Source organism: Comamonas sp. GB3 AK4-5, assembly GCF_041320665.1.
Lineage (GTDB): Bacteria > Pseudomonadota > Gammaproteobacteria > Burkholderiales > Burkholderiaceae_C > Comamonas.
The window spans coordinates 4,576,659-4,634,329 of record NZ_CP166730.1; the positions used below are offsets into that span (position 1 = coordinate 4,576,659).

The 57,671-nt window shown below is 63.7% G+C and carries 44 protein-coding genes and 1 pseudogene (2 of these 45 cut by a window edge); 25 read left to right on the plus strand and 20 right to left on the minus strand.

The window, feature by feature from the left end:
- The 4 genes from ACA027_RS20320 to ACA027_RS20335 all read right to left on the minus strand — a co-directional run.
- Positions 1-390, minus strand: partial view of a Bug family tripartite tricarboxylate transporter substrate binding protein gene (locus ACA027_RS20320; RefSeq protein WP_370679996.1) — the start only. The gene continues 603 nt to the left of window position 1, outside the view; only the first 390 of its 993 coding nucleotides appear in the window; its start codon is at positions 388-390; its stop codon lies off the left edge, out of view.
- An 81-nt stretch (positions 391-471) separates the two neighbouring features.
- Positions 472-1,359 (minus strand): TraB/GumN family protein, encoded by an 888-nt coding sequence (locus ACA027_RS20325; RefSeq protein WP_370679997.1) that lies wholly within the window; start codon positions 1,357-1,359, stop codon positions 472-474.
- 309 nt (positions 1,360-1,668) lie between these two features.
- On the minus strand, positions 1,669-2,703 hold the full coding sequence (locus ACA027_RS20330; RefSeq protein WP_370679998.1) for a TraB/GumN family protein: 1,035 nt from the start codon (positions 2,701-2,703) through the stop codon (positions 1,669-1,671).
- Between the two features lie 92 nt (positions 2,704-2,795).
- Positions 2,796-3,824 (minus strand): fumarylacetoacetate hydrolase family protein, encoded by a 1,029-nt coding sequence (locus ACA027_RS20335; protein WP_370679999.1) that lies wholly within the window; start codon positions 3,822-3,824, stop codon positions 2,796-2,798.
- A 181-nt stretch (positions 3,825-4,005) separates the two neighbouring features.
- Here ACA027_RS20335 and ACA027_RS20340 point away from each other — a divergent pair, with 181 nt between their 5' ends.
- The 5 genes and pseudogenes from ACA027_RS20340 (at position 4,006) to ACA027_RS20360 (ending at position 9,937) form a co-directional block, all read left to right on the plus strand.
- A complete protein-coding gene (locus ACA027_RS20340) occupies positions 4,006-4,794 on the plus strand; it encodes an IclR family transcriptional regulator (protein WP_370680000.1) in 789 nt (262 codons plus the stop codon).
- Positions 4,795-4,802: 8 nt separating this feature from the next.
- Complete coding sequence (locus ACA027_RS20345) at positions 4,803-5,996, plus strand: DUF3108 domain-containing protein (protein WP_370680001.1); 1,194 nt, start codon at positions 4,803-4,805, stop codon at positions 5,994-5,996.
- Between the two features lie 166 nt (positions 5,997-6,162).
- On the plus strand, positions 6,163-6,459 hold the full coding sequence (locus tag ACA027_RS20350) for a DUF3567 domain-containing protein (protein WP_370680002.1): 297 nt from the start codon (positions 6,163-6,165) through the stop codon (positions 6,457-6,459).
- 673 nt (positions 6,460-7,132) lie between these two features.
- Positions 7,133-9,316, plus strand: a complete 2,184-nt coding sequence (locus tag ACA027_RS20355) for a c-type cytochrome (protein WP_370680003.1) — start codon at positions 7,133-7,135, stop codon at positions 9,314-9,316.
- Between the two features lie 170 nt (positions 9,317-9,486).
- Positions 9,487-9,937, plus strand: a pseudogene (locus ACA027_RS20360) (TIGR02594 family protein).
- Between the two features lie 109 nt (positions 9,938-10,046).
- On the opposite strand, the gene ACA027_RS20365 reads toward ACA027_RS20360, so the two are convergent.
- The 6 genes from ACA027_RS20365 to ACA027_RS20390 all read right to left on the minus strand — a co-directional run bounded on the left by ACA027_RS20365 (position 10,047) and on the right by ACA027_RS20390 (position 18,361).
- Positions 10,047-10,355, minus strand: coding sequence for a hypothetical protein (locus ACA027_RS20365; protein WP_370680004.1), 309 nt, complete (start codon positions 10,353-10,355; stop codon positions 10,047-10,049).
- 55 nt (positions 10,356-10,410) lie between these two features.
- Positions 10,411-10,623 carry a hypothetical protein gene (locus ACA027_RS20370; protein ID WP_370680005.1) on the minus strand — a complete coding sequence of 71 codons (213 nt, stop codon included), beginning with the start codon at positions 10,621-10,623 and terminating at the stop codon, positions 10,411-10,413.
- 9 nt (positions 10,624-10,632) lie between these two features.
- On the minus strand, positions 10,633-11,706 hold the full coding sequence (locus tag ACA027_RS20375; RefSeq protein WP_370680006.1) for an AbrB family transcriptional regulator: 1,074 nt from the start codon (positions 11,704-11,706) through the stop codon (positions 10,633-10,635).
- A gap of 322 nt (positions 11,707-12,028) precedes the next feature.
- Positions 12,029-12,580, minus strand: a complete 552-nt coding sequence (locus tag ACA027_RS20380) for a hemerythrin domain-containing protein (protein ID WP_370680007.1) — start codon at positions 12,578-12,580, stop codon at positions 12,029-12,031.
- A gap of 226 nt (positions 12,581-12,806) precedes the next feature.
- Positions 12,807-15,281 (minus strand): adenosylcobalamin-dependent ribonucleoside-diphosphate reductase, encoded by a 2,475-nt coding sequence (locus tag ACA027_RS20385; protein WP_370680008.1) that lies wholly within the window; start codon positions 15,279-15,281, stop codon positions 12,807-12,809.
- A 389-nt stretch (positions 15,282-15,670) separates the two neighbouring features.
- Positions 15,671-18,361 carry an EAL domain-containing protein gene (locus ACA027_RS20390; RefSeq protein ID WP_370680009.1) on the minus strand — a complete coding sequence of 897 codons (2,691 nt, stop codon included), beginning with the start codon at positions 18,359-18,361 and terminating at the stop codon, positions 15,671-15,673.
- Between the two features lie 99 nt (positions 18,362-18,460).
- Between ACA027_RS20390 and purU the strand changes: the two genes are divergently transcribed.
- The 8 genes from purU (at position 18,461) to ACA027_RS20430 (ending at position 31,561) form a co-directional block, all read left to right on the plus strand.
- On the plus strand, positions 18,461-19,309 hold the full coding sequence (purU, locus tag ACA027_RS20395) for a formyltetrahydrofolate deformylase (protein WP_370680010.1): 849 nt from the start codon (positions 18,461-18,463) through the stop codon (positions 19,307-19,309).
- A gap of 10 nt (positions 19,310-19,319) precedes the next feature.
- The gene (locus ACA027_RS20400; RefSeq protein WP_370680011.1) at positions 19,320-20,258 is read left to right on the plus strand and encodes a LysR substrate-binding domain-containing protein; all 939 of its coding nucleotides are present in this window, start codon (positions 19,320-19,322) and stop codon (positions 20,256-20,258) included.
- An 83-nt stretch (positions 20,259-20,341) separates the two neighbouring features.
- Positions 20,342-22,330 (plus strand): UvrD-helicase domain-containing protein, encoded by a 1,989-nt coding sequence (locus tag ACA027_RS20405; protein ID WP_370680012.1) that lies wholly within the window; start codon positions 20,342-20,344, stop codon positions 22,328-22,330.
- A 467-nt stretch (positions 22,331-22,797) separates the two neighbouring features.
- Positions 22,798-24,300, plus strand: a complete 1,503-nt coding sequence (locus ACA027_RS20410) for an FAD-linked oxidase C-terminal domain-containing protein (protein ID WP_370680013.1) — start codon at positions 22,798-22,800, stop codon at positions 24,298-24,300.
- Positions 24,301-24,620: 320 nt separating this feature from the next.
- Complete coding sequence (locus tag ACA027_RS20415) at positions 24,621-26,096, plus strand: efflux transporter outer membrane subunit (RefSeq protein ID WP_370680014.1); 1,476 nt, start codon at positions 24,621-24,623, stop codon at positions 26,094-26,096.
- Positions 26,097-26,106: 10 nt separating this feature from the next.
- Positions 26,107-27,186, plus strand: a complete 1,080-nt coding sequence (locus ACA027_RS20420; RefSeq protein WP_370680015.1) for an HlyD family secretion protein — start codon at positions 26,107-26,109, stop codon at positions 27,184-27,186.
- A 6-nt stretch (positions 27,187-27,192) separates the two neighbouring features.
- Positions 27,193-30,054 carry a ribosome-associated ATPase/putative transporter RbbA gene (gene rbbA / locus ACA027_RS20425; protein ID WP_370680016.1) on the plus strand — a complete coding sequence of 954 codons (2,862 nt, stop codon included), beginning with the start codon at positions 27,193-27,195 and terminating at the stop codon, positions 30,052-30,054.
- A gap of 379 nt (positions 30,055-30,433) precedes the next feature.
- Complete coding sequence (locus ACA027_RS20430) at positions 30,434-31,561, plus strand: ABC transporter permease (protein ID WP_370680017.1); 1,128 nt, start codon at positions 30,434-30,436, stop codon at positions 31,559-31,561.
- 7 nt (positions 31,562-31,568) lie between these two features.
- On the opposite strand, the gene ACA027_RS20435 is transcribed toward ACA027_RS20430, so the two are convergent.
- The 5 genes from ACA027_RS20435 to ACA027_RS20455 form a co-directional block, all read right to left on the minus strand.
- Positions 31,569-32,903: a serine hydrolase domain-containing protein gene (locus ACA027_RS20435; protein WP_370680018.1), complete on the minus strand. Its 1,335-nt coding sequence runs from the start codon at positions 32,901-32,903 to the stop codon at positions 31,569-31,571.
- 79 nt (positions 32,904-32,982) lie between these two features.
- Complete coding sequence (locus ACA027_RS20440; RefSeq protein WP_370680019.1) at positions 32,983-33,891, minus strand: ABC transporter permease; 909 nt, start codon at positions 33,889-33,891, stop codon at positions 32,983-32,985.
- Between the two features lie 7 nt (positions 33,892-33,898).
- Positions 33,899-35,005 carry an ABC transporter ATP-binding protein gene (locus tag ACA027_RS20445; RefSeq protein ID WP_370680020.1) on the minus strand — a complete coding sequence of 369 codons (1,107 nt, stop codon included), beginning with the start codon at positions 35,003-35,005 and terminating at the stop codon, positions 33,899-33,901.
- 26 nt (positions 35,006-35,031) lie between these two features.
- The gene (locus ACA027_RS20450; RefSeq protein WP_370680021.1) at positions 35,032-36,087 is read right to left on the minus strand and encodes an ABC transporter substrate-binding protein; all 1,056 of its coding nucleotides are present in this window, start codon (positions 36,085-36,087) and stop codon (positions 35,032-35,034) included.
- Between the two features lie 125 nt (positions 36,088-36,212).
- Positions 36,213-37,154, minus strand: a complete 942-nt coding sequence (locus ACA027_RS20455) for a TauD/TfdA dioxygenase family protein (protein WP_370680022.1) — start codon at positions 37,152-37,154, stop codon at positions 36,213-36,215.
- A gap of 311 nt (positions 37,155-37,465) precedes the next feature.
- Here ACA027_RS20455 and ACA027_RS20460 point away from each other — a divergent pair, with 311 nt between their 5' ends.
- From ACA027_RS20460 to ACA027_RS20495, 8 genes are all read left to right on the plus strand, one after another.
- Positions 37,466-40,621 carry a type VI secretion system Vgr family protein gene (locus ACA027_RS20460; protein WP_370680023.1) on the plus strand — a complete coding sequence of 1,052 codons (3,156 nt, stop codon included), beginning with the start codon at positions 37,466-37,468 and terminating at the stop codon, positions 40,619-40,621.
- A gap of 17 nt (positions 40,622-40,638) precedes the next feature.
- On the plus strand, positions 40,639-41,553 hold the full coding sequence (locus ACA027_RS20465; protein ID WP_370680024.1) for a DUF4123 domain-containing protein: 915 nt from the start codon (positions 40,639-40,641) through the stop codon (positions 41,551-41,553).
- Positions 41,550-42,071 carry a DUF3304 domain-containing protein gene (locus tag ACA027_RS20470; protein WP_370680025.1) on the plus strand — a complete coding sequence of 174 codons (522 nt, stop codon included), beginning with the start codon at positions 41,550-41,552 and terminating at the stop codon, positions 42,069-42,071. Before ACA027_RS20465 ends, ACA027_RS20470 begins: the two co-directional genes overlap by 4 nt.
- 30 nt (positions 42,072-42,101) lie before the next feature.
- On the plus strand, positions 42,102-44,222 hold the full coding sequence (locus tag ACA027_RS20475; protein WP_370680026.1) for a DUF2235 domain-containing protein: 2,121 nt from the start codon (positions 42,102-42,104) through the stop codon (positions 44,220-44,222).
- Positions 44,222-44,626, plus strand: coding sequence for a contractile injection system protein, VgrG/Pvc8 family (locus tag ACA027_RS20480; protein ID WP_370680027.1), 405 nt, complete (start codon positions 44,222-44,224; stop codon positions 44,624-44,626). The genes ACA027_RS20475 and ACA027_RS20480 overlap by 1 nt, the downstream gene beginning before the upstream one ends.
- Positions 44,627-44,659: 33 nt before the next feature.
- Positions 44,660-45,112, plus strand: coding sequence for a hypothetical protein (locus ACA027_RS20485; protein WP_370680028.1), 453 nt, complete (start codon positions 44,660-44,662; stop codon positions 45,110-45,112).
- Positions 45,113-45,260: 148 nt separating this feature from the next.
- Entirely contained in the window at positions 45,261-45,779 is a 519-nt protein-coding gene (locus tag ACA027_RS20490) for a hypothetical protein (protein ID WP_370680029.1), read from the plus strand.
- A gap of 109 nt (positions 45,780-45,888) precedes the next feature.
- Positions 45,889-46,347 carry a DUF3304 domain-containing protein gene (locus ACA027_RS20495; protein WP_370680030.1) on the plus strand — a complete coding sequence of 153 codons (459 nt, stop codon included), beginning with the start codon at positions 45,889-45,891 and terminating at the stop codon, positions 46,345-46,347.
- 103 nt (positions 46,348-46,450) lie between these two features.
- Here the strand turns inward: ACA027_RS20495 and ACA027_RS20500 are convergent, their stop codons facing one another.
- Positions 46,451-48,469 carry a TonB-dependent copper receptor gene (locus ACA027_RS20500; RefSeq protein WP_370682644.1) on the minus strand — a complete coding sequence of 673 codons (2,019 nt, stop codon included), beginning with the start codon at positions 48,467-48,469 and terminating at the stop codon, positions 46,451-46,453.
- Between the two features lie 201 nt (positions 48,470-48,670).
- A complete protein-coding gene (locus ACA027_RS20505; protein WP_370680031.1) occupies positions 48,671-49,165 on the minus strand; it encodes a hypothetical protein in 495 nt (164 codons plus the stop codon).
- Between the two features lie 93 nt (positions 49,166-49,258).
- Between ACA027_RS20505 and ACA027_RS20510 the strand changes: the two genes are divergently transcribed.
- Complete coding sequence (locus tag ACA027_RS20510; protein ID WP_370680032.1) at positions 49,259-49,705, plus strand: hypothetical protein; 447 nt, start codon at positions 49,259-49,261, stop codon at positions 49,703-49,705.
- A 133-nt stretch (positions 49,706-49,838) separates the two neighbouring features.
- Here ACA027_RS20510 and ACA027_RS20515 read toward each other — a convergent pair whose 3' ends face one another.
- Positions 49,839-50,804: a siderophore ABC transporter substrate-binding protein gene (locus tag ACA027_RS20515; protein ID WP_370680033.1), complete on the minus strand. Its 966-nt coding sequence runs from the start codon at positions 50,802-50,804 to the stop codon at positions 49,839-49,841.
- Between the two features lie 175 nt (positions 50,805-50,979).
- Here ACA027_RS20515 and ACA027_RS20520 point away from each other — a divergent pair, with 175 nt between their 5' ends.
- Positions 50,980-53,205, plus strand: coding sequence for a FepA family TonB-dependent siderophore receptor (locus tag ACA027_RS20520; protein WP_370680034.1), 2,226 nt, complete (start codon positions 50,980-50,982; stop codon positions 53,203-53,205).
- Positions 53,206-53,304: 99 nt separating this feature from the next.
- Here ACA027_RS20520 and ACA027_RS20525 read toward each other — a convergent pair whose 3' ends face one another.
- Positions 53,305-55,008: a phosphoethanolamine transferase gene (locus tag ACA027_RS20525; protein ID WP_370680035.1), complete on the minus strand. Its 1,704-nt coding sequence runs from the start codon at positions 55,006-55,008 to the stop codon at positions 53,305-53,307.
- Positions 55,009-55,142: 134 nt separating this feature from the next.
- Between ACA027_RS20525 and ACA027_RS20530 the strand changes: the two genes are divergently transcribed.
- Complete coding sequence (locus ACA027_RS20530) at positions 55,143-55,802, plus strand: response regulator (RefSeq protein WP_370680036.1); 660 nt, start codon at positions 55,143-55,145, stop codon at positions 55,800-55,802.
- Positions 55,799-57,229: an ATP-binding protein gene (locus tag ACA027_RS20535; protein WP_370680037.1), complete on the plus strand. Its 1,431-nt coding sequence runs from the start codon at positions 55,799-55,801 to the stop codon at positions 57,227-57,229. The genes ACA027_RS20530 and ACA027_RS20535 overlap by 4 nt, the downstream gene beginning before the upstream one ends.
- A gap of 225 nt (positions 57,230-57,454) precedes the next feature.
- Here the strand turns inward: ACA027_RS20535 and ACA027_RS20540 are convergent, their stop codons facing one another.
- A protein-coding gene (locus ACA027_RS20540) for a DUF445 domain-containing protein (RefSeq protein ID WP_370680038.1) crosses the window boundary here: on the minus strand, positions 57,455-57,671 show its 3' end. It continues 1,049 nt past the right edge of the window; the window shows 217 of its 1,266 coding nt (coding positions 1,050-1,266); its start codon lies off the right edge, out of view; its stop codon occupies positions 57,455-57,457.

Consider the following 57,671-nt stretch of genomic DNA (forward strand, 5'->3'; position numbering starts at 1 on the left):
GCGGCTGATGCCGCCGATATAGCTGAAGTCCTTGGCGGGGCTGAAGGGCAGCTTGCGGAACAAATGCTCGTTAAAGGCCAGCACCGCGTTGTCGGCCGACATCAGGGTGTAGCCGTCAGCCCGGGCCGTGGCCACCTGCTGGGCCGCAATATTGGTGGCGGCGCCGGGCTTGTTCTCGATGACGATGGCCTGGCCCAGTGCCGGGCGCATGGCCTCGGCCACGGTGCGGGCCAGCACATCGGTGCCGCCCCCGGGCGGATAAGGCACCAGCCAACGCAGGCTTTGGCGCGGCCAGGCGCTGCTGCCCCCTGCGGCCTGCGCCCATGCGGTGTGAGAAAGAAATCCACCTGCCGCCGCTGCGGTGCGGGCCAGCCACTGTCTGCGATCCATATCGTGCTCCTGCGGATGCGATATCCGCCCATGACAGCCATGGTGCAGCAACTTTGTTTTGATAGCAGCCCGCGCTTGTCGCTATTGCATTTCAGGCGTTTTTGCTTCAGCAATGGCTGCACGGGACTGCGCCGTTGGAGCAGGCCAGGACACGCGCTGCACTGCAAAGCCCTGTGCCGCCAGCAGTGCCGGCAGGCCCTGCGGCCCCGTCAGATGCAGCGACCCTACCGCCACAAACGGGGTTTCTCCGGCCCGCAGCTGCGCCGCAATCTGCGCGGCCATGGCCTGGTTACGTACCTGAATCCGCTGAACCAAGTTGGCCCTTTCCTGGTCGGATCCCACGCAATGGCACCACTGAAAATAGGTTTCCAGCAGATTGAGCCTGCCATCCGCCCAGATCTGTGTCAGCTGGGCCACGCCTTGGGCAGTGGCTCCGCTTTCCAACTGTTCCAGGCCAAAGCGCACACTGTTTTGCAAGGCCTCTGGCTCATCCGTCATCAGCGCACGCAACTGCTGCTCCGGCGCCTCCAGCGACAGAATTGGTTTGCCCAGCTTCTGGGCCACACCCGCCAGCATCATGTCTACGCCATAGTCCGGATAAATACCCTGCCTGCGGGCCGACAGTGTCACCAGCTTCAAGATCAGGGCATCAGGCCGCATCTGCTGCTGTAAAGATGCGGGCAGACAGGCTGCCTGCAGCTGCGCCGCCAACCGATCTGCCAGGTCCTGAGGCAAGGGCTGGGCGTCCGGCCTGGCAGTCATCCCGTCCTGCACAGGGCGCAACAACGCCGGGTCCTGTAGGTTCAGCTCCAACGCCAGGCTGCCCGCACTGCGCAGCGCCTCCCTCACCGTAGGGCCTGGAAGGCTTCTGCGTAAGGAGGCCACATGCAGGGTGCCGTACAACCAGGCCGTGCGCCCCTGGTGATCCACCCGCCACAAAAAACCGCGATCGCGCGCCTGCAATGCCATGCGGTGCAGCTTAGCGCTCGGTGGAAGACGGGCCTGGGGAGGGCAGGCCTGGTCGGCCTGTGCTGGCGGCACCACAGGCTGTGGCGGTATGGGCTCCGTGGACTGTGCCTGCACGCTGTGCGGCCCCCACAGCACCGCCAACAGCAAGGCGACACAGCAAGCCCGCTGCCATGCCCATATCCAAGAAGATCCGAAGGGTCCCTGCAACCACGGCCTGCGCACCATGCTGACCTCCTGTGGGGTTATGTCAGGCCGGCGCCCAACTGGCGCAATGGTGCAGCAGTTCTCGCGGACTGACCTCGTTGGTTGCTACGGCGTTGTGGTCTTGTCGGTCCCTGCCGCTGCAGGCACGGCGCCCAACACCACGGGCTGTACCTTGAAGCCCTGTGCCGCCAGCAACGCGGGCAGGCCTTGCGGCCCCACCAGGTGCAGCGCCCCCACGGCCACAAACAGGCTGTGGCCCTGGCGCAGCTGCTGGGCAATGCCGGCCGCCATGCCGGGGTTGCGCCCATCCACCACGCGGGCGTATTCGGCACGCTCGGCCTCGGTGTTCAAGCAGTCGCACCACTGGGGGTAGTTTTCCAGCGCCTGCACATCGCCATCGGCCCAGGCCTGGGCCAGGCGCATCAGTTGCTGCGCCGCGTCGCCACGTTCCAGATGCTCCAGGCCGGTGGCCACGCGCTGCTGCACCTCGGCCGGGTCGTCGGACACCAGCTCGCGCAGCTGTGTGTCCGGGCTCTCCAGCCCGATGATGGACTTGCCCAGGCCCAGGGCGATGCTGGCCAGCGCCAGGTCTACGCCCAGCTGCGGCTCCAGTCCCTGGCTGCGGCCCACCAGGGCCAGCAAGGTGATGATTTGCGCCTCTGGCCGCAGCGTGGCCACCGGCGCTGGCGCGCACGCGGCCTGCAGCAACCGGTCCAGGCGCTGGCGCAACGCAGCCGGCAAGGGCTGGGCATTGGCCGGCGCACGCATGCCCCGGGCCAGTTCCTGCTGCACAGCGGGGTCCATCAAGTCCAGCTCCAGCGCCAGCAAATCCGTGCCCTGCAGGGCCTGGGCAATGCCCGGCCCCGGCAGAAACCAGGCCCGCTGATTGACGTGGATGGTGCCGTACAGCCAGCTGGTGCGGCCCTCATGCTCCAGCCGCCACAACAGCCCCCGGTCACGCGCCTGCTGGTGCAGCTGGACCAGCTCGGCCTCGGTCGGCGGTTGCGGCTCCGGCAAGCAGGTGGAGGCCGGCGTCTGGGCCTGGGCCAGACCGCAGCACAACAGGCTGGCAGCCAGCAGACGCTTTCCTATCGATAGCAGCCCGCGCATATGCAGACTGCCTGGGCGGCGGTTTTGCATATCAACGCCCTCGGTGCTGCGCAGCAGCCGCATCGCATGCCAGGGGCGCCACCCGAGAGGGAAAAAATTCGCGAGACCGCTCAGGGGCTGCGTCATTCCTCACCACCGGGAGACGCCACGTTCTGGTCGATGGCGCCAAAGATGCTGTGGCCATCCTTGCCCTTCATTTCGATGCGGATGGTGTCGCCAAACTGCATGAAGGCGGTCTGCGGTGCACCGTCCTGAATGGTTTCGATGCAGCGCTTTTCGGCAATGCAGCTATAGCCCTTGGGCCATTCCATGCGCCTGGCCTTGCCCCTGCCGCTTTCCACGCCGGGGTTGCTCACGGTGCCGCTGCCCACGATGGAGCCGGCGCGCACATTGCGGGTTTTGCAGATATGGGCAATGAGCTGGCCGAAGTGGAAGGTCATGTCCTCACCGGCATCGCACATGCCCACCTTGCGGCCATTCCAGGTGCTCTGCAGTGTCAGGTGCAGGCGGCCGTTTTTCCAGCTGTCGCCCAGCTCGTCCAGCGTCACTGCCACGGGGCTGAAAGCCGTGGCCGGCTTGGCCTGGAAGAAGCCAAAGCCCTTGGCCAACTCGTTGGGGATGAGGTTGCGCAGGCTCACATCGTTGGCCAGCATCACCAGGCGTATGCCGTCCAGTGCCTGCACCGGCGTGCTGCCCATGGGCACATCGGTGGTGATGACGGCGATCTCGGCCTCGAAGTCGATGCCCATGGCCTCGCTGGGCACGACGATGTCGTCGCAGGGGCCGATGAAGTCATCGCTGCCGCCCTGGTACATCAGCGGGTCGGTGTAGAAATTGGCCGGCACCTCGGCGCCACGCGCCTTGCGCACCAGCTCCACATGGTTGATATAGGCCGAGCCATCGGCCCATTGGTAGGCACGCGGCAGCGGCGCCATGCATTGCTGCGGATCGAAGGGAAAGGCATGGGGCGCCTTGCCGTGGTTGAGCTGGTGGTAGAGGTCTTGCAGCTGCGGGGCCATGAAGGCCCAGTCATCGAGCACCTGCTGCAGGCGGCTGGCGATGCCGGTCGCATAATGCGCCAGACGCAAATCACGCGAGACAACGACCAGTTGGCCGTCGCGGGAGCCGTCCTTGTAGGTGGCGAGTTTCATGGGCCTGTACCTCCGTGTCGCAGACTGTTGCGGTCTGCCAAAATTACGTTCATACGGCTTGTGCCAATCCGGTGGATGCAAGTGCTTCACTTTGCGGCACCGCCATGCTCCGTGCTGGTTTGCGCAAGCCCTCGTTCTGTCAAACCCGTTTAACTCAAGCAAAACCTGAAATTCTAGGCCAATGGACAAGGAACGCGCGGGCATTCAATCGGTGGAGGTGGGCTTCACGCTGCTGCAGGCCCTGGGCCGTGCGCCCGGCGCGCTGATGCTCAAGGACCTGGCCTTTGCGGCCGGCATGGGTGCGGCCAAGGCCCACCGTTATCTGGTGAGCTACCAAAGACTGGGCCTGGTGGTGCAGGACGGGCGCAGCGGCCATTACGACCTGGGCCCCGCCGCCCTGCACCTGGGCCTGGCCGCGCTCACGCGCCTAGACCCTGTGCAGCTGGCGCGCGAGCGCCTGCCCGCACTCATGGAGCAGATGCAGCACACGCTGGCCCTGGCCGTGTGGGGCAACCAGGGCCCTACCCTGGTCCACTGGATGCCCAGCCCACAAACCGTGGTGGCCCATTTGCGCCTGGGCGATGTGATGCCGCTGCTGAGCTCGGCCACCGGCCGCTGCTTTGCGGCCTGGCTGCCCGCCGCCACCACCGCTCCCCTGTTACAGGCCGAGCTGCAGCAGACCCATGGCGCCGATGCGCCTACTGCGCCTGCCATTGCCGCGCTGCAGCCGCTGTGGGCCGAGGTCCGCGCCCAGGGCGCGGCCCGCGTGGAAGGCCATCTGCTGCCCGGCACTGCCGCCTTCTGCGCCCCCGTGTTCGATGCCAGCGGCCAGCTGGCCCTGGGCGTGCTGTGCCTGGGCCCCAGCACCCGCTTTGACGCCCGCTGGCAGGGCGCTGTGCATGGCCCGCTGTCGGCCTGGGCCCGCCAGCTTTCCCACGACCTGGGCCATGCCCCGGCCGTGCAGGCCTGAAGACCGCCATGCGCCGCCTGCTTGCTCTGTCGGCCCTGACTGTCGCCGTGCTCGCGCTGCATGCCTGGCTTCTGACCGAATTGCCCTGGGGCAGCCACACCGACGCCCCCGCCTCCACCGCCTCCGAGGCTCCGGTGTTTGCCACCCGCACCGTGGTGCCACCACCGCCGCCCCCTCCTCCAGCACCACCCCCGGCACCCAAACCCAAACCCCGGCCTGCGCCCCCGCCGCCACCACCACCACTGCCCACGCCAGAGCCCGCTGCAGACCCCGTGCCCGACGCCAGCGAAGCGGCCGAAACCGCTGCAGAGCCCGTAGAACCCGTGGAGCCCCCGGTCTCCGATGCCGCGGCCGAACCGACCGAGGCCGCAGCACAAGCCGCCGCAACAGACTCCAGCGCTACCCCCACGCCCGAGGCAGAGCCCCCCGCTGCCGGCATGCCGGCAGACGATGCCGAAGCCGAAGCCGCACAGGCCAACGCACCTGCGGCCGGCACGCCCCCGCCCCAGCGCATCACCTTGCGCACAGCGGCCGGCCAGCCGGCGCAGACCGATATGCCCTACCAGGCACCGCCCGCGCAGCTGCTGCGCTTTCAGGTGCAAGGCCAGGTCAAAGGCTTTCACTACAGCGCCAGCGCGCGGCTGCAATGGCAGCCCCAACTCCAGCAGTACCAGGCCAGCCAGGAGATCAGCGCCTTTTTGCTGGGCGCACGCAGCCAGAACAGCCGAGGCCAGATCACCGCCGAAGGCCTGCAGCCCGAACGCTTTGAAGACCGCGCCCGCAGCAAGCTACGCGCGGCCCATATGGACTGGGTGACCGGCCTAGCCCGCTTCGAGCCCGAGGCACCACTGGCCCGCATTGCCACCGGCACGCAGGACCGGTTGAGCGTGTTTCTGCAACTGGCCGGCATGCTGGCCGCTGCGCCCCAGCGCTATCCCCAGGGCGCCGAAATCACCCTGCCCACGGCCAGCACCAAGGCCGTGGAGCCCTGGACCTTTCTGGTGCAGGACAGTGGCACCGAAGAGCTGCCCGTGGGCAGCCTGCCCACGCTGCGGCTGGAACGGCTGCCCCGCCACCCAGGCGACCAAAAGGCCGAGCTGTGGCTGTCGCCGGCCCTGGGCTATCTGCCGGTGCGCATCCGCCTGAGCGAGGACAACGGCGACCATGTCGACATGCGGCTGCAGTCCCACAGCGCCCCCTGAACCCCGCCCCGCCTGCGAAAGCGGGGCAAGGCTGTTGTCGGCATGCCCTGCACGCTGTGCCGTTTCCATGGAATACTGGTCCCGAGACGTCCGCCCCAGGGGCTGCGCCCCTTGAAACTATCGCTGCGGCGTCCACCTAGGTAGAACCGGCAACAGGAGGTGCACCATGAAAATGCTTTACGACTCGGATTCCTTTGTGGTGCTGCACATGCAGCCCGAGCCCGATATTGCCTCCGCCATCACCCTGTCGGACGGAAAGACACCGGCCCCACCTATGCCACGCCATGGGTTTGAGATCGTGGACAAGCGCTCGGGCAAGGAGGTCTACCTCGATGGCTCCTGGGCCGAGCTGTTCCAGCAAACCATACTGGCCTGGCAGCGCGAATCGCCCACCCAGGAAGAGGTGGAAGACACGCTGGAGCGCTACACCGGCCTGGCACAGAACCCGGTACTGGTGCATTGAGAAATGGGACACCCCCTGAGCCGCTTCGCGTCTTCCCCCTCTCTGTCGCTACGCGATGGAGGGGGACGGCACCAGCACGGCGGGGCGGCCCTTGTGCGGTGCCCTGGTGTGGGCTGCGCCAGCTTCATGTGCTCGTTGGATCATTGACCAGTTCGCTCCTTCTCCCCAGGCCGCCTTGTGCGGCCTTTTTCATGGCCATGTGGAGGTGTTGCTACATACCGCAGCCTGCCCCTCTTGAATGCCATGGCACATATATTCAAGGGCATTATCTCTGGCATGCTGGCTAAAGCTCAATAATCGCTATCAATACAATATTAACTGGGCATTAAGCAAAATGTTTGCTAGAGAATATCGCTAAGACAATCCAGGCAACACCATCTGGCCTGCCGATAATCCAGCACAGAGCCGCACCTACTTTCATAGCACCTCAAGCGCTATGAATCTGCACATACAGCGGAATTCACTCCCAGTCACCCGCGCACCACTCCTCTCGCCGCAGCCTTACATCACTTGGAACGGCGGGTTATCTCCTGCGCGAATGATTTGCACTGGGTTTTGAAACACCGCATTATTTGCTGATGCAAATCAACGCTGCATCGCAGGCGTGGATACGTATGACATGCAGTGGGTGCAATATCACATCACCCCTCTATTCCCATGTGGAGAAAATGGCATGAGAACCTCATACAAATATGGCCTGATTCCCCTGGCCGCCGTGCTGGGCCTGTGTTGGCAGCTGTCCACGGCCGCCGTGCAGGAGCACACCGAAGCCTCTGCTCCCGCCCCCCAGGTCATTGACGACCTGCCCGCCAACTACGCCGCCGATCTGAGCACCGAGCAGCGCGCCCTGGTCGAACGCGGCCGCTATGTGGCCCGCCTGGGTGACTGCGTGGCCTGCCACACCGGCACCAAAAACCAGCCCATGGCCGGCGGCCTGGCGCTGGAGACGCCTTTCGGCAAGCTCTACTCCACCAACATCACGCCCGACAAAAACAGCGGCATGGGTGGCTACAGCTTCGAGCAATTCGACCGCGCCATGCGCAAGGGCGTGGCCGCTGATGGCCGCAACCTCTACCCGGCCATGCCCTACCCGTCCTACGCCAAGATGACCGAGGACGATATGCAGGCGCTGTACGCCTACCTGATGCAGGGCGTGGAGCCGGTGCAGGCGGCCAACAAGCCTTCGGAAATGGGCTTCCCCTTCAACCAGCGCTGGGGCCTGTCGCTGTGGAACTGGATGTTCCTGGACAACACCCCCTTCCAGCCCCAGACCAGCCAAAGCGCTGAATGGAACCGCGGCGCCTACCTGGTGCAAGGCCTGGGCCACTGCGGCGCCTGCCACACCCCACGCGGCGTGGCTTTCCAGGAAAAGACCATGACCGGCGAAGGCAAGGATGGCGTGCATTTCCTGGCCGGCGAGATCGTTGAAGGCTGGCGCGCACTGAGCCTGCGCAATCTGTGGACCCCCGAGGAAACCGCCGAGCTGCTGAAGACCGGGCGCAACCGCCACGGCACCGTCTCCGGCAACATGGTGGACGTGGTGCAGCACAGCACCCAGTACATGAGCGACGGCGATCTGCTGGCCATTGGCACCTACCTCAAGGCCCTGCCGGCCGGCAAGGCTGACCTGCCCATGCAAGTGGTTCAGGGCCCTGCGCCGCAAATCGCCATTCCGGCACGCGCCGTGGGCAGCACCGAGGCCCTGGTGGCCTCCAACGCTGCGCACTACAACGTGCCTGCCGACCTCTACACCACCCGTGGTGGCCTGGGCTATCTGCAGTTCTGCGCCGACTGCCACCGTGCAGACGGCGGCGGCGTGAAGGATGTATTCCCGCCCCTGGAAGGCAACCGCTCGCTGCGCGGCGGTGACCCCAGCACCCTGGTGCACATCATGCTGACCGGCTGGACCACGCCCGTGACCCAGACCCACTCGCACCCGCTGACCATGCCCTCCTTCGCCCAGCTGCACGACCAGGAGATTGCCGAAATCCTGAACTTTGCGCGCCGCAACTGGGGCAGCAAGGAGGCCGCCGAGATCAAGGCCAAGGACATTGCCAGCCAGCGCAAGCAGCTCAATGCCCAGCCCGACAACTCGCGCCCCTTCGAGACCCCACGCCTGGCCAATATGCTCAAGGAAAAGAACGCCGAGCAACTGGTCTACGGTGCACGCCTGAACATCGAAACCCGTGACCTGCTGCCCAAGAACGTGGGCAATGCGCTGAACTGCGCCAGCTGCCACTTGAACGCTGGCACCGTGGCCGATGGCTCGCCCTATATCGGTGTCTCGGCCTTCTTCCCCAGCTACGCACCGCGCGCCGGCCGCACCATCGTGCTGGAAGACCGCATCAACGGCTGCTTCCTGCGCTCCATGAATGGCAAGCCGCTGCCGCTGGACTCTGAAGAGATGAAGTCCATGGTCGCGCTGTTCGACTGGATGCGCAACGAAACCAAGCCCGAGGACAAGGTCGAGGGCCGTGGCGTGGGCAAGATCAGCCAGGACATCATCCCCAACCCCGAAAACGGCAAGAAGATCTACACCGCCCAATGCGCCATCTGCCACGGCAGCGACGGTGAAGGCATCAAGAACGCCAAGGGCCAGTGGGTCTACCCACCGCTGTGGGGCGATGAATCCTTCAACCTGGGCGCCGGCCTGGCCCGCACCTACACGGCTGCGGCCTTCGTCAAGCGCAACATGCCCATCGCCATGCACAACAAGTTCCCGCTGGGACAAGGCGGCCTCTCCGACCAGGAAGCCGTGGACGTGGCCGAGTACTTCAGCCACCAGCCGCGCCCGGACTTTGCCAACAAGCACAAGGACTGGCCGAATGGGAAAAAACCTGCTGATGCGCGCTACTAAACCTTAGCGATAGCTCCGCCCATGCCTGCATGGGCTCTTCCGCCGCAGTGCTTCACCGCCCTGCGGCTTTTTTTATGGTGCATGGTCATGCGCACCGCACAAAGATTTGGAACAGGCGTTTCCAACGCCAGGTGGCAGAATTTCCTGCAGGCTTCACCTGGAATCTCCATATGCACCCACCACCATGGATGGCTGCCGCCCATGCAGAGCAAGGTGTTCGCGCCTTGGGGGCTGGCGAAAGCAATCCCCGCATCACCGCCTACCACGCGGGGACCAATGTCGAGGGCTATGACGACAAGGTATCTTGGTGCTCGTCATTTGCGCATTGGACGCTGTCGCAGCGTTGGCATACCCGGCACAGCCTCTGCATTGGCCCGTTCCTGGCTGGAGTGGGGCCAAGGTCTTGATGCACCTGTTGTGGGTTGCATCACCGTTTTATGGCGCGATGACCCGGAGAGCTGGAAAGGTCATGTCGGTTTTTTCCAGAAGATGGAGGGTGACCGCATTTTTCTGCTCGGAGGCAACCAGCAAGGAGAAGTGCGCGTGCACGCTTATCCAGCCTCCAGCGTGCTGGCATACCGCTGGCCAGCATGCAACCATGGGACATACGCCATGTCTTGAACAAGCCCCCCCTCCACCTCAAGCCACCATCAAGCAATCCGAGGTGTCTACGTACGCAACACTGCCCCGGGAACCCTTGCTTCGACTCCGGCTCGTCGTGATTCGACAGCTATCGAACTCTGCGCCCAAAGAGATAGAGCACCACAGGCCCAAACACCGTATTCACCACATCATGCAGGCTGGCACGCCAGCGCCAATAGCCCAGGCTGCGGATGTCATCGCGCATATCCAGCGCCTCACCCAGGCAGGCGACGCACACCACCAGCAGCACCGGCCACCAGTTGCGCGCTGACTTACGCAGTGCCAAGCAGGCGACCAGGTACACCGTCAGACCGATGTAGATATGAAGGGCGTCCTTGGAAAGGCCAGTAACGCTGACGACGGCAAGCTTGATGGCCTGAAAGGCAGTGGTCTCCATCGATCTCTCCTGCTGTGTTCCCCTACCTAAGGTCTGCTCTTATTTTTTGAGCAGCCTAAGACTCCAGATGAGCAGCGCCCCCAGCACCATGCACACCGCAGCCCCCTGCGGCGCCCAGCGTCAGCCAGTAGCCCCAGTCCACGCCCAGCTCGGCGCAGTGGATCTCGCATTGCGCGTTCTCCTGCCAGGCCATCCACATCAGCAGGCCTGCACACACCCAGCCCACCATCAGGCTGGTCATGGTGCAAAGCAACCAGGGCTGTCTCATGCCGGCCTCTCAATCCGGTGCGCCATAGCGCCAGCGGTACAGTGGCGCCACCACCAGCAGCACGGCAATCAGGCGGCAGACCTGGAAGGCGGTCACCACCGGCACGCCCAGTTGCAGCACCTTGGCGGTGATGGCCATTTCGGCAATACCGCCGGGTGAGGTGCCCAGCACCAGCGTGACCCAGGGCAGGCCCGTGCCTGCATGCAGCAACCAGGCAAAGGCGGCGCACAAGATGGTCAGTGCCACGGTGCCCACGGCCACCGAACCCAGCCACTGCGGCGCGGCACTCAGGAACTCGCGCCGAAAGCGCACGCCCAGGCTGACGCCGATGACCAACTGGGCCGCATTCACCCAGCTGCCCGGCAGGGCCGACAGCTGCACATCGGCCACCGTCAGGCCCACGGACACGCCCAGCGCCCCCAGAAACCAGGGATTGGGCCGGCCGGTGCGCAGCATCAGGCCCGCGCCACACAGGGTCAGCGCGGCCAGCAGGGCCAGGCCGCTGTAGCTCACCGTGCGGATGGCGGGCGGCATCAGATCGGGCAGGGGCTGCACGCCGAACCATTGCAGCGCAAAGGGAATGGACAGGGTGACGATCAGCACCCGCAGGATGTGGCTGGCGGCCACCAGATCGGTGCGCGCATGCTCGCGCTCGGCCAGCAGCGTCATCTCGGAGGCGGCGCCGATCGCACCGGCGAAATAGGTGGTGGCGCGCAGCTGCCGGGCGGGGATCTCCGGCATGCGCGCTGCCGTGCGGCGGTACAGCCAGCTGCTGAACAACCAGCCCAGCAGCAATGCCCAGACCACGCCCAGGGCAATCGCCCACCACAGACTGCCCACCATGCGCGCCACTTCAGGGCTAAAGTACAGGCCCAGCGCGGCCCCCATGGTCCACTGGCCCAGATTGCGCAGCGGAATCCAGCTGGCCATGGGCGCACCCGCCACGGCGCACAAGGCCGTAGCCAGCAGCGGGCCAATCATCCAGGGCAGGGGCGTGTGCAGGGCCACACACAGCAGCGCAGCGCCCCAGGCCAGCAGCAAGGTGAGGACAACGCGCAAAGGGAAAGAGAGTCGGGACAGCATGGGACAAACCGGTGCAGGCCGCACGCCCACCGCAGTCAAAAGGAAAGCAAAAGGAAAGCGCAAGTATCCTCGGTTTGCCCCTCTGCCTTTATTCCATGCCAAACAGGCCACTAGCGCTTATGGCACAAGCATGAGCAGCTATCAAAACCAAGACGTGGCCCATAGCATTGGAAATGCAGGATTGCTGTAATCCACCGCGCTGGTGCCCACCGTGATATCCCCCACTGCCCCCTCAATCAAGGCACCGTGCAAGGGCCGCCCCGCAGCGCCGGTGCCGTCTCCCTCCCGCGCAGCGAGTGAGAAGGGCAAGGCGCGAAGCGGCTCAGGGGGTGGGCATTCTGCGTGCGGCCATCTCCCGGCCCATGGTCTGCTGGCTGGGCGCATCCACCACCGCCTTGGCGGTGGGGTAGATCAACCGGTCCTCATGCTGCAAATGCTGGTCATACATGGCGGCAAAGCGCTGCAGCAATGCACTTTCAGCTGGCGAAAACGCATCCTGCACACCATCGACCAAGGCCAGCAGCGGCCGCCTGGCCTGGGCCCAGCAGGCAGCCATGTCCACATGGTCTTGCTGCAGCTGGCGCACCACGGCCTGGGTGGCCGCGTCGATGTCACCGCGCAGCAGCGGGGGAAAGATATGCAGCTCCTCATCCTCATGGTGCAGCGGTGCGGCCTTGTCAAAGTAGCGCAGCACATCGCGCGCAGCCTGGCGGGCGTTGTCGTCTACGCCTTTTTCCGCCACATGGGCCTGCAAGCGCTGCAGCAAATCCAGCGTACGCGCCACGCGCTCATGGCAGGCGGCCAGCATCTCGAAAGGCTGGTCAAAGCCGGCGCCGGGCGTGCGCAGGCCGGGCAAGGAAACGCGGCTGGTCATGGGGATTCCTGGTGGTGCAAAGCTGCATGGTGCATAAAAAAACGGCTGGTGCCTTGATGCAACCAGCCGTTGGTGTTGTGACAGCGCGCTCCAGCCCTTAGCAGCGGGTCGGACAGGCCAAGCCACCGCAGGTGGCTGGTGCAAGCGCGACGCCACACCGAAGACAGTACAAGCGTACGGCGAGGTGTGGCAACAAAGCCTGCAGGCCTGTCAGGCCCGCCGCCACTCAACCGCAGCTGCCGAGGTGGCCGCAGGACGTGCAGTACTCACAACCATCCTTGCGAATCATGGCGTGGGCGCCGCATTCCGGGCATTTCTTGCCTGCCATCAGCTGGGCACCGGCCTTGTCGGCATGTTGCTCCTGCACCGTGGGGGCCACGGCTTCGGCGGCATCGGTCAGCGCCAGCTGCATCTGCTCGGGGGCGCGGGCGCGCTCGGCCAGGATTTGCTGGATGGCGTAGGCGATGGCGGCCACTTCCGAGTCATGCCACATGGGCACGCGGGCGCCATCGGGACGCTCGAAGCTGCCCAGGCGCACGGGCCCACGGTCCCAAACCACTTTGCGCATATCTTCCAGCGCACGCTCCAGGAAGCCGCCACGTGCGGCCAGCGACAGCAAGCGCATGCTGGAGGTGATCCACTGCTGCGACTCGCCGTTCTGGCCCACGGGCATGAAGAACTCGATGGCGCGGTCCACGCTGCCGCCTTCGGGCCGCTCCACCGGCAGGAAGGAGACGATCAGGTACAGGCGCTTCTGGCCTTCCTGGGTCCAGTATTCGATCTTGTCGGTCACGGAAGACAGCGCACCCTTGGGACGGCTCTCGATCACCGTGCGCATGGGGTCGACCACGGCTTGCGCGGGCGCTTCCTGGGCGGCCGGCTTGGCTTCTTCCTTGGGCTTGGTGGTCTCCAGCACCGCGCCCAGAATGGAGTTGGGGCGGTAGGTGGCGCAGCCCTTGAGGCCGGCCTTCCAGGCGCCCAGGTACAGGTTTTTGAAGTCCTCGAAGGGGTAGTCCTCGGGGATGTTCACCGTCTTGGAGATTGAGGTGTCGATAAAGGGCTGGACCACTTGCATCATGCCGATGTGGTCGGCCGCGCTCATCGTCAGCGCCGAGACAAAGTAGTCGGGCAGCTGCTCCACATCACCGCCCATGGAGCGGTACAGGCGCCAGGCATGGTCTTCCACCTGGTAGCTGCTGGTGGAGCCGTCGGCCTCGCGCTTGCGGCGGGTGTAGGTCCAGGAGAACGGTGGCTCGATGCCATTGGAGGCGTTGTCGGCAAAGGCCAGCGACACCGTGCCCGTGGGCGCAATCGACAGCAGATGGCTGTTGCGGATGCCGTGTTTTCTGATGGCGTCCTGCAGCGCCTTGGGCAGGCGGCTGGCGAAGGTGCCGGCCTTGAGATAGCCCTTGGCATCGAACTTGGGGAAGGCACCCTTTTCCTTGGCCAGCTCCACCGAAGCGGCATAGGCCGCGTTGCGCATGGTTTCGGTGATGCGTGCGGCCATGGCACGGCCTTCTTCCGAGTCATAGCGCAGCTGCAACATGCACAGCGTATTGCCCATGCCGGTAAAGCCCACGCCGATGCGGCGCTTAGCCATGGCTTCCTCGCGCTGCTGGGGCAGGGGCCAGAAGGTGGCGTCCAGCACGTTGTCCAGCATGCGCACTTCGGTGGCCACCACGGCTTCGAAGGCGGCAAAGTCGAAGGCCGCAGCGCCCGCGATGCCGAAGGGGTTCTGGACGAAGCGCGTCAGGATGATGGGGCCCAGATCGCAGCAGCCATAGGACGGCAGCGGCTGCTCGCCACAGGGGTTGGTGGCGTTGATGGTTTCGCAATACGACAGGTTGTTGTCGGTATTGATGTTGTCGATGAACAGAATGCCGGGCTCGGCAAAGTCATAGGCCGACAGCATGATGCTGTCCCACAGCGCACGGGCCTTGATGGTCTTGTAAACCCATTGGCCGTCAGCTCGCTGGTGGGCGCCCTTGGACACCAGGCCGGCGCCGGGCTTGGCGCCATGCACCAGCTCCCAGTCGGCGTCCTGCTCCACGGCCTGCATAAAGCCGCCGGTGACGCCCACGGACACATTGAAGTTGTTCCAGCGGCCTGGCGTGCGCTTGGCGGTGATGAACTCCTGCACATCGGGGTGGTCGATGCGCAGCACACCCATCTGGGCGCCACGGCGCGCACCGGCCGACTCCACGGTGGAGCAGCTCTGGTCGAACACATTGATGTAGCTGCAAGGACCGGAGGCCATGGAGGCCGTGCCCTTGACCTCGGCACCGCGCGGGCGGATGCGCGAGAAGTCATAGCCCACACCACCGCCACGGCGCATGGTTTCGGCGGCTTCGCGCAGGGCTTCATAGATGCCCGGGAAGCCTTCGTCGTCCACCCCCTGGATGCAGTCGCCCACGGGCTGCACAAAGCAGTTGATCAGCGTGGCCTGGATGTTGGTGCCCGCGGCGCTCATGATGCGGCCGGCGCCAATGCCGCCGGCACGCAGGTTTTGCAGAAAACGGGCTTCCTGCAGCTCGCGCTGGTCTTCAGCTTCCACCGAGGCCAGGGAGCGGGCCACGCGGCGGAACAGGTCTTCCACACCGGATTCACCGGCCTTCAGGTATTTTTCCTTCAGCACATCCAGGCTGATGGGCTGTTCAGCCAGACCATTGCGGGCAGTCAGGTCCATATCTTCGCGCTTCATAATTTGCTTCAACCTTTGAGTAGGCAATCCCATCTTCGGGCTCTGGGATATTCCGCCATTTGCATCTTCACGTCCACCAAGAAATCCACGGCTTCTTTGCGCCAAAGCACAGCCTTTGGCATCTTGCCCATCCTTGCCTGCGACAGGGGCTTTAGGGCCGTGCAATGCAGCGGCCCAGCCTGCTCGCAGTGAGCAGGCTCAGCGTCCTGGTGTGGGGAATGAACAAGGCAAGTCCGGCCGCTGACAGTTGCCATGTCAGCGCGCAAGAACTTGGTGTGAAGCCGCTATTGTGCCGCTGTTTGCCAGCCCGGGCCATGGGGCTGCGGCATGTGCACATGGAAGCTGCGCACATGCCGGCGAGCGCATCCTGCGGCGCTTTTTTCTGGTATTTATGCGGCCTGTGCGGGGGGCTGTGCTGCGGCTTGCGGGTCGGCACTGCCGCCGCTGTCGGCCTGCCCGTCCGGGCCTGCGCTGCGGGCCAGCAACAGGGCAAACTCGGCCGCAGGCACCGGTTTGCTGCACAGATAGCCCTGGTAGTAGTCGCAGCCGTTGCGGCGCAAAAACTCCAGCTGCGCGGCCGTTTCCACCCCTTCGGCCAGCACATGCAGCTCCAGGCTGCGGCCCATGGCAATGATGGCGCGGCTGATGGCCATGTCGTCGCTGCTGTGCGGAATATCGCGGATAAAGCCCTGGTCGATCTTGAGCACATCGATGGGGAAGCGCTTGAGGTGGGCCAGCGAGGAATAGCCGGTACCGAAATCGTCAATCGCCAGGCGCACCCCCAGCTCGCGCAGGCGGCGCAGCACCACCAGGGCTTCGTCCGGACGCTCGGCCAATGCGCTTTCGGTGATTTCCAGCTCCAGCCCCTGGGCTGCATAGCCCGAGACCTCCAGCGCCTGGGCGGTGCAGCTGGCGATGTCGGTGAGCAAGAACTGGTGTTGCGAGACATTCACGGCCACCGAGATGGGCGGCAGCCCCTGGTTGCGCCACTGCTGGGCCTGGCGGCAGGCCTGGTGGATCACCCACTCGCCCAACGGCCCGATCAGGCCCGTGCTTTCCGCCACCGGAATAAAGCGCGCCGGGGAGATAAAACCCTCCTGCGGGTCGTTCCAGCGCAGCAGCGCCTCGGCGCCCATGATGCGGCCGCTGACAATGTCCACCTGCGGCTGGTAGTACAGCTGCAGCCGCTCCTGGCTGACGGCCAGGCGCAGCTTGGCTTCCAGCGCAATGCGTTCGCGGGCCGCAGCCGTCATGTTCTCGTCGAAGAAGCACCAGGCACTGCTTTCGCCCCGGCCACTCTTGGCGCCATAGACGGCCGCATGCGCGCCCTGCAGCAGGGCGGCTGTGGTCGAGGCATGCTCCGGGAACATGCAGATGCCGGCGCTGACACTGACCACCACGGCAAAGCCGTCGGGTGAATGCCAGGGCTGAGCTGCGGCGCGGATCAGGCGGTCGGCAATTTCCTCGGCATCGCTGCGGCTGTGCAGATGGCGGGCCACGACGATGATTTCATCGCCCGCCATGCGGCCTATCATGTCGCCCGGGCGCAGCGCAGCCTGTACCTGGCGGGCAATGTGCTTGAGCACCTCATCGCCCACCAGATGGCCGTAGCTGTCGTTCACATCCTTGAAGCGGTCCAGATTCAGCAGCAACACGGCCATGGTCTCGTTGCTGTCATTGGCCTGCTGCACCGTGCGCTCCAGCTCCTGGCCAAACCAGGTGCGGTTGGACAGGCCGGTCAAGGGATCGCGGTGTGCCAGGAATTCCAGGCGCTGCTGCTGCTCCTTCTCTTCCGAGATGTCGGTGAACATGCAGACATAGTGGGTCACCGCGCCCTGTCCATCGCGCACCGAGCTCAGCGACATGCGCTCGGGGAAGACCTCGCCGTTCTTGCGCCGGTTCCAGATCTCGCCACGCCAATGACCGGTCTGCTCCAGGCTGTTCCACAGCTCGGCGTAGAAGGCCTGACCATGGCGGCCCGACTTGAACATGCGCGGCGTCTTGCCCAGCATTTCCTCTGCCGAGTAGCCCAGCAGCCGCGTGAAGGCGGCGTTCACCGAAAGGATGCGGCTTTGCGCGTCGGTGACGATCACGCCTTCCATGGTGTTGTCCACCACGCTGGCGGCCAGGCGCAGGCGGTCTTGCTCCTGGCGCTGGGATGTCTGGTCGGTGAGGATGCCGGAGAAACGCACCACCCGGCCCTGCGCGTCCAGATGGCGCATGCCCCGGGCATGGAACCAGCGATAGACACCATCAAAGCAGAGCACACGGGCGGCGGCCTCAAAAGGCGCGCCGGTCTGCATGGAGCGCTCCACTGCCTGCCGCACCCGTTCGCGGTCCTCGGCGTGCACGGTCTGCTTGAAGCGCAGATCGCGCCCCAGGTCGTTGCCGCTATAGCGCACCATGGCCGCCACCCCGTCGGAGAAGGTGTAGCAGCGGCGCTCCATGTCCCAGTCCCACATGCCGCTGCCGCTGCCATCCAGGGCCAGGCGCAGTTGGTGGGCACTGAGGGCCAGCGCACGCCGGGTCGACTCGATCTCGCTGACGTCCTGCAGCACATAGACCAGCACCGGCTCGCCGCGCTGGCTGCGCACCACGGCCACGGTGCACAGCACCGTGAAAATCTGGCCGGAGGTGGCATGGCGCAGGCTGCGCTGATCCTGGAAATGGTCGAGCTCGCCCGAAAGCAAGCGTTCCACCTGGCTCTGCGCCTCCTGCGGGTCGCCCGAGGGCGCCAGCGCGCGAAAGTCCCGCTGCACCAGCTCCGAAAGCGACAGCCCCAGCATGCGGCACAGGCGACCATTGGCCCACAGCACATGGCCGTCTTCCGGCTGCACGCGGGCAATGCCTGCGGGCGCGTGGCGCACGATGTGAAAGAACTCCTGCATGGTGGCCGCGCGCTGGGCTTCGGCACGCATCATGCGGTGCACCTGCCACGCGGCCAGCAGGCCGGTGACAAAGACAAAAAGGTAGATGGACCAGCGATGCAATGCGGTGAGCACGGCCGCATCGGTGGACAGGGTCGCCAACGCCTCGGCCGCACCGAACCAGAGCAGTCCGAAAGCCAGATAAAAAACCATGGCGCGCCAGGGCGCCATATGGGGGACTGAGCCCTCGTACTGCATGTATGTCCTCAATCCCTCGGTCACCACCCAGCTTGCTGCGACAATCGCCGAGCTATGACCCAAGCCTATATTCTTACTCTCTCATGCCCAGACCGCCGCGGCCTGGTGCACGCTGTATCCGGCTTCTTGCTGGAGCAGGGCGCCAATATTGAAGAGGCGGCCCAGTACAACGACAACATCACCGGCCTGTTTTTCATGCGCGTGCAGTTCGCCTGTGACAGCCAGGACCTGCAGTCGCTCAAGGTGGCCACCGCACAGATGGCCGAGCCCTACCAGATGCAGTGGAGCCTGCACGCCAATTCAGAGGCCATGAAGACCGTGATCATGGTCAGCAAGGAAGGCCACTGCCTCAACGACTTGCTGTTCCGCTGGAAGTCCGGCCTGTTGCCCGTGGACATCCGCGCCATCGTCAGCAACCACCGCGAGTTCTATCAACTCGCCGCCAGCTACAACATTCCCTTCCACTACATCCCGGTGACGGCTGCCACCAAGGCCCAGGCCGAAGCACGCCAGCTTGAGATTATCGAGGCGGAAGGTGCCGAGCTGGTGGTGCTTGCACGATATATGCAAGTCCTGTCGGATAATTTGTGTCAAAAGTTATCAGGCCGTGCTATTAACATTCACCACAGCTTTTTGCCCAGCTTCAAGGGCGCCAAGCCCTACTACCAGGCCCATGACCGTGGTGTGAAGCTGATCGGTGCAACCGCCCACTATGTGACGGCCGATCTGGATGAAGGCCCCATCATCGAGCAGGACGTGGCCCGCGCCGACCACACGGACACCGTGGAAGACCTCACCGCCCGCGGCCGCGACACCGAAAGCCAGGTGCTGGCCCGCGCCGTGAAATGGCACAGCGAGCACCGCGTAATCTTGAACGGCAGCAAAACCGTCGTTTTCCGCTGACACTGTCTGCATGTTCACGCCAGCCCCGAAATCCTCGTCCTTGGCGGTCACCACCCCGCCACAGGCGTACTTCAACAGCAGCGCAGCGCGGCGCATTCCGCCGATTCAGTGTCTGCTCACCTTCGAGGCTCTGGCGCGATTGCGCAGCGTCACGCTGACGGCCGAGGAACTGTGCGTCACGCCCAGCGCCGTCAGCCACCGGGTCAAGCAACTGGAGCAGGCCCTGGGCACGCGATTGTTCGGGCGTGCGGATTTCTCGCTCACCACCGACGGCAGCGCCTACCTGGCCCAGGTGCGCGAGGGCCTGGGCGCGCTGCAGCGCTTTCCCGGCGCCAGCATGCCCACGGGCCGGCGCCGGCTGAAGCTGGCCGTCACCCCCACGTTTGCGCGCTGCGTGCTCATCCCCCGGCTGAGCCAGTTCACCACGGCCTACCCCGAAATCGATTTGACGCTGCAGGTCGCCATTCCGCTGCTGGACGTGGTGGCCGAAGACGCCGACCTGATGGTGCGCTACGGCCCCGGCCACTATGCCGATGTGGAGCATCTGGAAATCGTCCGCGACGTACTCACCCCGCTGGCCTCGCCCGCTTTTGTGCGCGAGCACGGCCCCTTTGAAACCCCGGCCGATCTGGAAGGCGTGCCCCTGCTGCGCAGCCCGCTGGAGCCCTGGCGCACCTGGCTGGATGCCGTGGGCCTGGACTGGCCCGAGCCCTCCGAAGGCTCGCAGTTCAACGACATCGGCCTAATGTGCGATGCCGCATCCGCCGGCATGGGCGTGGCGCCCGTGCGCCTCAAGCTGGGCGGCCCCTGGCTGGACAACGGCCTGCTGGTGCGCCTCTTCGATGTGGATGTGCCCAGCCCCCACGCCCACTATCTGTGCTGGAAGACCGGCACCATGGATCGCTGGGAATGTGCGGCCTTTGCCGAATGGATCAGCAAGGCCATTTGAGCCTGCCGCCCTGTTTGGCAGGCAAACAGGCCTCTGATGCAGAACCCATCTGCATCGACAGCTCTTTTTTCTGAAGCAAGACCATGACCGAGCCGCAGGACCTCGCCTTCAAAAAGCGCTACCCCACGCTGGAGCAAAACGAGGTGCTGAACGCCACGGCCAGCTCGGTGCTGATCAGCGCCCTGGCCGGCACGGGCAAGACCACCACCCTGGCCATCAAGGCCGCCGACCTGATCCGCCACCATGGCGCCAGCCGGATTCTGATGCTGGCCTATTCCGACGCCGGCCTGGCCGCCATGGCCCAGCGCCTGCAGCAGTTCGCCCCGCAGGCCGCGCCTGCGCTGCAGATTCTGACGGTGGAGCAGCTCTGCGCCCAGCTGCTGCAAGAGCAAGGCGACCCGCTGCTGTGCATCACCGAGCCACTGCAGCGCCAGCTGCTGATACGCCAGGCACACAGCGCGCTGCTGCAAGACCAGGCCTTGCACACCACGCCCGAGCTGGCCGAGTTCCTGTCGCACGCCCTGGATGTGCCGGCCTTTCTGCGCTTCGAGGCCCTGGCCAAACAGCAGCTCTTGCTGCGCAGCATCGACAACGCCGGTCTCAGCCCGCTGCAATACTGCCGCGAACATGCGCTGGACTACGGTCTCTACCTGCTGCTGGCCAAATACGAGCGCCTGCGCGTGGGGCTGAACGACGAGGCTCTGTTCTACACCCCGGGCGACTGCACCTACGAAATCGCCCGCCAGCTGTGCGAGCTGGACTTTGAGGATGGTTTTGCGCCGCTGCAGGGCCGCTTCGATGCCGTGCTCTTCGACGAGCTGCAGGATCTCGACGAAGCCGCCATGCTGGTGCTGCGCCATCTGGTGCGTGGCGGCAACGGGCGGTTTGTGGGAGCGGGCGACTTCAACCAGCACATTCTGCCCGGCGCCTTTTCGGTGTTTGGCGACGGCCAGGCCCGCATACGCCAGGAGCTGCCGGCCGACACCCTGGTGCTATCGCTCAGCACCACCTACCGCTTTGGCAACCGCATCTGCCAGGCCTTGAATCCCTTGTTCGCGGTGGATTTTTCGTCCCACTACCCGCGCAAGCCGGCCTGGTTCGAGCCGCTGCGCTACCGCGACGACGCCGACTGCGCCCGCCAGCTGCTGGCCATACACCAGAGCGTGCTGCAGCAGGGCCCCGACCACAGCGGCCAACCGCCGGCCCTGCATGTGGTGTTGCGCGCCCCCGAAGACACGGTGCTGCTGGAATGGATGTTTGCCCACGAAGGCGTGCACTACGCCTGCAAGGGCATGCAACGCTTCTACCAGCGCCCCGAGCTGGCCCTGGTGCTGACGCTGATGGCCGCCCTGCCCGGCTGCCGCAGCAGCGCGCTGCTGACCCAGGGCATCGTCAGCCACGCCCTCGCAGGACTGCAGCGCTATGTGCGTCGCAGCCGCGAACCCGATGGCGACATGCTGGCCAATGGCCAGTTCGACATGCCGGCCCTGGGCGACGATGTGATCGAGTTCGACAGCAAGGCCGTGGCCGCACAGCTGTTGGGCAGGCCCGACAAGCTGCGCCATTTCCTGGTCCACGCCAGTCCCGCACTTGATGCGCCCGTGGCCTCGGCCCTGATCGAGCGCCTGCTGGAGCTCCCCCCCGAAGCCTGCGCCGATGCCGGTGCGCTGTGCCAGCACCCGCTGCTGCTGCAGTTCTTTGAGCAAGCCCCCATCAGCCCGCAGGCGCTGCGCAGCTGCCTGGACAGCCTGCAGGCGCTGGCCCATATCTGCACCGGCCTGGCTGTGGACGAGTTTCTGGGCCGCCTGACGCTGATGGTCCAGGCCAGCATCCAGCAACACCAGCAGCGCGAAATCCCCAGCCTGCAGCTGCTCACCGTGGAACGCTGCAAAGGCCATGAATACGACAACGTGGCCGTCCCTCTGGTGGAACGCGGGCGCTTTCCGCGCAGCGTGGCCCGGCAAGACGCCTACCGCGAACGCAATATGCTCTACGTGGCCATGACCCGGGCCAGCAAGCGGCTGTGGCTGCTGGAGGGGGAGCGGCGGCCGGTCAGCCCCGGGCCGGTGTAGCGCCCGGCCTTGGCCATTGGCTTCAATGCACCTCCCCGTACAAGATCAACATTCCGAGGCCGGGACTCGCCCCGGCAGGCGAGATCCTTTCTTGCTCGTGCAAGAAAGGATCCAAAGTCCACGCCCTTCTATACCCGACCCCAGCGCTATCGCGCCGGGGCCGGGTATAGAAGGGGAAGGCGGGGACCGGATACCTGCCCTGCGTAGACTGCGCCGCAAACGAGCGCATTGCGCCCCACGGCATATTTGGGCTTCCATAGGGCTGTGCCATATCCACAGCCCATGAAACTGGCGCGCCTCCATGCCAGGGCACCGCGCAAGGGCCGCCCCGCCGCGCTGGTGCCGTCCCCCTCCGGCGCATAGCGCCAGAGAGGGGGAAGGCGCGCAGCGCCTCAGGGGGTGATTTCACAACCTCCTTCAAGAAAACTCACGCACAGCCGCGCGCCCTTAATCTACAGTGGCGGGCTATGAGCTTCGCCAGCCCCACCCCTACGCCCAGTGCACAAGAACGCGCTGCCCGCCAGGCCGAAGTGGTCGCCACCCTGAGCGCCCATGTGCCTGCCCACGCCTTGCTCTACCAGAGCGAGGACACCACGCCCTATGAGTGCGACGGCCTCACCGCCTACCGCCAGCGCCCGCTGGTGGTCTGCCTGCCCGAAACCTATGCTCAGGTGCAAGCCGTGCTCAAGGCCTGCCATGCCATCCAGGTGCCCGTGGTGGCGCGCGGTGCAGGCACGGGCCTGTCGGGCGGGGCCATGCCCCATGCCATGGGCGTGACGCTGTCGCTGGCCAAGTTCAACCAGATTCTGAAAGTGGATGCCCACAGCCGCACGGCCCTGGTGCAATGCGGTGTGCGCAACCTGGCCATCAGCGAAGCCGCCTCGCCTTTCGGCCTGTACTACGCGCCCGACCCCAGCAGCCAGATTGCCTGCACCATAGGCGGCAATGTGGCCGAGAACTCCGGCGGCGTGCACTGCCTGAAATACGGCCTCACCGTGCACAACGTGCTGAAGGTAAAGGGTTTCACCATTGAGGGCGATGCGGTGGAGTTCGGCTCCGACGCGCTGGATGCCCCCGGCTACGACCTGCTGGCCGCCATGATCGGCAGCGAAGGCATGCTGGCCGTGGCCACCGAAGTCACCGTCAAGCTCATACCCAAGCCCCAGTTGGCGCGCTGCATCATGGCCAGCTTTGACGATGTGCGCAAAGCCGGCGACGCCGTGGCCGCCGTGATTGCTGCCGGCATCATTCCGGCCGGGTTGGAGATGATGGACAAGCCCATGACCGCCGCCGTGGAGGACTTCGTCAAGGCCGGCTACGACCTGACGGCCGAGGCCATTTTGCTGTGCGAATCCGACGGCACGCCCGAAGAGGTGGAAGAGGAAATCGGCCGCATGAGCGCCGTGCTGACCGCGGCCGGCGCCACCGCCATCACCGTGAGCAACAGCGAGGAAGAGCGCATGCGTTTCTGGAGCGGGCGCAAGAACGCCTTCCCCGCCAGCGGCCGCATCAGCCCGGACTATATGTGCATGGACTCCACCATCCCGCGCAAGCGCCTGGCCGACATCCTGCTGGCCATCCAGGAGATGGAGCAGAAATACCAGCTGCGCTGCGCCAATGTCTTCCACGCCGGCGACGGCAATCTGCACCCGCTGATTCTGTTCGACGCCAACGACCCGGACGAGCTGCACCGCTGCGAGCTGTTCGGCGCCGACATCCTGGAAACCAGCGTGGCCATGGGCGGCACGGTGACGGGCGAGCATGGCGTGGGCGTGGAAAAGCTCAACAGCATGTGCACCCAGTTCACCACCGAAGAGAATCTGCAGATGTTCGCGCTGAAGGCGGCCTTCGACCCCGCAGGCCTGCTCAACCCCGGCAAGGTGATCCCCACCCACAACCGCTGCGCCGAGTACGGCAAGATGCTGGTGCGCGGCGGCCAGATCAGCCACCCCGATCTGCCGCGTTTTTAAACACCCATCCTGGGCCCGCGCCAGCGCAGGCGTGGGCCCAACCCTGGGGGCAGATGCCCCTGTACCCTTCACACCGCCCTTCCGCCGCCCGCAGCTTGGGCGGCGCTGCGCCCCTCCAACAGCCGTCGTTTGCCTCATCCGCTGATGGCGGCATGCCTGTGTGCAGCAGCAGATTACCGATTCGTTAAAAACCAACCGGTCGGTAACAGTCTTGATCTAGCTCAAGACCGCTCATCCCTCGCAGCTCCACACTTGTCTACAAGCTGCCCCTTGCCATGTCCCATGGCTTGCCTGGGACTGGCCATTTGGGATGCCTTGCAATGAACACATTTGCCACCTTGCCCTTTTCCCGCCCCGTCACCTGGGCGGCCATGGGGCTGTGTGCCGCCTTGCTGGCCGGCTGCGCTCCGGGTGCCCGGCCACTGGCCCAGCCGGATGCGGCTGTCCTGCCCAGCCAGTGGCCGGCCGACAGCCCCCTGGGCCGCAGCGGGGCCGCAGCGCTGCCCGACTGGGGCGCCTTGGTACAAGACCCCACGTTGACCCGGCTGCAACAGCAGGCCCTGCTCCACAACCACGACCTGCGCCTGGCGCTGCTGCGCGTGGAAGAAGCGCGTGCCGCCCATGGCATTCAGCGGGCCGACCGCTTCCCCACCATCGGCGTGGGCAGCAGCCATGGCCGCGCCCGGGTGCCGGGTGACCTGAACGTCAGCGGCCGCCCGGTGATTGGCAGCGACCACGAGGTTTTTGTGGGCCTGAGCAGCTGGGAGCTGGACCTCTGGGGCCGCGTACGCAGCCTGGACCAGGCCGCCATGCAGCAATACCTGGCCACAGAAGCCGGCGCCCGCGCCACACGGCTGAGCCTGCTGGGCCAGGTGGCCCGCAGCTATCTTGCATTGCGTGAAATGGACGAGCGCCTGCAGCTGGCACGCAGCACGGTGGAAACCCGTGCGGAGACGCTGCGCATCTTCACGCGCCGCTATGAAGTGGGTAGCACCTCCAAATACGCCCTGACCCAGGTGCAAAGCCTGCACCACCAGGCCCTGTCGCTGGCCGTGTCGCTGGAGCAGGCACGTGCCCCCATTGCCCACGCCCTGGCACAGATGACCGGCCAGGACATGGCCCAGTTGCCCGCCGCTGCGCGCGGTGCACTGATCTTCCGCGAAGTCCCTGCCGGCCTGCCCTCAAGCCTGTTGCAGGCCCGGCCCGACATCGTGGCGGCCGAGCACCAGCTGCAGGCCGCCCATGCCCAGGTGAGCGCCGCACGCGCCGCCTTTTTCCCGCGCATTGCCCTGACCGGCAGCTGGGGCACGGCCAGCGCCCAGCTCGACGGCCTGTTCGATTCCGGCAGCCGGGCCTGGAGTTTTGCGCCCAGCATCTCGCTGCCGATTTTTGACGGCGGCCGCCGCAGCGCCAATCTGGACTTGGCCGCCGTGCGCCAGCACAGCGCCGTGGTGGGCTACGAGCAGCGCGTGCAAACCGCCTTCCGCGAAGTGGCCGACGCCCTGGCCGCCCGCCACAGCCTGGCCCAGCAAACCCTGGTGCAGCAGGACAACCTCAAGGCCTTGCAGGAACGTGCCCGCCTGGCCCAGCTGCGCTATGACAACGGCGCCTCGCCCTATCTGGATGTGCTGGACGCCCAGCGCGATCTGCTGACCGCCGCACAGCAAGCCGTGCAAGCCCATTACGCCCTGCAGACCGCCCAGGTCAGCCTCTACACCGCCCTGGGGGGTGCACCACAAGCCGCTGCGGATTCCGCCAGCGCAGCCCCCTCCACCACCGCCCCCACCACCCACTGAGACCTCTGCCATGCCTCTGTCCCCCTCTACCAAGAAGACGCTGACCCTGGTGGCCGTGGCCGCCGCCCTGGTGCTGGCCGGCGGCTACGCCTGGAAGCAATGGCAGGCCAGCCATGCCAATGAAGGCCTGGCCGGCGGCAACGGCCGCATCGAGGCCACCGAAATCGACGTGGCCACCAAACTCGGTGGCCGGGTCGATGAGGTCCTGGTCACCGAAGGTGCTTTTGTGAAGGCTGGCGAGCCCTTGGCCCGCATGCAGATCTACACGCTGCAGGCCCAGCATGCCGAAGCCGTCGCCGGCAAGGACCGCGCCGTGCATGGCGTGGCCGCTGCCCGCGCCCAGGTGGCGCTGCGTGAAAGCGACCATGCAGCCGCCCAAGCCATGATCAGCCAGCGCGAAGCCGAGCTGGACGCGGCCCGCCGCCGCCTGGCCCGCTCCGAAACCCTGACCAAGGAAGGCGCCAGCGCCGTGCAGGAGCTGGACGACGACCGCGCCCGCGTGCGCAGCGCCGAGGCTGCGCTCAAGGCCACCCAGGCCCAGGCCGCAGCGGCCAAGTCCGCCATCGAAGCGGCCCAGGCCAATGTCACCGGCGCCGACTCCTCGGTCAAAGCCGCCGCCGCCACGGTGCAGCGCATCGATGCCGAGCTGGACGACAGCACCCTGGTGGCCCCGCGCGACGGGCGCGTGCAGTTCCGCCTGGCCCAGCCTGGCGAGGTGCTGGGCGCCGGCGGCAAGGTGCTGAACCTGGTGGACCTGGCAGATGTCTACATGAGCTTCTTCCTGCCCGAAACCGTGGCCGGCCGTGTGGCCCTGGGCGCGGATGTGCGCATCGTGCTGGACGCCGCGCCGCAGTGGGTGATCCCCGCCAAGGTGAGCTTTGTGGCCAGCACCGCCCAGTTCACGCCCAAGACGGTGGAGACCGCCAGCGAGCGTCAAAAACTCATGTTCCGCGTCAAGGCCCAGATCGATCCGCAGCTGCTGCAAAAGCATTTGCAGCAGGTCAAGACCGGCCTGCCCGGCCAGGCCTGGGTGCTGGCCGAGCCCGGTGCGCAATGGCCGGCCCATCTGCAGGTGAAGTTGCCGGAGTAAGAAGGCATGGCCCAGGCGCACCCCTCTTCCCCCCCGGCTGGCACAGCCTCCGTGGCCAGTCTGCGCAATGTGCGGCTGCGCTACGGCGCCACCGAGGCATTGCGCGACATCACGCTGGACATTCCTGCCGGCGGCATGGTGGGCCTGATAGGCCCTGACGGCGTGGGCAAATCCAGCCTGCTGTCACTGCTGGCCGGTGCCCGTGCGGTGCAGGAGGGCGAAGTCTTTGCCCTGGGCGGCGACATGGCCAGCCGCACCCACCGCAACGCGGTCTGCCCGCGCATTGCCTATATGCCCCAGGGCCTGGGCAAAAACCTCTACCCCACGCTGTCGGTGGAAGAGAATTTGCAGTTCTTCGGCCGCCTGTTCGGCCACAACGCGGCCGAGCGCCGCGCCCGCATTGACGACCTGACGCAAAGCACCGGCCTGTACAAGTTCTTGCAGCGCCCGGCGGGCAAGCTCTCGGGCGGCATGAAACAAAAGCTGGGGCTGTGCTGCGCACTGATCCACGACCCGGATCTGCTGATCCTGGACGAGCCCACCACCGGCGTGGACCCGCTGGCACGCGCCCAGTTCTGGGACCTGATCCAGCGCATCCGCATCACACGCCCCCATATGAGCGTGCTGGTGGCCACGGCCTATATGGACGAGGCCCAGCGCTTTGGCTGGCTGGTGGCCATGGACGACGGCCAGGTGCTGGCCACCGGCACCCCTGCCGAGCTGCTGGCGCAAACGCAGACCCAGTCGCTGGAGGCAGCCTTTATCGCCCTGCTGCCGGAGTCGCGCAAGCGCGGCCATGCCGAGGTGGTGATTCCGCCCCTGCCCGACAGCGTCGACGGTGTGGATGACATTGCCATCGAAGCCCAGGACCTGACCATGCGTTTTGGCGACTTTGTGGCCGTGGACCATGTGAACTTCCGCATCCGCCGGGGCGAGATTTTTGGCTTTCTCGGCTCCAACGGCTGCGGCAAGTCCACCACCATGAAGATGCTCACCGGCTTGCTGCCGGCCAGCGAAGGCCAGGCCAGCCTGTTCGGCCAGGCCGTGAACCCCAAGGACATCGCCACGCGCCGGCGCGTGGGCTATATGTCGCAGGCGTTTTCGCTGTATGGCGAGCTGACGGTGGAGCAAAACCTGGTGCTGCATGCCCAGCTGTTCCACGTCCCTGAAAGCCAGGTGCCGGCGCGCGTGCAGGAAATGCTGGAGCGCTTCGGCCTGACCGAAGAACGCCAGGCCCTGCCCGAGAAACTGCCCCTGGGCCTGCGCCAGCGCCTGTCGCTGGCCGTGGCCATGGTGCACCGCCCCGAACTGCTGATTCTGGACGAGCCCACCTCGGGCGTGGACCCGGTGGCGCGCGACCAGTTCTGGCGCCTGCTGGTGGAGCTGTCGCGCCGCGACCAGGTGACCATCTTCATCTCCACCCACTTCATGAACGAGGCCGCGCGCTGCGACCGCATGTCCATGATGCACGCCGGCAAGGTGCTGGACAGCGACACGCCCGCCGCCCTCACGGCCAAGCGCGGCGCAGCCACGCTGGAGGAGGCCTTCATCGGCTATCTGGTCGAGGCTTCGGGCGAAGCCGCCCCCCAGCTCGACGCCCAGCCTGCTCCGAAAAAAGAAGCAGCCTCTGCACAGACATCCAGTGTTTCAGCATCACAGGCATCTGAAACCCAGGCAACCAAAGCACAGGATGCTGCGATTTCTGCAGCACCCTCCGCCCACGCTCACGCAGCCCGGCCTGCGCGCTTCAGCCTGCAAAGGCTGTGGAGCTATCTGTGGCGCGAAGCGCTGGAGCTGCAGCGCGACCCGGTGCGCGCCACGCTGGCCCTGGTGGGCTCGCTGGTGCTGATGGTGGTGATCGGCTTTGGCATCAGCATGGACGTGGAAGACCTGAAGTTCGCCGTGCTGGACCGCGACCAGAGCACACTGAGCCAGAGCTACACACAAAGCCTTTCGGGCTCGCGTTACTTCATCGAGCAGCCCCCGCTGACCTCGTATGAAGACCTGGACCAGCGCATGCGCGCCGGCCAGATTGCGCTGGCCATCGAGATCCCGCCCGGCTTTGGCCGCGATGTGCTGCGCGGCAGCCCGGTGGCCGTGGCCGCCTGGTTCGACGGCGCCATGCCCCAGCGCGGCGAAACCATCAAGGGCTATGTGCAAGGCATGCACCAGACCTGGCTGGTGCAGCAGCTGCGCGAGCGCACCGGCATGCGCCCGGCCAGTGCCGTCAGCGTGGAAACCCGCTTTCGCTACAACCCCGACGTGAAGAGCCTGCCCGCCATCGTGCCGGCCGTGATCCCGCTGTTGATGCTGATGCTGCCGGCCATGCTCACGGCCCTGGCCGTGGTGCGGGAAAAAGAGCTGGGCTCCATCGTCAACCTGTATGTGACACCGGTGACGCGCACCGAATTCCTGGTGGGCAAGCAACTGCCCTATGTGGCCCTGGCCTTGCTGAACTATTTGCTGATGTGTGCCATGGCGGTGTTCGTCTTTGACGTGGTGCCCAAGGGCAGCCTGCTCACGCTGACACTGGCGGCCTTCTTGCTCAGCATCATCGCCACAGGCATGGGCCTGCTGGCATCGGCCGTCACGCGCAGCCAGATCGCTGCCATGTTCTTTGCCATCCTGGGCACGCTGATCCCGGCCGTGCAGTTCTCCGGCCTGCTGGACCCAGTGTCTGCCCTGGAAGGCGCCGGCCGCTGGATTGGCGAGGCCTACCCCGCCACCTATATGTTCATCATCAGCCGAGGCGTGTTCAGCAAGTCCCTGGGCATGTCCGATCTGAGCGCCGCCTTCTGGCCTCTGCTGCTGATGATTCCGGTGATCATGGGCATTGCGATTTGGGCGCTGCCCAAGCAAGAAAAATGACGATGGAACACCCCCCTGAGTCGCTACGCGCCTTCCCCCCGCTCTCGCATCGCGTTGCGATGCGGGCAGGGGGACGACACCAGCGCGGCGGGGCGGCCCTTGCGCGGTGTCCCTGGCGAATGGGGTCTCAGCATGCGATATGCCTGTGCTGTAGGGCCAAGGCCTCAGGCATGTGGAATGTCGGCCGGAGCGAGCATGCGCAGCACAGCGGGGCTCCGTTTCACCACCACAACGCCCAGACAGCGCTTCAGGCGCGGCGTGCGTCCGCAGACAGTACTGGGGTACGGCCAGGGCGCGCAACAAAGCATGAAGCGCTGTATGGGCGCTTCCAAACGAATCACACACCCAAGTCCTTCAACAAAGTATTGGGAGTCCAACCATGCTGCATAGTTTGAAAAATATTTGGCGCTTGGGCGTGAAGGAACTGTGGAGCCTGTGGCGCGATCCTGTGATGCTGCTGCTCATCGTCTACACCTTCACGCTGTCGGTCTACACCGCCGCCACGGCCATGCCGGAGACGCTGCACCACGCACCGATTGCCATCGTCGACCAGGACCAGTCGCCGCTGTCGGCGCGCATTGCCTCGGCGTTCTATCCGCCGCAGTTCATGCCGCCGCAGATGCTGGACTGGCAGCAGGTGGACCCCGGCATGGATGCCGGCAGCTTCAGCTTTGCATTGACCATTCCCCCCGGTTTCCAGCGCGATGTGCTGGCCGGCAAAAAAACCGAGCTGCAGCTGAATGTGGACGCCACGCGCATGAGCCAGGCGTTTTCGGGCAGCGGCTATATCCAGCAGATCGCGCTGGCCGAGGTCAATGAATTTGTGCAGCGCCACCGCCAGGCCACGGCGCTGCCGGTGGACCTGGAAATCCGCGCGCGCTTCAATCCCTCGCTGAACAAGATCTGGTTTGGCGGGCTGATGCAGATCATCAACAACGTGACCATGCTGTCCATCATCCTCACCGGCGCGGCCCTGATCCGCGAACGCGAGCACGGCACCATCGAGCATTTGCTGGTGATGCCGGTCACGCCCACCGAGATCATGCTGGCCAAGGTCTGGTCCATGGGCGCGGTGGTGCTGCTGGCCGTGGGCGTGTCGCTGAACCTGGTGGTGCGCGGCCTGCTGCAAGTGCCCATCGAGGGCAGCCTGCTGCTGTTCATGGCCGGTGCGGCGCTGTGCCTTTTTGCCACCACCTCCATGGGCATCTTCATGGCCACGGTGGCGCGCTCCATGCCGCAGTTCGGCCTGCTGATGGTGCTCACCCTGCTGCCGCTGCAGCTGCTGTCGGGCGGCATGACACCGCGCGAATCCATGCCCCAGCTGGTGCAGGACATCATGCAGCTGGCACCCACCACCCACTTTGTGGAACTGGGCCAGGCCATTCTCTACCGCGGTGCCGGCCTGGAAGTGGTGTGGAAGCCCTTCCTGGCACTGGCAGCCATCGGCAGCACGCTGTTTGCGCTGTCGCTGGCGCGCTTTCGCAAAACCATCAGCCAGATGGCCTGAGCACCGCTCACGGCGCCTTGCTGCACCCCATCAAATGCAAGGCCAATGTCTGGTAGGCCGGTAGCGATGTGGCATCGTTGGCCGCATTGCCGGCCACCGGGTGCGAGGCAAAGCGGGCAATCACCATCTCCGCTTTGGGATCGATGTAAATGGTCTGCCCATGCACACCCCGCGCGGCAAAAGCGCCATGGCTGTTGTGCGTGACCCACCACATATTCCGGTACGACCAGCCGGGCAGCTGGCTGTATCCGGCCTGGGCAAAAGCGGCCTTGTCACCGCCGCGCTGAATGTCGGCCACGGCAGCAGCCGGCAGAATGCGTCGGCCCTGGAACACACCACCGTTGCGGACCATTTCGCCAAAGCGTGCCATATCGCGCAGGCCCAAGTTCAAACCGCCACCGGCAAACGGCGTACCTGTGGAGTCCACGCTCATATAGGCGTCTTGCTCCGCGCCCAGCTTGCTCCAGATGCGCTCGGCCAATAGATCGGCCACCGACTGCCCGCTGACCCGCGCCAGCACCCAGCCCAGGGCATCGGTATTGGCCGTGCGGTAGCCAAAGGCCGCGCCATGCATGCCCTGCGGCTGCACGGTCTGCAAAAACGCGTAATAGCTGCGCGGGCCGGTGTAGTCCACGGGTTTGGGCAGTGGGCTGCCCGCTGCCGCGTGCGCCCAGACTTCGGCATTCGGGTCGGCATAGTCTTCGCTGAAGCGGATGCCCGTGGTCATGTCCATCAGCTGGCGCACCGTGGCGCTGCCAAAGGCCGAGGCGGCCAGCTCGGGCACATAGTCGGCCACACGGCGCTCCGGGTCCAGCCGGCCTTCGGCCACCAGCATGGCGGCCAGCGTGCCAATAAAGGACTTGGTCACCGACATGGCTGCGTGCTGGCCTTCGGGCTTGAGCACGCCAAAGTAGCGCTCATACACCACCTTGCCGCGGTGCAGCACCACAATGCCATCGGTGTAATTGGCCGCCAGCGACTGCTGCCAGCTCATGGGTTGACCGGAGCCCAGGGGCTGAAACTGCAGCGCATCGATATCGCTGCGCAGTGCGCGCGGCAGTGCTGCGGGGACACCCAGCCCGCGCGAGACATTCACCGTCGGCATCAATTGGCGAAAGTGCGCCACGCTCCAGCGCAGCGCCGGAAAGCGGAAGTACGAACCATCGTCAAACCGCAGCATGCGATCGGGCGACGGTGGCGAGCCCACCATCCAGCCCAACTTGGCGGGGTCGCTGGCAGCAGCATCGGGGTAAGTGGCCACCGGCGTGGCCGCCCATGCAGCCGGTGTCGCAAACAAAGCGGCCACACAGGCTGTGGCAGCACAACAGGTTTTGAGGCGCATGGCGCGAGACTTTCTCTCGGAGTGACAGCCCTCCATGCTGCCAGATGAGGCGCCCTCCCAGGGCATTGCTCCGCCGCGCTCAGCGCTGCACCCCCCACCTCCGCACCGTCAAACGCTCCAGTTGGTGAAAGCCCAGGGTCTCCACCGCCAGGCCGATGGCGATCACGGTGAGCAAGCCGGCAAACACCTTGTCGGTATAGAGCTCGTTGCGGTTCTGGAAGATGTACCAGCCCAGGCCGCCCTTGCCGGATGAGGCGCCAAACACCAGCTCGGCCGCGATCAGCGTGCGCCAGGCAAAGGCCCAGGCAATCTTGAGCCCCGAAAGAATCGCCGGCAGGGCAGCGGGGATCAGAATCTGCAGCACATAGCGCACACCGCTGAGGCCGTAGTTGCGCCCGGCCATGCGCAGGGTCTCGGGCACGGCCTGAAAGCCGGCATAGGTGTTCAGCGCCAGCGGCCACAGCACCGAGTGCACCAGCACCAACAGCAAGCTGCCCTGGCCCAGGCCAAACCACAGCAGGGCCAGCGGCAGCAGGGCAATGGCGGGCAGCGGGTTGAACATGCTGGTCAGCGTGGTCAAGAGATCGCGGCCCAGCTGGGTGGACACGGCCAGTGTGGTCAGCAGCAGCGCCGCCGCAATGCCCAGCAGATAGCCCTGGGCCAGCACGGCCAGCGAGGTGGCGGTCTTGCGCCACAGCTCGCCGCTGGCCCAGTCCTCTACCAGCGCACGCAGGGTGGCGGTGAAGCTGGGCAGCAGCAAATCATTGTCCTGCCACAGCGCCAGGGCCTGCCAGGCCGCAGCCAGCAGGGCCAGAATCAGCACGCGGCGCACGGCAGCCAGACCCCACAGCCGGGAGAGCCAGGGCAGAGGTTGATGGGGGGCGATGCGACCCAGCGGCGGCAGCGCGTTTTCGTACTCGGGCCGCACCGGCGGTTGCGCAATGGCCGTGGCGGCAAGCGGGGAAGGCGTGACAGTGGTCAAGGACATGGGCGGCTCACAAAGTGATGGGTATGCTGGCCCAGGCCGGGGGCGCAGAGGCAGCCGCCTCCCGCTGTGCCGGGCTCTGGGGCGAGGCAGGCTCTGCCGCAGCAGCCGCAGAGTCCGGTACCGCTGACTCTGCGGCCGGCTCGAACAGCAGGCGGTGAATGCGCTGGGCCGTGGCCTGAAAGGCGGCACCGCCCTGGCTGGCCAGATCAAAGTCATGGCTGTTGACCTCGGCCCGCACGCGGCCCGGATGGGGCGAGAGAATGGCAATGCGGTTGCCCACCACCAGCGCCTCTTCGATGGAATGGGTGACAAACACCAGGGTGAAGCGCAGCTCCTCCCACAGCGCCAGCAACTCTTCCTGCATGTGGCGGCGGGTCAGCGCGTCCAGCGCGGCAAAAGGCTCGTCCATCAGCAACACACGCGGCTGCATGGCCAGTGCGCGGGCAATGGCCACACGCTGCTTCATGCCGCCGGAAAGCTGGTGCGGGTGCGCCTGGGCAAACTGCGCCAGCCCCACCTTGGCAATCATGGCGTCGGCCCGCTCGCCTGCAGCCTTGCGGCCCAGCTGGCCCGACGCCAGCAGCGGAAACATCACGTTCTCACGCACCGTCTTCCACGGCGGCAGCTGGTCAAACTCCTGGAACACCACCACCCGGTCCGGCCCCGGACCATGGACGGGCTGGCCGCCCAGCAGGATCTGGCCTTCGGCAGGCTGCAGAAAACCGCCCAAGGCCTTGAGCAGACTGCTCTTGCCGCAACCCGATGCGCCCAGCAGCACAAAACGGTCGCCCTCGAACACCTCCAGGCTGACCCGTTGCGTAGCCCGCACCTGCTGGCTGGCCGTGGCATAGACCAGGCTGACGTTTTGCAGCTGCAGCAGGGGGACCGCAGTGGTGGTTGGCGCAGCGTCATTGGCGCTTATTGCTCCAGGTATGGGAGCGCCGAATGCTTTATCCCCTAGCTTTACATGCTGTTTTTTCAGCCGTTCGATGCGCTGTGGCGCCAGGGGCGTGGCTTCGAACGTGTGCAACGCGTCCGGGCCTTCCCATTCGGCCGCCAATTGTTGAAAAAAACGCTGGCGAATACCGGCGGCAACGGGGGCAAAGCGAGGCATCAAAAGCTCCTTTCTTGCGTGGGGGATCAATTCCCGCCCGCTACACGTGGGTCGTCAAAAAAGTAGTCCGAGATTTGTGTGGGTGTGGCCTTGATGGCACCCACGCGCTGCATGAACTGGCCCAGCGCCAGCGTGTTCTGCGGCTGCACCTTGAACTGCACCTGCGGGTTGCGAATCACCTGCAACAGCAGCTTGCGGTCCACATTGCTGTGGTTGACCTTGAGATAGATGTCGGCGGCCTGCTCAGGCTGTGCGGCCACAAAGCGTGCGGCCTCGTCCAGCGCATCGACAAAGGCGCGGTAGGTCTTGGGGCTGTCGTTTTTGAACTTCTCGGTGGCGTAGAGCACGGTGCTGGAAGCCGGCCCCCCTTGCACGTCATACGAATTGAGCACGATATGGGCCTGCGGGTTGCCGGCCAGCTCCTGCTCCTGAAACGGTGGGTTGCCGAAATGGCCGGTGATCTCGGTGCCGCCCTTGATGATGGCGGCCGTGGCCTCAGGGTGGGGAATGGCCACCTGCAGCTTGTCCAGCTTGTTGAACTGGGCCTCGCCCCACAACTTGGCCGAGGCGAACTGCAGAATGCGCGACTGCACCGACACGCCCACGGCGGGCAGGGCAATGCGGTCCTTGTCCGTGAAGTCGGCAATGGTCTTCACCGCCGGGTTGTTGCTCACCAGGTAGTAGGGAAAGTTGCCCAGCGAGGCCACGCCCTTGACGTTTTGCCTGCCCTTGGTGCGGTCCCAAATCGTGAACAGCGGGCCCACGCCGGCACCGGCAATATCGATGCTGCCGGACAGCAGCGCGTCATTCACGGCCGGGCCACCGGAGAGCTTGACGAAGTCCACCTGGATGTCCACGCCCTGGGTCTTGCCGTGCTTTTCGATCAGCTTTTGCTCTTGGGCCACATTCAGCAGCAAATAGACAATGCCGAACTGCTGGGCAATGCGCAGCTGGCCCTCCTTGGCCTGGGCCGTGCTGGCTGCCAGGCCGGCCGCCAGCATGGCCCAGGCCAAGGCGCCGGTGAGGCGGCGGCGCAGAGGTGAGCGCGGAGTGCGGGGTGAGATGAAAGCAGTTGGTGTCATGCGCAGGTCCAAAAAAGGGGGAAGGCTTTTGCCAAAAATTTCAGGCAAAACAGCCCCTAGAGCCCACTGCAAAAGCAGTGGAAGCTATCAATTTCAAAGCAATAAAGATCCGTCAGCGGAAGGAATCAGGCCAGGGGCGTATCGCCTTCGACCGTGGTGCGATAGAGCCTGCGGCGCAGATGCGCCGGCGTGCCGGCCGCCAGGTGCAGCACCGAGCGGTTGTCCCAAAACACCATGTCGTACGGCTGCCACTGGTGGCGGTAGACGAATTGCGGCTGCACGCTGTGGGCAAACAGCTGGTCCAGCAGATCGCGGCTTTCATCACCGGGCAGGCCCAGGATGCGGCTGGTGAAATGCTCGCTGACAAACAGCGCCTTGCGGCCATTGCCCGGGTGGGTAGTGACCACGGGGTGTACGGTGGGCCGGACCTCGTCGATCTGCGACTGGGTCAGCGCCGGGCGCCAGGGGCTCTTGGCACGCAGCGTCTCGTAATGCAGCAAATAGCTGTGCTCGGCCTGCAGGCCGACCAGCTGTTTTTTCAGCGCCTCGGGCAGGGCGTCGTAGGCTGCATGCTGGTCGGCAAACAAGGTGTCGCCGCCCTCGCTGGGCAGCTCCTGGGCATGGAGCAAGCTGCCCAGCGAAGGCTTTTCCTTGTACGAGAGATCGGAATGCCAGAGCTGCCCCGCATCGCCCAGCCCCTCGGGCTGGCCTTGTGCATTGCGCACATTCGAAACCTGCAGGATTTCCGGATGGCCTTGAAGCTGAAACTGGCGCAGCACATGGATTTGCAGCGGCCCCCAGCGGCGGCTGAAAGCGACCTGCTGCGCCGGCGTGATGCGCTGGTCGCGGAACACCAGCACATGATGCTGCCAATGCGCCCGCTGCAGGCGATTGAAGTCGGCATCAGACAGTGGTCGGGACAAATCCAGCCCCAGCACCTGTGCCCCCAAATCCCCGGCCGCGCCGGGAACGGGCCGGATCACAAAATCTTGCGCACCTGCCGCCCCCTGTGCGGGCTGCAGACGGGCATTGCGAGAAAAATCGTAGGTGGCGAGAACGGCAGACATGGCGGACTTCCTTTTTTTCTGGCGCTCGTATGCGCTTGGAGGCCAGTCTAGGAAGCCGCCGTTCTTCTGAGAACGAATAATTTTCGACTTGCTTATGCAGCAATCATCTTTGCTCCGTCTCCCCTGCGAAGTGCAGGGAAAAGAAGGATTCAGAGTGTGAGCACACCATTGGCTTGCAGCAGAGCAAGCACCACGGACAGTTACGCGTTTTAAACACGGAAGCACAAGCCGCAGCCCGTCCGTGGAAGCATGCCAAGTTCGGCGCCAAGCGGTACGCCATCTTGCGCACATCTACGGTCTCATCGCTTCCTATGCTTACTGCCTATTCCGCTGACCTTGCCAGCCTGCTCACCCCCGTCACCCTCAGCGCCGACGCCCGCCTGTACCGCGTGGAACTGGCTCCCGGCCGTTCAGATTCCACAGCAGCCCAAACCATGGTGCAAGCCCTGCAGCCCGAGGCCTGGATTGCACGCGAAGCGCTGAGCGAGATCGGTGAGATACGTCTGCTGTGCCTGAGCTTAGAGGCCGATTTGGTGCTGGACGATCTGCTCGGCCAAGGCCTGCTGCTGCACACGGTCTGCGCGGACGGCAGCCTTTACACCCGCAGCGGCTTGGTGCGCCTGGCCGAGCGCCTGGATGCACAAGGCGGCCTGGCACGCTACCGTTTTACCCTCGCTCCCTGGCTGTGGCTGGCCACCCAGCAAGGGCGCAGCCAGATCTTTCAAGACCGGTCGCTGGCAGACATCATCGAGCAGCTCCTCGCGCCCTATGCGGCCCAAGGTGCGGTCTGGCGCTGCAGCAGCGATGCCAGCGCCCTGCTGCAGCAAATCCCTGCCCGCAGCTACTGCACCCAGTGGCGTGAGAGCGACTACGCCTTCCTGTCCCGTCTGCTGTCCGAAGAAGGCCTGGGCTGGCGCGTTCAACCTCAGCCCGAAGCCGCCTGGGGCCACGAGATCGTCATCTTTGCCGACAGTACCCAGGACAGCGCAACCCCGCAGAGCCAGGCCTCGCCCGCACGCTTTCACCGCCAGGATGCGCAAGAGACGGATGACGCCGTGCAGGCCCTGGCACGCCGCAGCCGCATGGGTGCCTCCAGCGTCAGCGTGGCCATCTGGAACCCCGATGCCCGCAGCCTGCACGAGGCCAGCACCCAGGTACGCACACCGGCGGCCCATGCACCACGGCTGGCATACGACCATTTGCTCGGCCAGGATGACCACAGCAAAGCCCTGGAAGGCAGCCGCGCGGTAGAGCGCAGCGCACAGCGTTTGATCGAAGGCATAGAAGCCCACAGCGATACATTTTTAGGCCACTCCAGCCTGCGCAGCGCCCACTACGGCACCCGGTTGACCGTGCAAGAGGCTCCCGCCCTGGGCCTGTCCTCGGAGTCCAGCAGTGCCGAAGTCGCCCTGCTGCTGGATGCCCTGGAGCAAGTCGGCTTCAACGATCTGCCCACGGGCAGTGTGCAAGCCATAGAGGCCAGCCTGGGCAGGCCTGAAGACCACCTCTGGTTCGATACGGCCCCTGCCGCCCCTGATATCCAAGCGTCCTCCCTTGGCGTCAGCGATCTCGCGCCTGTTTCCGTTTCCGAAACCCCAGCGGCAGACAGCAAGACCTGGGAGAGCCGCTTTTGGGAAGGCGATCAAGCACCTCTGGCGCCGGATTTCTCCGCTGTGCTGATCGCCTCCTTCACCACCACCCAAGGCGGCCACAAGCCCAGGCCCGAACCCACGCTGATCGCAGCCGCCCGTGCCCATGGCTATGCCAATCGCTTCCGGGCCAGCCAAGCCGCCCTGCCCTGGCGCCCGCCATTGCTCCAGCCGCAGCCCAGCGCACCCAGCAGCTTTATGGCCAACCGCCCCCAGGTTTTCGGGGTGCACAGCGCCATCGTCGTAGGCCCCGATGGCAACCCCCAGGCCAATGGCGCCGACGAGATCTACACCAATGCCCGGGGCGATGTGCGCCTGCGTTTCCACTGGCAGGGCGAGCAGGTGCAGCAGCAAGACAGCAATCCCCGTCCCGACAACCGCAGCACCCGCTGGGTGCGCGTCGCGCAGCGCCAGGCCGGCCCCGGCCTGGGCTGGCAATGGCTGCCACGCATAGGCCAGGAGGTCTTGGTCAAATTCACCGATGGCGACCCTGACCAGCCCATCGTCATCTCTGCCCTCTACAACGGCCAGGGTGCGGGTGGCATCACGCCCACACCCGGCGGTCAAGCCGCGGCGGACAACGACAACAGCCTGTTTGCCCAGGCCCATGACGGCATGGTCAGCGCCCAGCACAATCTGGCCGCAGGCCTGGGTGGCGGCCACGCCCCCGCATGGCATGCGGCCTCGCCCCAGCCCGAAGGCCACCGCAATGCCACGGCACTGTGGGGCTTCAAATCCAAAGAGTTGGGCGGCAGCGGTCACAACCAGCTGGTGTTTGACGACAGCGACCAACAGCTGCGTGTGCAGCTGGCCAGCAGCGCCCAGCACTCCCAGCTCAATCTGGGCCATGTGATTCACCAGCAGGACAACTACCGCGGCGGCCTGCGCGGCCAGGGCTTTGAGCTGCGCACCGATGGCTATGCCGCAGTCCGGGGCGGCGCAGGCGTGCTGCTCACCACCTACCATGGCCCTGCCGGTAGCAAGCTCGAGCCCACGGCCGACTTTGCCCCCGGCATGGCCTTGCTCAAGCAACTCAGCACGCTCTCAGAAGGGCTGGATCAAGCCGCCGCCACCCACCAAACCGTGCGCCTGCCCGGCCATGCGGGCAGCCACAAGGCCGCAGCCAGCAGCATGGACAGCGAACATGCCCCGCATGCCGCCATGCTGCGCACGGCCAGCACCCTGGTCAACGCCGACGCCACCGAGCAAGCCCTCAGCCAAGCCAGCGAGAAAGACCCCAGCACGGGCGACAAGCGCGTGCCCCACACCGGTGACGCTGTGATCGCCGCAGCCGCCCAAGACGGCTTGCTTGCCATTGCCGGCCAGCACATGCAACTGGTGGCGGGTGAAGACATCAGCCTGGCCGCAGGCGGTGCCATCAACCTGGCTTTGAATGCCCAGGCCAGACTGCACACAGGCCAGGCCATTGGGCTGGTGGCTGCAGCCGCCAAGGCAGACCATGACGGCACGGGCCTGAGCATCATCGCCGCCCAGGACGCCATCGATGTGCAGGCACAAAGCAGCACGCTGAAGGTTCAAGCCAAGGAGCAGCTAACGCTGCAAAGCGCCAATGCCGCCGTGGAAATAGCAGCCTCTCGCAAGCTGCGCATCGCCACGGCCCAGGGCGCGGCCATAGAGCTAGAGGGCGGCAGCATCACGTTTGAGGCACCGGGAACCATTACCTACAAAACGTCTATGCGCACGCTGCAGGGGCCGGTGCGGGGTGGGTATGCGCTGCCGCTTTTCCCTCAGAGTGTGTGCGTTGCCTGCTTGCTCAAGGCCGCCCAAAGCGGCTCGCCCTTTGCAATCCATCAATAAACCACCGGCAGAAAGCTTTGCTGTTCTTATTCGACCCCATTTCTCCTGCCAGCATCGAAGCGATGGCCCAGGCCTTGCGAGCACCAGCCTCGTCCCACCAGTCTTGGCTACTGGTAGATGGTGCGCTGGTGGAGCCCCAGCATTTAAAGCCGGCGCTGCGCTTTCTGGGCTGGGCAAGCCAGCGGGCATTGGAGTTCACTCCGCTGGCTGCCTATGGTGAGCACGGCCTGCTGCTGGTGGAGCTTCCCCAAGAAGCCGAAAAATTGACTTCGAGCTTGCAGCGGCTGATAAGCACAGCCCCTGACGCTCCCGCCTGGAGCTGTTTTGCTGCCACGCAGCCGTTACCGGTACTGCAGCAATGCTTTGCCTACCTGGCCCAGGCACAACATGAGCAGCTCAAAGTGCACTGCCGGGTCGCAGATACCCGAGTGCTCCCCGTGTTGCTGGCCCAGCTGTCTGACGCGCAGCGGCTGCGCATCACAACATCCATCACCCATTGGCACTGGTTTCACAGAGAAGAAGGGAGCCTGCAAACCTGGAAAGCGCCAAGCCCCATGCACGAGCCTGTGGACCCCCTCCCTCATCTGCAAATCAATGACTCGCAATTCACCGCCATGCTGGATGCAGCCGAGCCGGACGGCATTTTTTTACAGCTACAAGAAGTGCTCCCCGCTCTGATGCCCAAGCAGCATCGCGGCCGCTTCTATTCAAGCTTGCTGCGTATTTTGCAAACAGCTACCCAGCTGCAGCTGCAAGGCAACCCCGACCGTTTGCAGTTTGTTGTGCTGTCCCTCGGTTTTGGCGAGCATTTTCACAAACACCCGCAGCTCCAGAACACCTGGAAAGCCGTACAGCAAGGCCAGAGCTTTACCGCACTGAAAAATGCATGGAGCGATGTACTGTGGGATACCTTGGAGCAGGAAAAATCATGAATACTTTTAAATCTCTCAACCTGGCAACAGGTCACATCCATACCACGCGATTTTTATTTATTGCATTTTTTTCGCTGCTTCTTTCTGCCTGCAGTAGCCATCAAAAACCTGTAGCCCCAGCCCGCATACCTATTCAAATCACAGCTTACAACCATACACAAGATTATATTCATCAATATTATATTGATGGAAAATCAGGTGGAAATGTTCGTGCTTACGGAATCGATGGAATATTATGCTGTACTACCATCCCTGAAAAATGGCATGAAGGTCTCACCGCCACGGTTAAGTGGACTACGTCCAGTGGAATCCCAGGGGACCGCAGACCAGGAGCTGAAAAAGAGACTTGGCATGAGCAAAAAGTGGCTATTGAGCCATATACCAGACCTGTTGACTATATCGCCCCGCATTTTTTACCCAATGGAGAGGTACGTTTGATTGTTTCACCTCAACTTGCGGGAGGAAAGGGGTATCCAGGGCCAGATGAGCCTATAGCTCCTCCAGGATGGAAAAAATGACTTCCATAAAAATATCTGTTGGAGCAACTTATGAGTGAATTTACGACAGGCTGGTATGAGATTGGTTTTGACAAGCAAACCCAGGAGCGTCGCCATCGTTTCTTTAAAAGCACCATTTTGGTATTGGCTGAATTTATTGAAAAGCCCAGCGGCCGTACCCTGGTGAGCTGGGTAGATGAAAAAGGCAGGTCAGACCAATGGTCTGCGAATTACCCCAAAGCTAAAAATACCACACCAGAGGCCTGGATTAGCACCACCAGCGGCAATCAGTGCCAATTCAAAACCCCGGAAGACAAATCACGCAAAGAAGTGGTGCTTTCCACTCGGGAGGCCAGCCAAAGAGCGGAAAAGGCCGATGCCGCGCAGGCTGATGGCCTGAGCTGCGAAAAAGAAATCCATGTGGGTCTTTTTTTTGATGGCACCAATAACAATATGGACCGAGACCTGAATGATCTGAGTCATAGCAATGTAGTCAGCCTTTTCAGAGCACATAAAAATGATCGTTCCAACCATCTTAGATTTTACGCTGCAGGGGTAGGCACAGCTTTTCCAGAAGTTGACGAAGACAAAGAATCCGATAATGGAAAACGCTGGGGAACAGGGGGAGAGGCCCGTATCCACTGGGGTATAATTCAAATTTACAATGCCATCCACATATCTCATTTTCGGAATCCATTAATCCCCTTCGATGAAGCAAAAAATCTTTGTATAAAATCCAAGCTACCCGGCGCCTGGTCTTCCAAAAGAGCCTCGGATATGGTCGACGTTTTTGCAGACATACAGCAGCGCCTTTGCAATGCCATTGCAGACCAGCGCCCCCGCATCACCAAAATCCATTTATCGGTTTTTGGTTTTTCACGCGGCGCCGCTCAAGCCCGAGCTTTCTGCCAATGGATTCAGCTGGTGGCCAAAGAGAAAAAAATAGGCTTTGCCACTTTAGAAATTAATTTTTTGGGTATTTTTGATACCGTAGCCTCTTCCGGCCTGCCTGCCAGCTCAGGCATAGCCAATGGTTTTCAGAATTGGGCGAATAAAACCATGGATATACGCGGCGTGCAACGCTGCGTACACTATGTGGCGGCGCATGAAATCCGCCAGAACTTTCCCCTGTCTTCCGCTCGCATCAAGGGAAATGGCTACCCTGCAAACACCCAGGAATATGTGTACCCGGGCGCCCATTCCGATGTAGGGGGAGGCTATGCAGCCGGTAGCCAAGGCAAGGGAGTGGGAGGCCGCAGCAACCTGGTGTCCCAAGTCCCATTGATGGACATGTATGCGCAAGCGCTGATTTCCGGCGTTCGCCTGGACTTCAAAGATGAGATGGCAGGGAAAATTTCAGCCGATTTTGAAATAGACCCAAAGCTGGACAAGGCTTTTAGCGATTATATTCAGTGGACAAAATTCAGTGAAAAACAAGATATTTCCCAAGGCGGTGCAGCCGTAGAAAATCGCTTGCGCAGCCAGATGGGGCTATACTGGAGCTGGCGGGCATCCAAGGCACAAGCATCGGAATTTGAAGCCATGCAAAGCTACCAAGCGGCCAATGCGCAAGACAGGCAAAACCTTGCAGATGCAGAAACCGATTGGAAAGCAGATGTGCGCGCGGCCGAAAAAGCGGTGCAAAGAGCACAGTCGCAACCCAGTGCTTACGATTCCACACCTGCACCGCGCAAGCCTTCAGAGGTTCAGCAGCGCTTGTTGGCCGCTGTGGCCAAGGCCAATGATATTCCCAAAGCCGTGGATCAATTTCTTGACCAATACATCCATGATTCACACGCCGGCTTCTATATGCTGGGCCCTATTACCCAACAAGATACCGACGAGTTCATCGCCAAAGTCAAGGAAAAGAAAGAGGCCCACGATGCCTGGATGGCGCGGCAGACCAAAATTGGCAATTTCTCCGAAAGCGGCTCATTCGAAGAAATCGATGAATATCGGTCACCCTACAAGCTCAATCAATTTGAAAAGCGAGTGATTGAGCAAGATGCCAAGCAGCCGGGCACCATGGCTTTGATGTCTGATGTCGATGCCCCGGAATTGAGAGAGAGCATGGGCATCATCATGGGAACGGGCGTCCGCATCTTTGCCTCCAGCACTCGGCGGGAATCTGACGGCCATGGGCGCTACCGCGAGGTGTTTGACTGGAGCTGATGCAGCAGAGACTACAGTTTTGTGACGCAGCACGCTTGAGCAGCGATGCCAGCACCCTGCTGCAGCAAATCCCTGCCCGCAGCTACTGCACCCAGTGGCGTGAGAGCGACTACGCATTCCTGTCCCGCCTGCTGGCCGAAGAAGGCCTAGGCTGGCGCGTTCAACCCCAACCCGAAGCGGCCTGGGGCCACGAAATCGTCATCTTTGCCGACAGCAGCCAGGACAGCGCTGCACCGCAAAGCCAGGCCTCGCCCGCACGCTTTCACCGCCAGGCCGCGCAAGAGAGTGAAGACGCCGTGCAAGCCCTGGCACGCCAGAGCCCAGCGCCCTGGCGCACACGCCCCCCCATATGCAGCAGCTGGAGTACAACCATTTACTCGGCAGCCTGGAAAGCAAAGAGCTGATCACCTTCATAGCGCACAACAGGAGCTCCTGAAATGGCTCACTACAAGCTTCAACCGGATGCTTCCCAGCCGGGCGCAAACACAGCCGATATTCCATTTCGCCGCCGAATGCTTTTAGCCACATTAGGAGCTTTATCTGCGGGACTTTCAGCTTGTCGTCCCTCTGAAGGGAGTTCCAATATTTGGAAAATATTTTCAATGAATGCAACAAAAAAACAAGCTGAATTTGCATATTTTGATGTGACACTCATTAGCTATCTTGATTACGCAATATTTGATGTTTACATCAACAAAAAAGACATTGGCGTTGCCAGCGCTTTTGGTGGTGGGGGACTTATAACAGGCATCCCAATGAAGTTAGGAGAACAACATATTGAATGGTGCGATGCAGGAACCGGGGAAAATTTTCAAGCGATCAAATCGCCCAATTTTATCCTCCACGCCCCCCAATCACCGCTATCTCGGTGTTCACATTTATCCCGATAACACAGTGGATTTGATCCCCGAAAAATTCTGACCGCGCACGCGCACAGAGAAAGGTGAGGCACTTTTCCAGCGATGGCAAAAAATCTAGCCAACTACTCAAAAATAAACCAACGATTAGCCTCTCTAAAGACCTGCTCGTCCCACCGCTATGTCGTTCACACCTACACGCCGTCATGCTCTCTTCGCAAGTCTAGGTTTGCTTGCAATCCATATAGCAGCTTGCCGCCCTGATGAGAAAGAGCAAGCTATACATGGCCAATCCATGCCTCACATCCCCAAACCAGAAATCATCTATTTCAGCGTCAACCTTTTAAGCTATCTTGAACGTCCTATATTCGATGTTCTGCTGAACGGAAAATTCATAGGAGATTCTGCAGGCCAACTCCATAGAGGTAATGGAGGGATTATTACTGGAATTCCTGTTCCCCTTGGTCCGCAAACCGTGACTTGGCGATTAGATGGTCCTGAAGGTATGCCAGGCAATGGAGACACCACTCACTCCAGCAACACCCCTATACTTAATCGCCCTGACAAAAAATTCACCTATCTTGGTGTTCATATTTACCCAGATAACACCGTGGAATTAATTCCAGAAAAATTTTGGCCCGAAAAAACGCCAAGAGGATTAGAAATTAATCGCCAATGGGAGATTTTGCATAACCAATGAATAATCCCCAATTGACTAGGTTCACGCTTGGGAAAATTTGGTTCATTGAACCTCGTGGAAAGGTGCAGATTTTATTCAAATCTTCTAAATTATTTCTTAGGAGCAATACATGAAGAAAATAAAAAATTTGATTTACATCTCGATTTTTCTAATTTTCTTACCGGTCTTGACATCGTGTAAAGAGTCTTCCTATCCTGCAAATATTATTGGATATAACCATACCGACAAAAGTATAGGGGATTTTTTCGTTAATGGTTATGGAGGAGGATTTTTAGATGCTCATAAAGGCGGCGGAGTATTTGTGTGCTGCATTAGTATCCCGAAGAAATGGTCACCCGATCAAAAAGTCACTATCAAGTGGACAAATGACCATGGAAAGAGTTTCCAAGAACGAACGATTCCCATCCCTGAGTACAAAGAATCAGGTCAATTTGATGTCCATTTTCTTTATAATGGGGAGATCAAGGTTTTTGTTACCCCCATGTCTCTATGGCACCCCGACTCTCCTCTCAAAGGACCTGAAGCAGAAATGACTCCAGGAGTTCCTCTTAGAAAAATAAAAAATTAATCAATGGGATTTATAGCCTCGAATAATACTTCTCAGCAAATAATAAAAAACGTGTCAAAAAATCGGCCGCGATTGCGGCCGATTTTTATGGTTTTAGCTGCATTTAAAACTTCATATCCGCCCGCACCCACCAGGTACGCCCCGGCTCGTTGATGCGTGTATTTCCGGGGAAGCCAAAGCCGGAATTACCCACCAGGTTCAAGTGCTCTGCATAGGCCTTGTCGAACAGGTTGTCCACGCCCATCAGCAGCTTCCACTGGTGGTTCACGCGGTAGCTGGCGTTGAGCGACAGCACGCCAAAACCGCTGCTTGCGCCCATGTCCTTGCCCACCACATTGCCCTGGTTCAGCGCATAGCGGTGCTGGGGCGCGACCAGGCGCCACAGCGCGCCTGCGGTCCAGGGGCCCTGGGCATAATAGTCCAGGCCCAGACGCAGCTCGGCCGGCGGGGTTTGGGGCAAGGGGCGGCCGTCGCTTCGGTTATCTCCCCAGGTGGTGGCCAGCGTGGCCTGTGCCGTCCACGCTGGGGTGAGCTTGTAGTTACCACCCAGCTCGAAGCCAGCCGTGCGTGCATCCACATTGCGCACGGCAGAGCCCATGCCCATGTAGTCGAACAGCATGTAGTCACGCACATAGCCCAGATAGCCCGAGGCCCAGGCCTGCCAGCCCTGGCCCTTCCATTGCGCGCCCACGTCCAGCTGGGTGGTTTTTTCGGGCTGCAGCGTGGTGAAGGCGTTGCCCTTGTTGGCCGTACTGTTGCCAGGCGAGATCAGCTCCCAGTAGTCCGGAAAGCGCTGCACATGGCCCAGGCCGGCGTAGACCGTGGTGCTTTGGGTGAGTTGCTGCTCCCAGCGCACAAAGCCGCTGGGCATGGCGTTTTTGCTGCGTTCGTTGTCGGCAGCAATGGGGCTGACGCCGCCGTAGCCGGTGGCATAGCGCCAGGCCTGGGCCTTATCCAGCCGCAGGCCGCCCACCCAGCGCGTCTGCGCACTGGCCTGCCAGCCCAGCTCGGCAAACCAGCCGAAGTTGGCGAACTTGGCATTGCGTTCCCAGTCCTTGTTGGCGTAGGAGTCTGCGGGCGTGCCCTTGCGCATGTCATGCGGGCTGTACTGGCCGTCAAAGCCTGTGACCAGCTGCCAGCCTGCGCCCGGCTCCAAGGTCGCGGCCACGCGGCCGCCGGTGGTGGTGCGACGCACGCTGCTGGCCATGCCACCCGCCATCATGCCGGTGGTGGGCGGGGTGCGCAGCGTGAAGTTGTCCATCACATGGTCGGCCTTGTTGCTGTAGACCTGGGCCTCCAGCTTGGTCAGCCAGGGGGTGAGGTGTTTTTTCTCCGCACGCAGGCCCCAGCTGTCGCGGCGGAACTGGCTGCCATCCATGCCGCGGCCGCCATAGCGGGCCCAGCCATCGCCAGCGCCGGCGCTCAGCTCCAGCAAGGTATTGGCGTCGGGCGTCCAGCCCAGGGCCACATCGGTATTCCATTTGTCATAGGCCGAGGGCACGCGCTGGCCACGGCCGTCGCGGTAGTCCTGGCTGTGGGAATGGTTGGCCGTGGCACGCAGATAGACCTGGTTGTTGCCCACCTCCAGCGTGGCGGTCTGGTCGTTGCGGCCATGGCCGCCGCCCAGCAGGCTGGCCTCCAGCCTGGCACCGGGCTCGGTGAATTCGGGCGGCAGCCGGTCAAAACGCACCACGCCGGCCGAGGCGCCCGGGCCCCAGACCACGGTCTGCGGGCCTTTGACCACGGTGAGCTGGTCAAAGGTTTCGGGCGAGATATAGGAGCTGGGTGAATCCATGCGCCCGGGGCAGGCCCCCTGCAGCTGGGTGCCATTGGTGAGCAGTGGCAGACGCGAGCCGAACTGGCCGCGAAACACCGGATCGCTGTTGGAGCCGCCGCTGCGAATGGCCGAGAAGCCGGGAATGGTCTTGAGGTAGTCGGCCGCATCGCTGGCCGGGATGGGCTGGCGCGGCTGCTTGGGGTCGGTCACCACCTGTACGGGCGAATGGTCATGCACGGCGGTGACCACCACCTCTTGCAAGGTATCGCTGGCGGCGGCATCGGCCGTGCTGGCGGCTTGCGCTGCGACCGGCAGCAGCAGGCTGGCGGCACAGGCCAGGGCCATGGGGGAGAAAGCAAAAGGCAGGGGCGGCAGGGCGATATGGCCCGCGCGCGCAAAGGCGAGAAAGGGGTAAGACATGCGAAGTTCCACGACTCCAGCCCATGTTCACAGGCAGGGCCGCATGCGGCCGCGCCCCATGGACATGGGCGAGGAGCTAATCAAAAAGTGATGAGTGAAGCGCGCAGCCGCAGGGGCTGGGCGCTGTCAGGCGTGGAACCTGGCAGGGGGGCCGCGCGGGGGCAGCGGCGCTGCCGCCTGCAGGGCGGGTGGGAAATAGGCAGGCGCCAGCCAGACCGGGCCATGCACGGGCCGAGGCGGCTTGTAGACCTGCAGCGCCACCGTGGCCGGGGGGCTGAGGGCGATACACAGCAAACAGTCCGGGTCCTGATGGCTGTGGGAGGAAGCGGGAGCATCGCCATGCGCGCCGGCATGAGCACCGGGCGAAGGCGCTGCGGCGGGCGTGTTTGGCGTGGCTTGGCCGTCGACCAAGCCCAAGGGCTGGGCCGCATCGTCCATCACCGTGCAGATATCGTGCTGCACGGCCAGCTCCATGGCGGCCTCTGGTGTCGTCGCAGCCGCCTCTGGCCAGGGCATGACGCGCACGCGCACGCCCGCCAGCATGGCCACCAGCCACAGCATGGCGCACAGCGCGAGCACCCAGCGGCCCAGGCGGCGATTGCGACGGATCAACTCCAACATGGGCGGGGATTATGGTGCTGCCTGCCACACCCACTTCCTGCGTTGGCGCAAAAAATGGCGCCGACACCGTGGCTGCGCTGCGACAATCGCCCCATGTCTGCAGACTCCTACAACACCGAACTGGCCGCCGGCAATGCCCTGGTGCAACAAGCCCAGGCCGTGGCCACCACCGACTTTGCACAGGCCCGCGGGCTGTGGCAGCGGGCAGGCCAGCATTTCCACCGCGCCCACCAGGCCGACCGCGACCAGCCCGAAGCCGCTTTCCGCCTGGCCCAGGCCTGGATGGCCGAGGCCTATGCCCTGCAAAAAGAAGACTCGCCCAACGCCCTGGTGATGTGGAGCAATGCCGCCGCCCAGTGCGAGCTGGCCTTTGACCTGGACAGCGAGAACGCCCGCATCGCCATGACGGCCGCCAGCTGCCACCACTTTGCCGGCGAGATGGACGCAGCCAGTGCCTGGAAGCGCATTGGCGAGCATCTGCTGCCCGGGGACGCCAACGCAGCACATGGCCAGCCACACACCGAGAACGATGGCGACTGAGCCCGTCCACGTACCCCCCAAAAAACAAGAGCAGCCACTGCTTATGCAGGGCTGCTCTTGCTATTTAAACCCTCTCAAAACCAGGCTGTATCAGCAATAGAAGCTATGGTTTTGATGGTGACCGCAGGCTGCCTCAGCGCGCTGCCGCATAGGCCTTTTTGAGCTGGGCCACATTGCGCAACATGGCCGTAGGGCCGGCGCTGCCCATCAAATACCAGCCCTTGGGGTCGAGAAACACCACCTGGTTTTTTTGCCCGGCCGGCGTGCCGCGGACCTGGGCGTTGTCGAACACCTGGGTGGACGGAACGATGGCGCCGCCGCCCGGGGCCGAGCCGGTGGCGGTGTTGCGGTCGATCACATAAATCCACTGCGGCTGCAGCTTGGCCAGATCGTCAAAGCCAAAGGCCGGACCACCGCGCGCCGGCACATCCTTGGCCGTCAGCAGCGACGGGGCGCCGAACACATCAAACAAAAAGCCAAAGCGCGCCCCCGGTGCCTGGGGCATGATTTTTTCATTGATGGCCATCAGCAGCACACCAGGCGCCGCCTTGCCGGCCACGGCCCGCAACGCCCCAACCTCCTGTTGCACCTGGGCCATCAGCGCCTGGCCCTGGGCCTGCTTGCCATACAGGCCCGCCAGCGCCGTCACATTGCGCTCCATATCCGCCAGCATCTGCTGGGGATTGACCGTGAAATCCAGCGTGGGGGCGATCTTGCTCAGCAGCTCGAACTTGCCAGCCGAGCGGCCACCGACGATGACCAGATCCGGCCGGATGCGACTCAAGGCCTCGTAGTCAGGCTCAAACAGCGAACCCGCCACGGTGTAGCGGGCATCGGCATAGCCGCTCAGATAGTCCGGCCACTGCAGCTTGGGTACGCCCGCAACGGGGATGCCCAGGGCCTGCATGGCGTCCAACGCCCCCAGGTCATACACCACCACGCGCAGCGGCTTGGCGGGGACTTGGGTCACGCCGCGGGCGTGCGCTACCGCAATGGTCTGGGACGGGCCCGCCCAGGCTGCTGGTGCCAGCGTGCACATGCTGGCCACGGCACAAGCCAACCAATGGCGACGCGATGAGAAGAGGGAGATAGAGGGCATCTGCTTTTCCATGAAGTTGACAATTAACAACTTCTTGCTCGCATCTGAAGTCATCAAACTTCATTTTTCGATGAAATAACAACGAAACAAGAACAAGAATAATTATCAATCGTACATCATGTTGCTAGAATTAAATAAGAATGATTCCCGTTAGCAATTTACTGATTGTCCGTTGATGTCCAGCTCTCCAACTTTCCGCCTCTTTGCCCTTTCTGCCATCGCCTTGGCAGCCCACAGCGCCGTGACGGCCCAAACCAGCACAGACCAGGTGCTGAGCGAAACCACGGTTCGCGCCACTGCGGAGGAAGAGCTCAAGCAAGCGCTGGGGGTGTCTGTCATCACCCAGGAAGAGCTGACCGAGCGCGCACCGGCCAACGATATTTCCGAGCTGGTGCGCACCATGCCCGGCGTCAACCTGACTGGTAACTCCGCCTCGGGCCAATACGGCAACAACCGCCAGATCGACCTGCGCGGCATGGGCCCGGAAAACACGCTGATCCTGATCGATGGCAAGCCTGTGCAATCGCGCAATGGCGCCAAGATGGGCCGCAGCGGTGAGCGTGACACCCGTGGTGACTCCAACTGGGTGCCGGTGGAAGCCATCGAGCGCATCGAAGTCATCCGTGGCCCTGCGGCCGCACGCTACGGCTCGGGCGCAGCAGGTGGCGTGGTGAACATCATCACCAAAAAGCCCTCTGGCAAGCTACAGGGCTCGGTCACCGTCTATGGCAAGTTCCAGGAAGACGGCAACGAGGGCGACACCAAGCGCAGCAGCTTCAATCTGTCTGGCCCGCTGGCAGAGAACTTCTCTTTCCGCCTGTTTGGCAATGTCGCCAAGACCGATGCCGACAGCCCTGACCTGAACCGCACGTCCAGCACCACTTCGCAAATTGCCCCGGCAGGCCGCGAAGGCGTGCGCAACAAGGACATCAACGCCATGCTGCGCTGGGATCTGACGCCCCGCCAGGTGCTGGAACTGGAGCTGGGAGCCAGCCGCCAGACCAATATCTACACCGGCGAGACCCCGGTCAGCATCGACGCGAATGCCCCCATCCGTGAATCCATGATGGGCAAGGAAACCAACCGCACCAACCGCAACACTGTGGGCCTGAACCACCGTGGCACCTGGGATTGGGGTACATCGCGTCTGCTGTTCCAGTATGAAAACACGCGCCGTTGGCAAAACCCGGTGGGCCTGGCGGGTGGTCCGGAAGGCTCCATCACCGATGCTACGGACAAGGTGTCATCCAAGCTGGGCAACTACTTTCTGACGGGTGAGATCAACACCCCGTTCAAATTGGGCAGCACCTCGCACATGCTCACCAGCGGCTTTGAGTACCGCAACGAGAAGCTCGATGACGCAGCGGCCATGGGCCAGGGCACGGGTACGGGTGGCAACAACATCGGCGGCCTGACCGGTGGCTCTGGCGTGCGCAGCGGCAAGTCCGATGCCCAGACTTTTGCCCTGTTCGTGGAAGACAACTTCGAGCTGGTGCGCAATCTGATCGTGACACCGGGCATGCGCTTCGACCACCACAGCCAGTCGGGCAACAACTGGAGCCCCAGTCTGAACACCACCTACCATGTGAATGACAACTGGCAGCTCAAGGGCGGCATTGCACGGGCCTTCAAGGCGCCCAACCTCTACCAGACCAATATCAACTACCTGTATTACACGCGTGGCAATGGCTGCCCGATCAATTCGCCCAACATGGGCTCTGGCTGCTACATCGTCGGCAACCCCGATCTGAAGGCCGAAACCAGCATCAACAAAGAGCTGGGCGTGGCCTATACCAACCACAACGGTCTGGATGCCAGCCTGAGCTACTTCCAGAACGACTACAAGAACAAGATTTACTCGGAGATGAGCGAGGGCGCTCCCGTGGTGGTCGGCACCTCGCAGGTGTTTCAGTGGATGAACGCCAGCAAGGCCATCGTCAAGGGCTTTGAAGGTAATCTGACCTTGCCGCTGGATGGCAAGGATGGCCGCAGCCTGAAGCTGGTGAACAACTTCACCTACATGCTGAAGAACCACAACAAGAGCAATGACCAGCCACTGTCCGTGATTCCCAAGTACACCGTGAACTCCACCCTGGACTGGAAGGTCAACGCCGTGCTCTCGGCCCAGCTGAATGCCACCTTCTACGGCCGCCAGGAGCCTCGCACCATCCAGTCCGGTGGCGCGGCCTCCACCGGCAACCAGCTGCAGCCACTGAGCTCGTATGCCTTGTTCGGCATTGGCGCGCAATACCAGCTCGCCAAGGACTATTCGCTGAACTTTGGCATCACCAACCTGGCCGACAAGCGCCTGTACCGCGAGTCCAACAGCTCGGGCGCTGGTGCAGCGTCGTACAACGAATTGGGCCGCGCCTACTATGTGTCGCTGACGGGCCGCTTCTGATGCTCATCTGCTGACCCGCATCTGCTGACCCGCAGCGGTGCAGGTGGAGCACAAGCCCGAAGCCATCCTTCGGGCTTTTTTGCGCCTGGCTGCGCCCCATCACCCCGCCTTGCGACAGGGCGCCAGCATGTCCAGCTCCGGCTTGTAGGTGGGGCTGTGCACGTCCAGCATGCCCAGCACGGTGTGGAAGTAGTTGTCGTGGGTGTAGGCCTTGTCGATGCTGGCGCGCGCGCACTGCTCGTCCATGCCGGTACGGGCCTGCAGGCTACCGGGCCACAACACCCAGGGCACATGCTTTTGTGCCTGGGGCGCAATGGCATAGGGCATGCCATGCAGGTACAGCCCGTTCTCACCCAGCGATTCGCCATGGTCGGAAACATAGAGCAGTGATGTGGCGTACTGGTCCTGCTGCGTCTTGAGCCAGTCGATCACGCGACCCACAAAGCGGTCGGTCTCGCGCATGCTGTTGTCGTAGACATTGATCAGCTCGGTGTGGCTGCAGTCGGAGGTGACCTGTGTCGTGCATTCGGGCTGAAAGGTCTTGTTCTGCGCGCTCGAGCGGCGGTAGTAGGCCGGGCCGTGGCTACCCATCTGGTGCAGCACCAGCACCGCACCTTGGTGGCGCGCGGCTTCGGGCAGGGCCTGCAGTCGCTGGTCCAGCTGGTCCACCATCAACTGGTCCAGGCATTCGCCGTCCTTGCACCACTGGCGCAGCGCCTGGGGTGTGGCAATGGCGTCCGCCTGTGCATGGGGCACGCGGTCGCATACGCCCTTGCAGCCGGACTGGTTTTCCAGCCACTCCACGCCCAAGCCTGCGGCCTGCAGCACATCCAGCAAATTGCCGTACTCGAATTTGCGGCGCTCGTAGCCCGCCTTGCCCAGCGACGAGAACATGCAGGGCACGGATGCCTGCGTGTTGGTGCCGCAGGACTGCACCTGGCGCCAGCTGATGACCTGGTGTGCCTCCATCTCGGGCGTGGTGTCGCGCGGGTAGCCGTTCAGACCGAAATGGTCGGCCCGCGCGGTCTCGCCCACCACCAGCACCAGCAGCGGCGGTTTGGTTGCCGCATTGGCATAGCTCGCGCCCAGCAGTGCGCCTGCCGTGATGGGCTGGAACGGCCGCTGCGGCTGCAGCAAGGGCTTGATGGTGACGCTGGCGAATGACACCACGCTGGCCAGCGGGTTGATCTGGTAGCGGATTTCCGTGTGGTTGCGCAGCAGCGGCGCCAGCTCCCGGTACATGCCCATGGCACCGCCCACCAGAAGGCCCAGGCAGGCCAGCAGCACCAGGGCAGAACAGCCCCAGGACTTCCGCGCCGACTCTTCCTTGAAGCGCAGGCCCCGGTACAGCCACAGCAGCGGCAGGCCGGCCAGCACCAGGACATGGCCCACCAGGGTCATGCTGAACAGCGCCAGGCCTTCGGTGAAATTGGTTTGCAGCACGTTGTGGGCCATGCTGCTGTCCATCACCATGCCATAGCGCAGCATGTAGTACTGCACCACGGCAGCCACCACCAGCGTCAGACTCCACATGGGCCGGCGCAGCCGTGGCCAGGACCAGAGCATGAACCACAGGTAGGTAGCGCAGGCAACCAGCACCGCGATCACGGTGCGGCGCAGCAGCCAGGGATCGGAGAAGTCCGGCAGACCCGCCAGCTTGTGCCACAGGGCCTGGTTCAGCGCCACGGTGCACCAAAGCGACAGCAGCACGGCCACGGTGCGCGGTGCCAGCACAGGCTGCGGCCAGGTGCGCAGCAGATGCGATAGGAAGTCAGGGACAGCACGGCCGGGCGTGCGGGGCATGGAAGTCTGCATGGGCCGCGAAGTTAGGCCCCGCAACTGAACTTGCAGTGAACCCCATGTTCAGCTTTCGTTCAGGTGCAGGTCTGCGCCAGACTCCCTACACTTGGGGTTTTACGCCGTTACTGCCCTGCCCCATGCGTATTTTGTTGGTCGAAGACGATCCCGTCCTGGCCCATGCGGTCCTGGACTATCTCCAAAGCAAGCAATTCCAGGTGGACCTGGCTCCCGATCTGCGCGCGGCCCGCGCCCTGGTGGCCGTCACCCACTACGCCACGATCTTGCTGGACCTGAACCTGCCCGACGGCGAAGGCCTGGAGCTGCTGGGCTCCATCCCCGCACGCAAGGACCCGCCCACCATCGTGGTGGTGACGGCCCGCGACCAGGTCAGCGACCGCATTCGCGGCCTGGATTCGGGTGCCGACGACTACCTGGTCAAGCCCTATGACCCCGAAGAGCTGCTGGCGCGGCTGCGCGCCATCGAGCGCCGCCGCAGCGCCCAGGCCAGCCCCGTGCTGGTGCGCGGTGTGGTCAGCATCGATCTGGCACGCGAAACCGTGAAGGTGCAGCAGTTGCCCGTGGTGCTGACGCCCAAGGAATGGGCCTTGCTGCGTGTGATGGCCAGCCGCCCGGAGCAGACCTTCACCCGCGAACGCCTGCAAGAAGCCCTCTACCAATGGGACCAGACCTCGGACAGCAACACGCTGGAGGTCTTCATCAGCCGGCTGCGCCGCAAGCTGGGCAGCGAGCTGATCCAGACCGTGCGCGGCACCGGATACCGACTGGCTACGGCATGACGCCCACGACAGCACCCCAAGCCCTGCCCACCAGCCTTGCCCACCGCCTGACCAAACCCCTGGTGGTGGCCGTGGTCACGGTCTGGGCGCTCAGCACGGCCATGGTGGTCTGGTATGTGGACGCACAGATCCAGCGCAACTTCGACACCGAGCTGGTGGAAAGTGCCTACCGCCAGCTCTATCCGGCCCTGCTGGATGTGGCCCATGCCCGCAGCCTTGGCAAGCAACCGGAGCTGCGCACCATCACCATGGGTGAGGTGCCGGGCGATGGCCATCCGGAGCCCTTGCTGCTGCAGCTGCGCGACCAGCAAGGCCATGTGCTGCTGCGCTCGCGCGGAGCTCCCATGGCCCCGTTTGATGCGCCCTTGCGCGAAGGCTTTCACAACTCTATAGAACACCGCATCTACACCCTCTACACCTCGCAGGAGCAGGTGTGGCTGCAGCTGGCCGACCCGCTGGCAGAGCGCTCCGAGGCCAGCCGCCGCACCCTGACCGGCCTGGTGTTGGTGCTGCTGCTGATGCTGCCCGTATTGGGCTGGTTGATCCACCGCATCGCCCGCAATGAGTTGCGCAGCGTGCAATGGCTGCAGCAGCAAATCACCGACCGCAGCAGCAACAACCTGGAGCCGCTGTCACTGCAAGGCCTGCCGCGCGAGCTGCACCAGGTGGGCGAAGGTGTGAACCAACTCATGCACCGCTTGCACGAGGCCCTGGATGTGGAGCGCGCCCTGGCCGCCAATGCCGCCCATGAGCTGCGCACGCCCCTGGCCTCCGTGCGGCTGCGCCTGCACCTGGCACTGGACCATGCCCGCCAGCAAGAAAGCGAGCACATCACTGTGGCGGAGGCCCAGGCCGCGCTGTCCGCACTGGAGACCCTCAGCCACCGCACCGAACGGCTGTTGCAGCTGTCACGCGCCGAATCCGACAGCGCAGCGCGCCAGCACCGCATCGACCTCGTTCAGCTCTCCAGCACCATGGCCCAGGAGTTTTGGCAGCAACCCCGCGCCCAGCGCCGCCTGGACTGGGAGGCCCCGGCATCGGCCACCCCGGTCTGGGTGCAAGGCGATATGGACACCCTGGCCATTGCCTTGCGCAACCTGGTGGACAACGCCCTGACCTATTCCAGCGGCGAGGTGACGCTGGCCGTCACCACCGAGCCCCCGGCCCTGGTCGTGCGCGACCAGGGACCAGGCCTGGACAGCACACAGCAAACGCAGATGCTGCAACGCCATGTGCGCGCCGACACCCAGCACATAGGCTATGGCCTGGGTATGTCCATTGTGCGCAGCATTGCCGACAAGCATGGGGCGCAGCTGACCCTGGTGTCACCAGTGCCCGGCCAGACCCGCGGGCTGGAAGTGCGCTTGGTTTTCTCAGAGGTTTCCCCCGAGGTCATTGTTCCAGCCGAAGCACCCTCGGCCACCTGAACGCCATGGCGCTGCGCGCGCCCCTTACGCTCCGCTGTCGCCCCATCGGGGGGCAGGCACCAAAGCGGCCCCAGGCAATTCCCTTCAGCGTGCGGTACCGCTCACAGCCCATGAAACTGGCGCGCGCCCTGTCAGAGACAGCGAGCAAGGGCCGCCCCGCCGCGAAGCTGTCGTCCCCCGGGGGGGGAGGGCGCCGAAGGCGACTCAGGGGGGCTCAGAGGCAGCTCAGGTCCGCAGCAAATGGGTCAGCGTGAACAGCAGCAGGCCAATGGCGCCCCCCACCAGGGTGCCGTTGATGCGTATGAACTGCAGGTCCTTGCCCATATGGTGCTCCACCAGGGCCGACAGCTCCTGTGCATCCCAGCGCTGCACGGTCTCGCGGATATGGCGGGCAATGAACTCCGACACCTCGGGTGCCAGCGCCTGGGCCCACCCCTCCAGC

Bases quoted from the DNA above. Each gene is read 5' to 3' on its own strand.
- ACA027_RS20325 (WP_370679997.1), bottom strand. From the start codon at position 1,359: ATGGCATTGCAGGCGCGCGATCGCGGTTTTTTGTGGCGGGTGGATCAC.
- ACA027_RS20330 (WP_370679998.1), bottom strand. From the start codon at position 2,703: ATGCAAAACCGCCGCCCAGGCAGTCTGCATATGCGCGGGCTGCTATCG.
- ACA027_RS20335 (WP_370679999.1), bottom strand. From the start codon at position 3,824: ATGAAACTCGCCACCTACAAGGACGGCTCCCGCGACGGCCAACTGGTC.
- ACA027_RS20340 (WP_370680000.1), top strand. From the start codon at position 4,006: ATGGACAAGGAACGCGCGGGCATTCAATCGGTGGAGGTGGGCTTCACG.
- ACA027_RS20345 (WP_370680001.1), top strand. From the start codon at position 4,803: ATGCGCCGCCTGCTTGCTCTGTCGGCCCTGACTGTCGCCGTGCTCGCG.
- ACA027_RS20350 (WP_370680002.1), top strand. From the start codon at position 6,163: ATGAAAATGCTTTACGACTCGGATTCCTTTGTGGTGCTGCACATGCAG.
- ACA027_RS20355 (WP_370680003.1), top strand. From the start codon at position 7,133: ATGAGAACCTCATACAAATATGGCCTGATTCCCCTGGCCGCCGTGCTG.
- ACA027_RS20365 (WP_370680004.1), bottom strand. From the start codon at position 10,355: ATGGAGACCACTGCCTTTCAGGCCATCAAGCTTGCCGTCGTCAGCGTT.
- ACA027_RS20370 (WP_370680005.1), bottom strand. From the start codon at position 10,623: ATGAGACAGCCCTGGTTGCTTTGCACCATGACCAGCCTGATGGTGGGC.
- ACA027_RS20375 (WP_370680006.1), bottom strand. From the start codon at position 11,706: ATGCTGTCCCGACTCTCTTTCCCTTTGCGCGTTGTCCTCACCTTGCTG.
- ACA027_RS20380 (WP_370680007.1), bottom strand. From the start codon at position 12,580: ATGACCAGCCGCGTTTCCTTGCCCGGCCTGCGCACGCCCGGCGCCGGC.
- ACA027_RS20385 (WP_370680008.1), bottom strand. From the start codon at position 15,281: ATGAAGCGCGAAGATATGGACCTGACTGCCCGCAATGGTCTGGCTGAA.
- ACA027_RS20390 (WP_370680009.1), bottom strand. From the start codon at position 18,361: ATGGTTTTTTATCTGGCTTTCGGACTGCTCTGGTTCGGTGCGGCCGAG.
- purU (WP_370680010.1), top strand. From the start codon at position 18,461: ATGACCCAAGCCTATATTCTTACTCTCTCATGCCCAGACCGCCGCGGC.
- ACA027_RS20400 (WP_370680011.1), top strand. From the start codon at position 19,320: ATGTTCACGCCAGCCCCGAAATCCTCGTCCTTGGCGGTCACCACCCCG.
- ACA027_RS20405 (WP_370680012.1), top strand. From the start codon at position 20,342: ATGACCGAGCCGCAGGACCTCGCCTTCAAAAAGCGCTACCCCACGCTG.
- ACA027_RS20410 (WP_370680013.1), top strand. From the start codon at position 22,798: ATGAGCTTCGCCAGCCCCACCCCTACGCCCAGTGCACAAGAACGCGCT.
- ACA027_RS20415 (WP_370680014.1), top strand. From the start codon at position 24,621: ATGAACACATTTGCCACCTTGCCCTTTTCCCGCCCCGTCACCTGGGCG.
- ACA027_RS20420 (WP_370680015.1), top strand. From the start codon at position 26,107: ATGCCTCTGTCCCCCTCTACCAAGAAGACGCTGACCCTGGTGGCCGTG.
- rbbA (WP_370680016.1), top strand. From the start codon at position 27,193: ATGGCCCAGGCGCACCCCTCTTCCCCCCCGGCTGGCACAGCCTCCGTG.
- ACA027_RS20430 (WP_370680017.1), top strand. From the start codon at position 30,434: ATGCTGCATAGTTTGAAAAATATTTGGCGCTTGGGCGTGAAGGAACTG.
- ACA027_RS20435 (WP_370680018.1), bottom strand. From the start codon at position 32,903: ATGCGCCTCAAAACCTGTTGTGCTGCCACAGCCTGTGTGGCCGCTTTG.
- ACA027_RS20440 (WP_370680019.1), bottom strand. From the start codon at position 33,891: ATGTCCTTGACCACTGTCACGCCTTCCCCGCTTGCCGCCACGGCCATT.
- ACA027_RS20445 (WP_370680020.1), bottom strand. From the start codon at position 35,005: ATGCCTCGCTTTGCCCCCGTTGCCGCCGGTATTCGCCAGCGTTTTTTT.
- ACA027_RS20450 (WP_370680021.1), bottom strand. From the start codon at position 36,087: ATGACACCAACTGCTTTCATCTCACCCCGCACTCCGCGCTCACCTCTG.
- ACA027_RS20455 (WP_370680022.1), bottom strand. From the start codon at position 37,154: ATGTCTGCCGTTCTCGCCACCTACGATTTTTCTCGCAATGCCCGTCTG.
- ACA027_RS20460 (WP_370680023.1), top strand. From the start codon at position 37,466: ATGCTTACTGCCTATTCCGCTGACCTTGCCAGCCTGCTCACCCCCGTC.
- ACA027_RS20470 (WP_370680025.1), top strand. From the start codon at position 41,550: ATGAATACTTTTAAATCTCTCAACCTGGCAACAGGTCACATCCATACC.
- ACA027_RS20475 (WP_370680026.1), top strand. From the start codon at position 42,102: ATGAGTGAATTTACGACAGGCTGGTATGAGATTGGTTTTGACAAGCAA.
- ACA027_RS20480 (WP_370680027.1), top strand. From the start codon at position 44,222: ATGCAGCAGAGACTACAGTTTTGTGACGCAGCACGCTTGAGCAGCGAT.
- ACA027_RS20485 (WP_370680028.1), top strand. From the start codon at position 44,660: ATGGCTCACTACAAGCTTCAACCGGATGCTTCCCAGCCGGGCGCAAAC.
- ACA027_RS20490 (WP_370680029.1), top strand. From the start codon at position 45,261: ATGTCGTTCACACCTACACGCCGTCATGCTCTCTTCGCAAGTCTAGGT.
- ACA027_RS20495 (WP_370680030.1), top strand. From the start codon at position 45,889: ATGAAGAAAATAAAAAATTTGATTTACATCTCGATTTTTCTAATTTTC.
- ACA027_RS20500 (WP_370682644.1), bottom strand. From the start codon at position 48,469: ATGGCCCTGGCCTGTGCCGCCAGCCTGCTGCTGCCGGTCGCAGCGCAA.
- ACA027_RS20505 (WP_370680031.1), bottom strand. From the start codon at position 49,165: ATGTTGGAGTTGATCCGTCGCAATCGCCGCCTGGGCCGCTGGGTGCTC.
- ACA027_RS20510 (WP_370680032.1), top strand. From the start codon at position 49,259: ATGTCTGCAGACTCCTACAACACCGAACTGGCCGCCGGCAATGCCCTG.
- ACA027_RS20515 (WP_370680033.1), bottom strand. From the start codon at position 50,804: ATGCCCTCTATCTCCCTCTTCTCATCGCGTCGCCATTGGTTGGCTTGT.
- ACA027_RS20520 (WP_370680034.1), top strand. From the start codon at position 50,980: ATGTCCAGCTCTCCAACTTTCCGCCTCTTTGCCCTTTCTGCCATCGCC.
- ACA027_RS20525 (WP_370680035.1), bottom strand. From the start codon at position 55,008: ATGCCCCGCACGCCCGGCCGTGCTGTCCCTGACTTCCTATCGCATCTG.
- ACA027_RS20530 (WP_370680036.1), top strand. From the start codon at position 55,143: ATGCGTATTTTGTTGGTCGAAGACGATCCCGTCCTGGCCCATGCGGTC.
- ACA027_RS20535 (WP_370680037.1), top strand. From the start codon at position 55,799: ATGACGCCCACGACAGCACCCCAAGCCCTGCCCACCAGCCTTGCCCAC.